At 65.1% G+C, this 55338-nt stretch carries 55 protein-coding genes; 24 read left to right on the top strand and 31 right to left on the bottom strand.

Annotated features, from left to right (window positions below; all coding sequences use genetic code 11):
- The first annotated feature begins 153 nt into the window (after positions 1 to 153).
- From JHD67_RS03655 to JHD67_RS03640, 4 genes are all read left to right on the top strand, one after another.
- Positions 154 to 1086: an ABC transporter ATP-binding protein gene (locus tag JHD67_RS03655; protein WP_199097405.1), complete on the top strand. Its 933-nt coding sequence runs from the start codon at positions 154 to 156 to the stop codon at positions 1084 to 1086.
- Positions 1083 to 1817 carry an ABC transporter permease subunit gene (locus tag JHD67_RS03650; protein WP_199097403.1) on the top strand — a complete coding sequence of 245 codons (735 nt, stop codon included), beginning with the start codon at positions 1083 to 1085 and terminating at the stop codon, positions 1815 to 1817. Before JHD67_RS03655 ends, JHD67_RS03650 begins: the two co-directional genes overlap by 4 nt.
- Positions 1818 to 1820: 3 nt before the next feature.
- A complete protein-coding gene (locus JHD67_RS03645) occupies positions 1821 to 3716 on the top strand; it encodes a GldG family protein (protein WP_199097400.1) in 1896 nt (631 codons plus the stop codon).
- Positions 3717 to 3811: 95 nt separating this feature from the next.
- Complete coding sequence (locus JHD67_RS03640) at positions 3812 to 4702, top strand: cytochrome c oxidase assembly protein (RefSeq protein WP_199097399.1); 891 nt, start codon at positions 3812 to 3814, stop codon at positions 4700 to 4702.
- Between the two features lie 31 nt (positions 4703 to 4733).
- On the opposite strand, the gene JHD67_RS03635 is transcribed toward JHD67_RS03640, so the two are convergent.
- Both JHD67_RS03635 and JHD67_RS03630 read right to left on the bottom strand, forming a co-directional pair.
- A complete protein-coding gene (locus JHD67_RS03635) occupies positions 4734 to 5192 on the bottom strand; it encodes a copper chaperone PCu(A)C (RefSeq protein WP_199097397.1) in 459 nt (152 codons plus the stop codon).
- Positions 5189 to 5830 (bottom strand): SCO family protein, encoded by a 642-nt coding sequence (locus JHD67_RS03630; protein ID WP_199097395.1) that lies wholly within the window; start codon positions 5828 to 5830, stop codon positions 5189 to 5191. Before JHD67_RS03630 ends, JHD67_RS03635 begins: the two co-directional genes overlap by 4 nt.
- A gap of 59 nt (positions 5831 to 5889) precedes the next feature.
- Here JHD67_RS03630 and JHD67_RS03625 point away from each other — a divergent pair, with 59 nt between their 5' ends.
- Complete coding sequence (locus tag JHD67_RS03625) at positions 5890 to 6267, top strand: DUF423 domain-containing protein (protein WP_199097393.1); 378 nt, start codon at positions 5890 to 5892, stop codon at positions 6265 to 6267.
- On the opposite strand, the gene JHD67_RS03620 is transcribed toward JHD67_RS03625, so the two are convergent.
- The 5 genes from JHD67_RS03620 to JHD67_RS03600 all read right to left on the bottom strand — a co-directional run bounded on the left by JHD67_RS03620 (position 6264) and on the right by JHD67_RS03600 (position 9725).
- On the bottom strand, positions 6264 to 6728 hold the full coding sequence (locus JHD67_RS03620) for a DUF1203 domain-containing protein (RefSeq protein WP_199097391.1): 465 nt from the start codon (positions 6726 to 6728) through the stop codon (positions 6264 to 6266). The genes JHD67_RS03625 and JHD67_RS03620 overlap by 4 nt on opposite strands.
- 90 nt (positions 6729 to 6818) lie before the next feature.
- Positions 6819 to 7010 carry a hypothetical protein gene (locus JHD67_RS03615; RefSeq protein ID WP_199097389.1) on the bottom strand — a complete coding sequence of 64 codons (192 nt, stop codon included), beginning with the start codon at positions 7008 to 7010 and terminating at the stop codon, positions 6819 to 6821.
- 93 nt (positions 7011 to 7103) lie between these two features.
- The gene (locus JHD67_RS03610) at positions 7104 to 7289 is read right to left on the bottom strand and encodes an Arc family DNA-binding protein (RefSeq protein WP_199097387.1); all 186 of its coding nucleotides are present in this window, start codon (positions 7287 to 7289) and stop codon (positions 7104 to 7106) included.
- On the bottom strand, positions 7279 to 8148 hold the full coding sequence (locus JHD67_RS03605) for an SPFH domain-containing protein (protein WP_199097385.1): 870 nt from the start codon (positions 8146 to 8148) through the stop codon (positions 7279 to 7281). The genes JHD67_RS03610 and JHD67_RS03605 overlap by 11 nt, the downstream gene beginning before the upstream one ends.
- A gap of 62 nt (positions 8149 to 8210) precedes the next feature.
- The gene (locus tag JHD67_RS03600; RefSeq protein WP_199097383.1) at positions 8211 to 9725 is read right to left on the bottom strand and encodes a transglutaminase-like domain-containing protein; all 1515 of its coding nucleotides are present in this window, start codon (positions 9723 to 9725) and stop codon (positions 8211 to 8213) included.
- 134 nt (positions 9726 to 9859) lie between these two features.
- On the opposite strand from JHD67_RS03600, the gene purT reads away from it, so the two are divergent.
- The 3 genes from purT to adhP all read left to right on the top strand — a co-directional run bounded on the left by purT (position 9860) and on the right by adhP (position 13795).
- Positions 9860 to 11041, top strand: a complete 1182-nt coding sequence (gene purT / locus JHD67_RS03595) for a formate-dependent phosphoribosylglycinamide formyltransferase (protein WP_199097381.1) — start codon at positions 9860 to 9862, stop codon at positions 11039 to 11041.
- Positions 11042 to 11101: 60 nt separating this feature from the next.
- On the top strand, positions 11102 to 12631 hold the full coding sequence (locus JHD67_RS03590; protein ID WP_199097379.1) for an FMN-binding glutamate synthase family protein: 1530 nt from the start codon (positions 11102 to 11104) through the stop codon (positions 12629 to 12631).
- A gap of 126 nt (positions 12632 to 12757) precedes the next feature.
- The gene (gene adhP, locus JHD67_RS03585; RefSeq protein WP_199097377.1) at positions 12758 to 13795 is read left to right on the top strand and encodes an alcohol dehydrogenase AdhP; all 1038 of its coding nucleotides are present in this window, start codon (positions 12758 to 12760) and stop codon (positions 13793 to 13795) included.
- Positions 13796 to 13871: 76 nt separating this feature from the next.
- On the opposite strand, the gene JHD67_RS03580 is transcribed toward adhP, so the two are convergent.
- The 4 genes from JHD67_RS03580 to JHD67_RS03565 all read right to left on the bottom strand — a co-directional run bounded on the left by JHD67_RS03580 (position 13872) and on the right by JHD67_RS03565 (position 16702).
- Entirely contained in the window at positions 13872 to 14582 is a 711-nt protein-coding gene (locus JHD67_RS03580) for an arginyltransferase (protein WP_199097375.1), read from the bottom strand.
- Between the two features lie 88 nt (positions 14583 to 14670).
- Positions 14671 to 15063 carry a DUF2007 domain-containing protein gene (locus tag JHD67_RS03575; RefSeq protein ID WP_199097373.1) on the bottom strand — a complete coding sequence of 131 codons (393 nt, stop codon included), beginning with the start codon at positions 15061 to 15063 and terminating at the stop codon, positions 14671 to 14673.
- Between the two features lie 105 nt (positions 15064 to 15168).
- Positions 15169 to 16032, bottom strand: a complete 864-nt coding sequence (gene tesB, locus JHD67_RS03570; protein ID WP_199097371.1) for an acyl-CoA thioesterase II — start codon at positions 16030 to 16032, stop codon at positions 15169 to 15171.
- Between the two features lie 103 nt (positions 16033 to 16135).
- A complete protein-coding gene (locus JHD67_RS03565) occupies positions 16136 to 16702 on the bottom strand; it encodes an N-acetylmuramoyl-L-alanine amidase (protein ID WP_199097369.1) in 567 nt (188 codons plus the stop codon).
- A gap of 86 nt (positions 16703 to 16788) precedes the next feature.
- On the opposite strand from JHD67_RS03565, the gene JHD67_RS03560 reads away from it, so the two are divergent.
- From JHD67_RS03560 to JHD67_RS03550, 3 genes are all read left to right on the top strand, one after another.
- Entirely contained in the window at positions 16789 to 17313 is a 525-nt protein-coding gene (locus tag JHD67_RS03560) for an alpha/beta hydrolase (RefSeq protein ID WP_199097367.1), read from the top strand.
- Positions 17310 to 19517 (top strand): bifunctional 23S rRNA (guanine(2069)-N(7))-methyltransferase RlmK/23S rRNA (guanine(2445)-N(2))-methyltransferase RlmL, encoded by a 2208-nt coding sequence (gene rlmKL, locus JHD67_RS03555; RefSeq protein ID WP_199097365.1) that lies wholly within the window; start codon positions 17310 to 17312, stop codon positions 19515 to 19517. Before JHD67_RS03560 ends, rlmKL begins: the two co-directional genes overlap by 4 nt.
- A gap of 126 nt (positions 19518 to 19643) precedes the next feature.
- On the top strand, positions 19644 to 19985 hold the full coding sequence (locus JHD67_RS03550) for a hypothetical protein (protein WP_199097363.1): 342 nt from the start codon (positions 19644 to 19646) through the stop codon (positions 19983 to 19985).
- 79 nt (positions 19986 to 20064) lie between these two features.
- Here the strand turns inward: JHD67_RS03550 and JHD67_RS03545 are convergent, their stop codons facing one another.
- Positions 20065 to 20478, bottom strand: a complete 414-nt coding sequence (locus JHD67_RS03545) for a DUF6491 family protein (protein ID WP_233171609.1) — start codon at positions 20476 to 20478, stop codon at positions 20065 to 20067.
- 231 nt (positions 20479 to 20709) lie between these two features.
- On the opposite strand from JHD67_RS03545, the gene egtB reads away from it, so the two are divergent.
- Both egtB and egtD read left to right on the top strand, forming a co-directional pair.
- Positions 20710 to 21957, top strand: a complete 1248-nt coding sequence (gene egtB / locus JHD67_RS03540) for an ergothioneine biosynthesis protein EgtB (protein WP_233171614.1) — start codon at positions 20710 to 20712, stop codon at positions 21955 to 21957.
- A complete protein-coding gene (gene egtD, locus JHD67_RS03535) occupies positions 21954 to 22958 on the top strand; it encodes an L-histidine N(alpha)-methyltransferase (RefSeq protein WP_199097359.1) in 1005 nt (334 codons plus the stop codon). The genes egtB and egtD overlap by 4 nt, the downstream gene beginning before the upstream one ends.
- 120 nt (positions 22959 to 23078) lie before the next feature.
- On the opposite strand, the gene JHD67_RS03530 is transcribed toward egtD, so the two are convergent.
- The 3 genes from JHD67_RS03530 to JHD67_RS03520 form a co-directional block, all read right to left on the bottom strand.
- Positions 23079 to 24236: a calcium:proton antiporter gene (locus JHD67_RS03530; RefSeq protein ID WP_199097357.1), complete on the bottom strand. Its 1158-nt coding sequence runs from the start codon at positions 24234 to 24236 to the stop codon at positions 23079 to 23081.
- A gap of 336 nt (positions 24237 to 24572) precedes the next feature.
- Positions 24573 to 28028, bottom strand: coding sequence for a transcription-repair coupling factor (gene mfd, locus JHD67_RS03525; RefSeq protein ID WP_199097355.1), 3456 nt, complete (start codon positions 28026 to 28028; stop codon positions 24573 to 24575).
- Between the two features lie 116 nt (positions 28029 to 28144).
- Positions 28145 to 28747 (bottom strand): GNAT family N-acetyltransferase, encoded by a 603-nt coding sequence (locus JHD67_RS03520; RefSeq protein WP_199097353.1) that lies wholly within the window; start codon positions 28745 to 28747, stop codon positions 28145 to 28147.
- 74 nt (positions 28748 to 28821) lie between these two features.
- Between JHD67_RS03520 and JHD67_RS03515 the strand changes: the two genes are divergently transcribed.
- Together JHD67_RS03515 and JHD67_RS03510 are read left to right on the top strand one after the other, a co-directional pair.
- Positions 28822 to 29301: an MmcQ/YjbR family DNA-binding protein gene (locus JHD67_RS03515; RefSeq protein WP_233171608.1), complete on the top strand. Its 480-nt coding sequence runs from the start codon at positions 28822 to 28824 to the stop codon at positions 29299 to 29301.
- 1 nt (position 29302) lies between these two features.
- A complete protein-coding gene (locus tag JHD67_RS03510) occupies positions 29303 to 29698 on the top strand; it encodes a VOC family protein (protein WP_199097351.1) in 396 nt (131 codons plus the stop codon).
- A 6-nt stretch (positions 29699 to 29704) separates the two neighbouring features.
- Here the strand turns inward: JHD67_RS03510 and JHD67_RS03505 are convergent, their stop codons facing one another.
- The 3 genes from JHD67_RS03505 to rlmJ all read right to left on the bottom strand — a co-directional run bounded on the left by JHD67_RS03505 (position 29705) and on the right by rlmJ (position 32162).
- Positions 29705 to 30613, bottom strand: coding sequence for a cation diffusion facilitator family transporter (locus JHD67_RS03505; protein WP_199097350.1), 909 nt, complete (start codon positions 30611 to 30613; stop codon positions 29705 to 29707).
- A gap of 58 nt (positions 30614 to 30671) precedes the next feature.
- Complete coding sequence (locus tag JHD67_RS03500) at positions 30672 to 31190, bottom strand: Slp family lipoprotein (protein WP_199097348.1); 519 nt, start codon at positions 31188 to 31190, stop codon at positions 30672 to 30674.
- A gap of 90 nt (positions 31191 to 31280) precedes the next feature.
- Positions 31281 to 32162, bottom strand: coding sequence for a 23S rRNA (adenine(2030)-N(6))-methyltransferase RlmJ (gene rlmJ, locus JHD67_RS03495; protein ID WP_199097346.1), 882 nt, complete (start codon positions 32160 to 32162; stop codon positions 31281 to 31283).
- Positions 32163 to 32454: 292 nt separating this feature from the next.
- Between rlmJ and JHD67_RS03490 the strand changes: the two genes are divergently transcribed.
- The 3 genes from JHD67_RS03490 to JHD67_RS03480 all read left to right on the top strand — a co-directional run bounded on the left by JHD67_RS03490 (position 32455) and on the right by JHD67_RS03480 (position 35554).
- Positions 32455 to 32814, top strand: coding sequence for a hypothetical protein (locus JHD67_RS03490; protein ID WP_199097344.1), 360 nt, complete (start codon positions 32455 to 32457; stop codon positions 32812 to 32814).
- A gap of 80 nt (positions 32815 to 32894) precedes the next feature.
- Positions 32895 to 34643 (top strand): copper resistance system multicopper oxidase, encoded by a 1749-nt coding sequence (locus JHD67_RS03485; protein ID WP_199097342.1) that lies wholly within the window; start codon positions 32895 to 32897, stop codon positions 34641 to 34643.
- Complete coding sequence (locus JHD67_RS03480) at positions 34640 to 35554, top strand: copper resistance protein B (RefSeq protein ID WP_199097340.1); 915 nt, start codon at positions 34640 to 34642, stop codon at positions 35552 to 35554. Before JHD67_RS03485 ends, JHD67_RS03480 begins: the two co-directional genes overlap by 4 nt.
- A gap of 34 nt (positions 35555 to 35588) precedes the next feature.
- On the opposite strand, the gene JHD67_RS03475 is transcribed toward JHD67_RS03480, so the two are convergent.
- A complete protein-coding gene (locus JHD67_RS03475; protein WP_199097338.1) occupies positions 35589 to 36230 on the bottom strand; it encodes an NAD(P)-dependent oxidoreductase in 642 nt (213 codons plus the stop codon).
- 168 nt (positions 36231 to 36398) lie between these two features.
- Between JHD67_RS03475 and JHD67_RS03470 the strand changes: the two genes are divergently transcribed.
- On the top strand, positions 36399 to 37301 hold the full coding sequence (locus JHD67_RS03470; RefSeq protein WP_199097336.1) for a LysR family transcriptional regulator: 903 nt from the start codon (positions 36399 to 36401) through the stop codon (positions 37299 to 37301).
- 5 nt (positions 37302 to 37306) lie between these two features.
- Here the strand turns inward: JHD67_RS03470 and JHD67_RS03465 are convergent, their stop codons facing one another.
- From JHD67_RS03465 to JHD67_RS03440, 6 genes are all read right to left on the bottom strand, one after another.
- Complete coding sequence (locus JHD67_RS03465; protein ID WP_199097334.1) at positions 37307 to 38422, bottom strand: calcium:proton antiporter; 1116 nt, start codon at positions 38420 to 38422, stop codon at positions 37307 to 37309.
- Positions 38423 to 38521: 99 nt separating this feature from the next.
- Positions 38522 to 39451, bottom strand: a complete 930-nt coding sequence (locus JHD67_RS03460) for a DMT family transporter (RefSeq protein ID WP_199097333.1) — start codon at positions 39449 to 39451, stop codon at positions 38522 to 38524.
- Between the two features lie 79 nt (positions 39452 to 39530).
- Entirely contained in the window at positions 39531 to 41687 is a 2157-nt protein-coding gene (locus JHD67_RS03455) for an AsmA family protein (RefSeq protein WP_199097331.1), read from the bottom strand.
- A 110-nt stretch (positions 41688 to 41797) separates the two neighbouring features.
- Positions 41798 to 42592 (bottom strand): siderophore-interacting protein, encoded by a 795-nt coding sequence (locus tag JHD67_RS03450; RefSeq protein ID WP_199097329.1) that lies wholly within the window; start codon positions 42590 to 42592, stop codon positions 41798 to 41800.
- 24 nt (positions 42593 to 42616) lie between these two features.
- Positions 42617 to 43102: a PadR family transcriptional regulator gene (locus JHD67_RS03445; RefSeq protein ID WP_199097327.1), complete on the bottom strand. Its 486-nt coding sequence runs from the start codon at positions 43100 to 43102 to the stop codon at positions 42617 to 42619.
- Between the two features lie 149 nt (positions 43103 to 43251).
- A complete protein-coding gene (locus tag JHD67_RS03440) occupies positions 43252 to 44190 on the bottom strand; it encodes a peptidylprolyl isomerase (protein WP_199097325.1) in 939 nt (312 codons plus the stop codon).
- A 140-nt stretch (positions 44191 to 44330) separates the two neighbouring features.
- Here JHD67_RS03440 and JHD67_RS03435 point away from each other — a divergent pair, with 140 nt between their 5' ends.
- Together JHD67_RS03435 and JHD67_RS03430 are read left to right on the top strand one after the other, a co-directional pair.
- A complete protein-coding gene (locus JHD67_RS03435) occupies positions 44331 to 45173 on the top strand; it encodes a plasmid replication/partition related protein (protein WP_199097323.1) in 843 nt (280 codons plus the stop codon).
- Between the two features lie 106 nt (positions 45174 to 45279).
- Positions 45280 to 47754: an isoamylase gene (locus JHD67_RS03430; RefSeq protein ID WP_199097321.1), complete on the top strand. Its 2475-nt coding sequence runs from the start codon at positions 45280 to 45282 to the stop codon at positions 47752 to 47754.
- 46 nt (positions 47755 to 47800) lie between these two features.
- Here JHD67_RS03430 and pcp read toward each other — a convergent pair whose 3' ends face one another.
- Genes pcp through pxpB form a run of 6 tightly spaced genes read right to left on the bottom strand, consistent with a single transcriptional unit; the run spans position 47801 to position 52718 of the window.
- Positions 47801 to 48454, bottom strand: a complete 654-nt coding sequence (pcp, locus tag JHD67_RS03425; RefSeq protein ID WP_199097319.1) for a pyroglutamyl-peptidase I — start codon at positions 48452 to 48454, stop codon at positions 47801 to 47803.
- A 23-nt stretch (positions 48455 to 48477) separates the two neighbouring features.
- The gene (locus tag JHD67_RS03420; RefSeq protein WP_199097317.1) at positions 48478 to 49446 is read right to left on the bottom strand and encodes a DUF979 family protein; all 969 of its coding nucleotides are present in this window, start codon (positions 49444 to 49446) and stop codon (positions 48478 to 48480) included.
- Positions 49447 to 49448: 2 nt separating this feature from the next.
- Positions 49449 to 50141, bottom strand: a complete 693-nt coding sequence (locus JHD67_RS03415) for a DUF969 domain-containing protein (protein WP_199097315.1) — start codon at positions 50139 to 50141, stop codon at positions 49449 to 49451.
- Entirely contained in the window at positions 50138 to 50920 is a 783-nt protein-coding gene (locus JHD67_RS03410) for a 5-oxoprolinase subunit PxpA (RefSeq protein WP_199097314.1), read from the bottom strand. Before JHD67_RS03410 ends, JHD67_RS03415 begins: the two co-directional genes overlap by 4 nt.
- Positions 50917 to 51894, bottom strand: coding sequence for a biotin-dependent carboxyltransferase family protein (locus tag JHD67_RS03405; protein WP_199097312.1), 978 nt, complete (start codon positions 51892 to 51894; stop codon positions 50917 to 50919). The genes JHD67_RS03410 and JHD67_RS03405 overlap by 4 nt, the downstream gene beginning before the upstream one ends.
- Positions 51891 to 52718 carry a 5-oxoprolinase subunit PxpB gene (gene pxpB, locus JHD67_RS03400; protein WP_233171607.1) on the bottom strand — a complete coding sequence of 276 codons (828 nt, stop codon included), beginning with the start codon at positions 52716 to 52718 and terminating at the stop codon, positions 51891 to 51893. The genes JHD67_RS03405 and pxpB overlap by 4 nt, the downstream gene beginning before the upstream one ends.
- A 123-nt stretch (positions 52719 to 52841) precedes the next feature.
- Here pxpB and JHD67_RS03395 point away from each other — a divergent pair, with 123 nt between their 5' ends.
- From JHD67_RS03395 to JHD67_RS03385, 3 genes are all read left to right on the top strand, one after another.
- Positions 52842 to 53267 (top strand): DUF6326 family protein, encoded by a 426-nt coding sequence (locus JHD67_RS03395; RefSeq protein WP_199097310.1) that lies wholly within the window; start codon positions 52842 to 52844, stop codon positions 53265 to 53267.
- A gap of 51 nt (positions 53268 to 53318) precedes the next feature.
- Complete coding sequence (locus tag JHD67_RS03390; protein ID WP_199097308.1) at positions 53319 to 54080, top strand: hypothetical protein; 762 nt, start codon at positions 53319 to 53321, stop codon at positions 54078 to 54080.
- Between the two features lie 120 nt (positions 54081 to 54200).
- Positions 54201 to 55338, top strand: a 1138-nt coding sequence (locus tag JHD67_RS03385) for a M20/M25/M40 family metallo-hydrolase (RefSeq protein WP_199097306.1), incomplete at its 3' end; no start/stop codon positions are given.

Below are 55338 nucleotides of genomic sequence, written 5' to 3'. Positions count from 1 at the left end.
CCTCGAAAAGGCCCTCCCTGGTGGAGGGCCTTTTTGTTGGGCGTTCGCACAGCTTCCCGGCCCGGACGAACTTTTCGGTTACATTGCGGGTCGACCATCGCTAAACCCCGGGCCGCGCGTTGATGGCGACACGGCCCCTTGCCTTGACCGGACATGATCGAAACCGAACAGCTCACCCGACGCTATGGCGCGTTGACCGCGGTGGATTCCCTCAGCATCCGGGCCGAGCCCGGGCAGGTGCTTGGACTGCTGGGCCCCAACGGCGCCGGCAAAACCACGGCCATGCGCATGATCGCGGGCTTTCTGGAGCCCAGCGCGGGCACCGCGCGTGTGTGCGGCTATGACGTGCGCAAAGAGCCGCTCAAGGCCAAGCGTGCGCTGGGTTACCTGCCGGAGGGCGCGCCCAGCTATGGCGAGCTGACCGTGCGCGAGTTCCTCACCTTCATCATGCGCATGCGCGGCCTCCAGCGCGACGCGGCTTACAACCGCTTTGATCGCGTGGTGAGCGGCCTGCAACTGGAGGGCGTGCTGGATCAGTGCATCGATACCTTATCCAAGGGCCTGCGTCGCCGCGTCGGCCTGGCGCAGGCGATCGTGCACAACCCGCAGGTACTGATGCTGGACGAGCCTACCGATGGCCTGGACCCCAACCAGAAGCACACCGTGCGCCAGCTGATCGACGCGATGGCGCGCGAGCGCACCATCCTTATTTCCACGCACCTGCTGGAAGAGGTGCATGCCTTGTGCAACCGCGTGGTGATCATCGCCAATGGCAAGCTGCTGGCCGATGCCACGCCGGCGGAGTTGGAAGCGCGCTCGCGCTACCACGGCGCGGTGTCGTTCAGTGCGCCCGGCAGTGGCGTCTCGCAGGAAATGCTGGGCCGTCTGCCGCAGGTGGCATCCATCGAAGTGGATCCGCTGGATGGGCGCATCACGGTGTTTCCCCGCGCGGGCGAGCGCATCCTGGAGCCAGTGGAAACCCTGTTGCGTCAGCAAGGGCTGGAGGTGTCGGAGATCCAACTGGAGCGCGGTCGTCTGGACGAGGTGTTCCGCCATATCACCACGGGCGCGGGGAGCAGTGCATGAGCCCGGTGGCAGCGGTGGCGCGGCGTGAGCTGCGCAGCTATTTCGTGACGCCAGTGGCTTACGTTTTCCTGGTGATCTTTCTGGTGCTGGCCGGCATCCTGACCTTCTATGCCGGCGATTTCTACGAGCGTGGCCAGGCCGACCTGCAGCCGTTCTTCGCCATGCATCCCTGGCTCTACCTCGTATTGGTGCCGGCGGTATCCATGCGCATGTGGTCGGAAGAAGCCAAGGGCGGCACCCTGGAGCTGCTGCTGAGCCTGCCGTTGAGTCTGGCGCAGGCCATGCTCGGCAAGTTTCTGGCAGCGTGGCTCTTCATTGGGCTGGCTTTGCTGCTGACGTTTCCGATCTGGATTACGGTGAACTACCTCGGTTCACCCGACAACGGCGTGATCCTGGCGGGCTATCTCGGCAGCTGGCTGATGGCCGGTGCCTTTCTCGCCATTGGCGCCTGTCTGTCGGCGGTGACGCAGAGCCAGGTGGTGGCCTTTGTGCTGACCCTGGTGGTGTGCTTCCTGCTGATCCTGGCAGGGCAGCCGCAGGTGATGGAGTTTTTCCAGGGCACCTTGCCGCGCCGCATGGTCAACGGCATCGCGCATCTAAGCATGTTGCGACACTTTGAGGCCATTTCGCGCGGCGTGCTGGATCTGCGCGACGTGCTGTATTTCCTGCTCAGCATGGCGGCGTGGCTCACGGCCGGTGTGCTGGTGCTCGACCTGAAGCGGACGCCCTGAATCATGATGCGCATCCGTTTCAGCCGACGCACGATCCTGTTGGCCGCGCTCGCCCTGCTGGCGGTGGCCTTTGTCACGTTGACACTGGGCACCAGCCGTTGGCTGCGTGTGTCCCGTATCGATCTCACCTCCGACCGGCTCTATACGCTCACCCCGGGCACCACGCATATCGTGGACAGCCTGCATGCGCCGCTGCGGCTTACGCTGTATTTCTCCGATCATGCCGCGCGCGATCTGCCGCAGTTGCGCAGCTATCACCAGCGCGTCAGCGAGATGTTGCAGGAGATGGTGGCGCGGGCCCACGGTCGCCTGCGCCTGCAAATCGTCGATCCGGTGCCGTATTCCGATGACGAAGCCAGCGCCGAGGGCTACGGCCTCACCCCGATCAACGGTGGCACCAACGGTGAACGCGTGTTCTTTGGTCTGGTCGGCAGCACGGCGTCGCTGGCGGCCGATGGCGACGGCGAGGCCGATGAGCATGTGACGGGCAAGACGCTGGCCATTCCGCTGTTCGACCCCAGCCGCGAAACCTTTCTCGAATACGACATCGCCAAGCTGCTGTATGAGCTGGATCAGCCGGTGAAACCGAAGATCGGCCTGATCAGCAGCCTCCCGGTGGAGGGCAACCCGGTCATCGGCGAGGAGCCGTGGACGGTCATGCGCCAGCTTGGGCGGCAGTTCGAAGTGAAAACGCTGGAGCCGTCCAAGCTCACGCACGTCGATGACGACATCAAGGCCTTGTTGCTGATTCATCCCAAGCACCTGCCCGCCGATGCGTTGTACGCCATCGATCAGTACGTGCTGCGGGGCGGCCACCTGGTGGTGTTCGTCGATCCCGTGGCGGAAATGGACAATACGCCGTTCGTGGACAGCGGCGGCGCCACCGACGATCACAACTCCGACTTGCCCCGACTGTTCGCGGCCTGGGGGGTGCAGTACGACCCACAAAAAGTGGTGCTGGATCGCTCGCGTGCCTTGCGTATCGAGCTGGCGGACAACAGCTCCATGAGCCATCCCGCCATGCTCGGATTGGGCCAGCAGGAGCTCAATCACAACGATGTGATCACGGCCAGCCTGCAACGTATCAATGTTTCCAGCACGGGCTTCTTCGACCTGGCGCCGGGTACGGCATCGCGCCTGCAACCGCTGATGCAGACCTCCAACGATGCCGAGGTGGTGTCGGCGCAACGCGTGCGCGAATCCATCAATAACCCGGCCAGCCTGCTGGACGGTTATCGTCCGGACAACATCCGTTATGTGATCGCGGCACGCGTGCGTGGGGCGTTCGACAGTGCATTTCCCGAGCGCGCCAAGGCGCCTGGCCACCTCGCGCATGCCGCCGAAGGGGTGGAGGTCATCATGGTGGCCGATACCGATGTGCTCAGTGATCGCCTTTGGGTGTCCTATACGCAAAGCCTGCTGGGGCAGCCCCAGCTCAGCGCCATCGCCAACAATGGCGACATGATGACCAACATCGCCGACAACCTCAGCGGCTCCTCGTCGCTGTTGTCCATTCACGGCCGGGTGAGTTCGCAGCGGCCATTCACGCGCGTGCTCGCGCTGCGCAGCGCGGCGGATCAGAAATTCCTGGCCAAGATGCAGGAGCTGCAACGCGAACTGGCGGTGACTCGCACGCGCTTGAGTGAGTTGCAACCGGCCAAGAGCGGGCGAAGCGATGCGGTCAGCACCGAGCAACGGGCGGAGATCGAACAGTTCCTGCAGCGTCAGTTGTCGATCAACAAGGAACTGCGCGATGTGCAGCATCAGTTCAACGCGGAAATCGATGCGCTTGGTCTGCGCCTCAAGTTCATCAATATCGTGCTGGTGCCGGCCTTGGTCACCCTGGCGGGCTTGCTGTATGGCTGGCGGCGCTCGCGCCGCAGCCGGCGGCGTGTCTGAGCGCGGGAATGTTCGCGCGATGGCCTCCCGGATTACCCGCGCGAGAGGATTATGATGCGGGATCGCCGCCGCGCTGAACGCTCCGGATTCGATCGATGATGGCAAGCCTGACCAAGTGGATCGTGCCCTGGGAGTTTTCCTGGGTGTTCCTGCTGACCTTCGTGGCCTGCAGCGTGCTGTACGTGCGGGGCAGTCGCCGCCTGTCGGTGAGCGTGGCCCGGCAACTGGCATTCTGGACCGGCATGGCGATGCTGTATGTATCGCTGCATACCTACCTGGATTACTTCTTCGAGCATGAGTTCTTCATGCATCGCATCCAGCAGGTGTTGCTGCACCACCTGGCGCCGCTGCTGATCATGGCGTCGTATCCGGGCGCGGTGCTGCGCAAAGGGTTGCCGTTTGCGCTGCGCCTTCGCCTGTTGCGGCCCGCGCGTCGATCGTGGCCATGGCGCGCGGTGAGTGCGGTACTGCTCAACCCCGCGGTGGCGACCGTGCTGTTCGTCGGCTTGATCGTGATCTGGCTGATACCTACCATGCAAACGCTGGCGATGCTGGATTGGCGTATCTATCGCTTCATGAACTGGTCGATGCTGGTGAGCGGTTTCAGTTACTGGTGGCTGGTGCTGGATCACCGTCCGCGTCCACCCGGTCGCATGACGCCGGGCGTTCGCGTGCTTTCTCCTGCCATCACCATGACGCCGCAGATCCTGGCGGGTGCCATCGTCACGTTCTCCAAGACCGATCTCTACCCGATCTTCGAAATCTGCGGGCGCGCGTTTACCTTCAATGTGCTTACCGCCCAGCTGGTGGGCGGCGTGATCATGTGGGTTCCGGCTGCGATCATCGAATCCATCGGCGGCTTGTTGGCCCTGCGGCAATGGTTGCGTTTGTCGCGGCGCGGTCGCATCCGCCGCAAGCCTTGGCCACCGCGACGATCGGCACCGGTGAGGCCGGTCACCGACGAAGTGGAACGCGCTTCGCTCTAGGTGCGCCCCGTTACCATCGCGCAAGCGCGGATCAGTGCGTCGCGTCGGTGGCGTTGGCGGGGCGCGCGATGAAGTCTGCTTCCTGCGTGCTGCCGTCACTGAAGCGCAAGGTGAGCTTCACCGTGTCGCCCACCTTCACCGGTGCCTGGGCTTTCATCAGCATCAGGTGATAGCCGCCCGGAGCCAGTTCGGCCTTGCCGTGCGCGGGAATATCGAGGTGTTCGACCATCTCCATGCGCCCCATGCCGCCCTCGGTGCTGCTCTTGTGCAGCATGGTGCTCGTATAGCGCAGGCTGCTGGCGCCTTGCAGTGAGGCAACCTGGTCGCCGGTGTTCTCCAGCGTCACATAGGCGCCGGCCGGTAGGTCGCCCGGTAGCACGCGGATCCAGGCCTGGCTGGTGCGGATGTGGTCGGCCTGGTTGGCGAGCGACGCGGTGCTCCAGAGCAGACAAGTGAGCAGGGGCAGGGCCAAGGTTGAGCGGGCCATCATGGTGCGGTGCCTCCCAGGCTGAGCAATAGGTGCAGGTCGTGTACCAGGTCGTCCTGCGCATTGCCCGGGGTAGACAGCAGGCGTGCACGGCCGTCGCGGTCGAAGATGTAAATGGCGGAGCTGTGGCTGACCTCGTACTGACCGTCGCCCTTGTCCGGTTCGCGGGTATACGCCGAGCGATAGCGTTTGCTCAGGCTTTCGATGTCGCGTGGCGCGCCGGACAGCCCGACGGCGCGAGGATCAAAGGCGTTCACATACGCGTGCATCACCGGCGGCGTATCGCGCGCGGGGTCCACGCTGACAAACAGGATGCGCGCACCATCGGCAAGCGGGCCAAGCCGCTGCATCACCACGTGCAATTGCGCCAGGGTCAGCGGGCATACGTCCGGGCAGTGGGTGTAGCCGAAGTAGAGAAGTACCACCTTGCCGCGGTAATCCTTGCCGCTCACCGCTTTGCCCTGGTCGTCCACCAGGCGGAAGTCCAGGTCGGGCATATGGCCGGTGACGTTGGTCAAGCGCCATGGGATGTCCTCACCGCGCTGGCAGCCGGCCAGCCATAGGCAGCCCAGGACAAGCGCGAGCAGCAGCGCGATACGGCTGACGCGACGGAAGGTCGTGCGAGAATCGGTGCGGATCATCCCCGCAGCATACGACACCGCTGATGCGGCGGGCACGCGCCGACCGGAGGAATTGCACGATGCGACAAACCGTACCCATGCTCGGTCTATGGCTCGGCCTGGCAGGCGCCAGCGCCGTGGCCCTGGGCGCCTTCGGCGCGCACGCGCTGCGCGATGTTCTCGATGCGCGTGGCAGCGAGCTGTGGCACACCGCGGTGAGCTATCACTTCTGGCACGCATTGGCCCTTGGCCTGGCGGCATTCGCCGTGCCCGGTCGCGCACGACGCACGGCGATGGCCTTGTTCGGCGTCGGCATCGTGTTGTTCAGCGGTAGCCTCTACGCGCTCGCATTGGGTGCGCCTCGTTGGGTGGGCGCGATCACGCCGCTGGGCGGCGTGGCTTTTATCGTGGGCTGGATCGCACTGGGCGTGGCCCTGGTGCCGCGCACGCCGCGCTAGATTCGGTCCACCCGTGCGGCGTAACAACCGGGGCGTGCCATGTGGATGTGCAGGTAGGCGACGTGCTCATCGGCAAATAGCCGTTCGATCACGTTCTCCAGCGCCGTGCCTTGGACCACGTCGGCATCGCGCAGCAGATGCTGCTGGTCGAAGCCGCGCACGGAGAGCAGACGGCGACGCAACTGATCGGGCACGGCATCCTGCTCGTCGTACTGCTGCTCGCCCTCGCGGATATAGATCGCATAGTGGGAATGGTAAGGCGAGTGCGCCGGCTGATGCTCATAGTTGAGCAGGATGACCGTTTGCCCGGGCTCGGCGTCGGTAAGGCTGATGCGGCATGGATAGCCATGGGCCAGATCGGCGACAACGCGCATGGCACGGCGCGCAGCGAGCGCGTCGTCATCGAGGGTGAACCATTCGGCGAACGGTTCGGCGGGAAGACCACGGATACGAAAGTGCATGCGGGGGAGCTCCAGTGACGAGAGACCCCAGCGTGCCGCCGCTACCTTGCGCCTGCTATCCGTTTTTTGTGCGTTCGGCCATTGCGCGCCTCAATCGACGCGGAAGACTTCCACCGCTTCGCACTCGGGGCATCGATAGCTTTGCAGGTCGACATCTTCATGCGCCTGGCGCACCTCGGGGGGCAGGTCATCGTGCGGATGCATGTGGACATTTTTGCCGGCCTGCGAGCAGGCTTTGCACAATACCGGTCCGGAGGGCAGGGGGCGGTAGTCTTGCGCCATGACGGTTCTCCCGAGGGCGATGCGGTGCATCGCGCGCCAGTGGAAAAACCTAGTCCTCGCGGCGTGCACAGGGTGTCGATGGTACGCGTGCGTTCAGTCGTCGTCGGCCACCGGCTCGACGTTTTCGCGTTTCAATCGCCCGTTCTTGCGCAAGGCCTCGCGCAGCACGAACTCGATCTGCGCGTTGACGCTGCGCAGATCGTCGTCGGCCCAGCGCTGCATGGCTTCGAGCACGGCAGCGCTGATTCGCAGGGGGTAGGCTTTTTTCTCAGCCGCCATAGAGCGTGCCGGCATTGACCACCGGTTGCGTGGAGCGATCGCCGCACAGCACCACCAGCAGGTTGCTCACCATGGCGGCCTTGCGCTCTTCGTCCAGTTCCACCACGCCTTGTTCGCGCAACTTGTCCAGTGCCATGGCGACCATGCCCACGGCGCCCTCCACGATGCGCTCGCGGGCCGCGACGATGGCATTGGCTTGCTGGCGCTGCAGCATGGCTTGTGCAATTTCCTGTGCGTAGGCCAGATGGCTGATGCGCGCCTCGATCACTTTCACGCCCGCCTTGTCCAGGCGCGCCTGGATTTCATCGCGCAGGTGGTTGTTGATGACCTCGCCGTGGCTGCGCAGTGCGGGCTTGTCGGCGTCGTGCGCGTCGTAAGGGTAGTTCTGGGCCATCTGGCGCAGCGCCGATTCGCTCTGGATCTGGGCGAAGTTTTCATAGTCGTCCACGCAGAACACCGCCTCGGCGGTATCGACGACCTGCCATACCACGATGGCGGCGATCTCGATGGGGTTGCCGTCGCTGTCGTTGACCTTGAGTTTGCTGCTTTCGAAGTTGCGCACGCGCAGCGAGACCCGGCGGCGACTGTAGAACGGGTTGGTCCAGCGTAGCCCTTCCAGGCGCACGGTACCGGCGTATTTGCCGAACAACTGCTGCACCTGTCCCTCGTTGGGGGCAACCTGAAAAAAGCCCTTGATGAGGAACAAGGTGAAGGCATGGATCAGGATGCCAACCAGGCCCAGCCAGGGAGCATCGTTATGCGCCATGCCTACGTAGCAGGCGCCACCCAGCAGGGCCAGCACCAGGCAGAACACGATGGTGGGAATACCGGCTACCGAAAAACCCTCACGCTCGTTCATGTCGACTCCTCCCTAGTTGGGATGAGTAGATATCAAATTGATATCACATTCAAGTGCCGGGCTCAGCGACTTTCCCCGGTCGAAGGCGCGGCGCTCTGCGCGCCGGACGGCGGGATATTGCCCGCCAGTTCGGCGCTCGGGGTGATTTCCTCGATACGCATTTGACCGAACAGGTCGGCCCCGCTGAAAAAGTGCCAGGGGTCGCCATCGGCGGCATCGAACGCGATGTGTGTGCTGTCGAAGCGTCGCAGGGCGGCGTCGAAGCTTTGCCAGCGCCCGTTGATCCAGGACTGGACCCACGCATGGGGCACGAACACGCGCGATTGCCCGGCGAAGCGATCCGCATAGACCATGCCGGTGACTACGCGGGTGGGAATCTGCTGGGCACGCGCCAGCGCCGCGAGCAGTACGGCGTATTCGGTGCAATCGCCCTCGCGGGTGTGCAGTACTTCCAGCGCCGAGGCGTAACCCACGTCCAGGCCGTGCTGGTTGATGTAGTCGCTGACGAAGCTGCGCAGGCGACGCATCTTCTGCAGATCGTCCGTGGCATCGCCGGCGACCTTGGTGGCGAGGTCGCGAATGGCGGGTGCGTCCGATTGCACCCAGGCGTTGGGCAAGGTGTCGTCCGCGTCAGGCGGGGCTTCGCCACCAGGCCAGGGGTTACCCACATCGATCAACCAATAGCCGTGGCCGAGGTTAGTGACGCGCTGCTCGTCGGTACCGATGACCGGTTGCGGGCTACCCTCCGGCACGTGCACGCGATAGCGCAGGAAATCGCTGCGCAGTTGCGGCGGCAGCAGGCGAGGGGAGTCGACCATGGCGGCGCGGAACATGTCCACGTCCTGCACCGGTGCCATGGCGCAGCGCTGGCTGCAGGCGATCATTTCCATCTCGCGCCCGAGCATGCGCAAGGTGCCTTTGCGGGCGATGCCGTGGTCGTCCAGCCACAGATCCATGGTCTGCTCGCCGCGAGCGGTCTGTAGCACCTGTCGTTGATGATTCAGTGTCATCCAGCCATCAGGCAGGTCCACCCGCTCGTTGCCGAACACCTGCATATCCACTTTGGCCACCGACTGGCTGGCCGGGTCGAACATGGTCATCGTGTACTTCTGCCCCGCATGGTCGGCCGTCTGGAGCAGGGCCAGACGCTGGCCCTCGCTCAGCACCGCCCCCGGCGGCCAGCTCAGCGTGGTTTCCCGCGTGCTGCCGCCCACGGTGGTACTGACCGCGAAATTGCCATCCGGCTGGCGTTTGCCTTGCACCGTGCTGTCGCTGCTGGAGAGGGTGCTGCGTGCGTAGAAGGCCAATGGCTCGCCAGTGCGGCTCTCCACGCTGCGGGTGGTTACCCCCACGGGTACGCCGTTACCGTTGCGAGTGAGTTCGATGACCAGGACTTGCGTGGTGGTAACCACGTCGCCGGTCTGCTGATGCTCCACTTCCAGGTGGCCGATCTTGCGGCCGCCCAGCAGTACCGTCATCCAGGTGGTACCAACGGGCACCTCATCGGCCCGGGCGGGGGACCCGGCCAGGGGACACAACGACAGCACCAGCAACAGCACGGCAGTCCGGTTGCGCATGATCGCTCCGCGGGGACGGTGGCCAGCACAGTCAATGCCGCTTGGGTCCCGACGTCAATGGTACTTACGACAGGTGGACTTGGGTTGTCCGCTCAGCCGCTTACAATGTCGCTTTGATATCCGCGGAGACCCCGATGAAGCCGTTTGGCACGCCTTATTCCGACCATGCCCTGCGCGTGCTGCTGCTGGGTTCCGGCGAGCTCGGCAAGGAGGTGGCGATCGAGTTGCAACGCTACGCCGTGGAGGTGATCGCCGTGGATCGCTATGCCCACGCGCCGGCCATGCAGGTGGCGCACCGCAGCCATGTGATTGACATGCTCGACGGACAAGCCCTGCGCGCGCTGATCGAGCAGGAGAAGCCCGATCTGGTGGTGCCGGAGATCGAAGCCATCCACACGCCCACGCTCATCGAGCTGGAGAAGGAAGGCCTGCGCGTGATTCCCACCGCGCGTGCCGCATGGCTCACCATGGATCGCGAAGGCATTCGCCGTCTCGCCGCCGAAGAGCTGCAACTGCCGACATCGCGCTATCGCTTCTGCGAGACCGAAGCCGAGTACCGCGACGCGGTGGCCGCCATTGGCCTGCCGTTCGTGATCAAGCCGGTGATGAGCTCTTCCGGCAAGGGCCAGAGCGTGGTGCGCCAAGAGACCGAACTACAGGCCGCATGGGATTACGCCCAGTCCGGCGGCCGTGCCGGCAAGGGACGCGTGATTGTCGAAGGCTTCGTGGATTTCGATTATGAAATCACCCTGCTGACGGTGCGTCACAAGGATGGCGTGAGCTTCTGCGCGCCCATCGGTCATCGCCAGGAAGATGGCGACTATCGCGAATCCTGGCAGCCGCAGCCGATGAGCGATGCAGCCCTGGTCGAGGCACAGCGTCAAGCTGCTGCCATCACCGGTGCATTGGGTGGCTGGGGCGTGTTTGGCGTGGAGTTCTTCGTCAAGGGCGACGCGGTGATTTTCTCCGAGGTCAGCCCGCGCCCGCACGATACCGGCCTGGTCACGCTGATGTCGCAGGACCTTTCCGAGTTTGCGCTGCATGCGCGCGCCATTCTTGGCTTGCCCATTCCCGCCATTCGCCAGTGGGGTCCGTCTGCTTCGTGCGCGGTGCTGGTGGAAGGCGAGGGCGCCGCGCCGCGTTACTTCAACGTGGCCGAAGCACTGGCGCAGCCCGATACGCAGTTGCGCATCTTCGGCAAGCCGACCGTCAAGGGGCGCCGTCGGATGGCCGTGACGCTGGCGCGCGATGAGAGCATCGAGGCCGCCAAGGCCAAGGCCATTCACGCCGCAAAGGCTTTGCGCGTGGAACTGTGAGTTTCGCCTCCCGCGCTCGACCAGTGCGCGGGAGAACCATGAAGGCAAACGGAGTACGCGATGGAATCGTCGGGCTTTGCGCATTGGCTGGTCGTGTTGGTGGAAACCTTCGCCGCCCTGTTTCTGGTGTTGTTGGCGTTGTTGGTCGTGGTGATCCTGGTGGTGTGGTTGGTGGATCGCAACCAGACCAGCAATTCGGTGTTGCGTAACTTTCCGGTTATCGGTCATTTCCGCTACTGGTTTCTGCACCTTGGCGAGTTCTTTCGGCAGTACCTGTACTCCAGTGATCGCGAAGAACTGCCATTCAATCGCGCGCAGCGCATGTGGGTGTATCGCGCCGCCAAGAACGTGGATAACACCAACGCGTTCGGGTCCACCCGCGATTTGCGCGCCGAAGGCGTGCCGTTCTTCGTCAACGCGCCCTTTCCCGCGCTGGGCGAAAAGCATGTGGAGCCGCGGCCGGTCACGCTGGGGCCGTATTCGCGTGAGCCGTATAGCCACAGCGCGTTCTTCAATATTTCCGCGATGAGTTTTGGTGCGTTGTCGGCGCCTGCGGTGCGTGCGCTCTCGTTCGGCGCGGCCAAGGCCGGCATCTGGATGGACACCGGTGAAGGTGGCCTTGCGCCGTATCACCTGGAAGGCGGTTGCGACATCATCTTCGAGATCGGTACCGCCAAGTACGGCGTGCGCACCGCCGACGGCAAGCTCGACGACGACAAGTTGCTGGCCATCTGCGCGCATAAGCAGGTGAAGATGGTGAGTATCAAGCTTGGTCAGGGTGCCAAGCCCGGCATGGGCGGCCTGCTGCCGGCGGCCAAGGTGACGCCGGAGATCGCGGCGATTCGCGGCATTCCGGTGGGAGAGGATTCGCAGAGCCCCAATCGACATCTCGATATCGGCAATGTGACGCAGCTGATGGATGCGATTCAGCACATCCGCGAACTCACCGGCAAGCCCACGGGCTTCAAGGCGGTGTTCGGCGGTGTGGATTGGATCGGCGAGCTGTGCGACGAGGTGCTCAAGCGCGGCATCGAAAGCGCGCCGGATTTCATCATCGTGGACGGCTCCGAAGGCGGCACCGGCGCCGCACCGCAAACCCTGATGGAAGGCGTAGGCCTGCCGTTGCACGAGGCGCTCCCCGCACTGGTGGACATGCTCATCGTCAAGGGCCTGCGCGAACGCATCAAGGTGATTTGCTCGGGCAAGTGCATCACGGCCTACGACGTGGCATGGGCGCTTTCGATGGGCGCGGACTTCGTCAATTCGGCACGTGGTTTCATGCTGGCGCTGGGATGCATCCAGTCGTTGCAATGCAATCGCAATACCTGCCCCACCGGCATCACCACGCAAAACGCCAAGCTTCAGCGTGGTCTGGTGGTAGCCGACAAGAGCGAGCGCGTGGCTCACTACGCCACCAATGTGATGCATGAAGTTGGCATCATCGCGCACAGCTGCGGCGTGGAAGAGCCGCGCCAGCTCAATCGTTCGCACTGTCGCGTCATGGGTGACGACGGCATTTCGATCCCGCTGGTGAAATTGCATCCCTATCCGGTGGTTCCGCGCGCGACAGCGACGCCAACGACGCACTAAGTTGATCTTGGTCACCCGCCCATCACGCGATGGGCGGCATCTTCGTCGGGTCATGTTTTGTCTTGCCTTCGGCGCGGCATGTACGCGCTTGAAAGCGCTTTCCTTGACCTGATGGGAGATCGTTTCATGCTACCCAAGACGATGAAGGCCGCCGTCGCGCATCGCTTCGGCGAACCTTTGCGCATCGAGCAAGTCCCCGTGCCGACGCCGGCACGTGGCGAGGTGCTGGTAAAGATCGTTTGTACCGGTGTCTGTCACACCGACGTGCACGCGGTGGATGGCGATTGGCCGGTAAAGCCTCAACCGCCTTTCATTCCTGGCCATGAAGGCGTGGGTGTGGTGGCGGCCCTGGGCGAGGGCGTGGACAACCTCAAACTGGGTGATCCGGTGGGCATTGCCTGGTTGCACGATGCCTGCGGCCATTGCGAGTACTGCATCACCGGTTGGGAAACCTTGTGCGAGACCCAGCACGACAGCGGTTACAGCGTGAACGGTAGTTTCGCCGAGTACGCCATCGGCAATGCGGCCTACGTGGCGCGTCTCCCCCACGATGTCGATTTCGCCGCGATGGCGCCGATCCTATGTGCGGGTGTGACCACGTACAAAGGCATCCGGGAAACGGAGGCGCGGCCTGGTGAATGGCTGGTGGTCTCGGGCATTGGCGGTCTGGGTCATTTGGCCGTCCAATACGGAACCGCGATGGGTTTGCGGGTGGTGGCGGTGGATGTGGCCGAAGAGAAGCTGGCATTGGCTCGTCAGCTTGGCGCGGCGGCCACGGTGGATGCGCGCCAACCCAATGCGGTGGAGCAGGTACTGGACGCTACCGGCGGCGGTGCTCACGGTGTGTTGGTGACGGCCGTGTCGCCCCCGGCGTTTTCGCAGGCGCTGCGTTTTACGCGTCGACGCGGCACGATGAGCCTGGTGGGACTGCCCCCCGGCGATTTCGCCACGCCGATCTTCGATGTGGTACTCAAGCGCCTCACCATTCGGGGTTCTATCGTGGGTACCCGCAAGGACCTGGCGGAAGCGGTGGACTTTGCGGCTGCCGGCAAGGTGGTCGCCACCATCGAGCGCCGCCAACTGGAGGATGTGAACAGCGTGCTCGATGGGCTGCGCCAAGGACATATCCAGGGGCGCGTGGTGTTGGATATCGCTAGCGCTTAAGCGCGCTGCTGAACTCGTGCGCTCCAGGGCATAAGGGAGCGTCGTAGTGCTTGTGCTGCGATGGCAGCACAGGCGCTCACTCCTCGGGCATGGTGACCCAGCCCTCGCTGGTGCGTATCTGCAGCGGCCGGAAGCGTCGCTTGTAGTCCATCTTCGGATGACCGGCGATCCAGAACCCCAGGTAGACCCATGGCAGGCCGCGGCGTTGCGCCAGCGCCACCTGCTGCAGGATGGCGTAGGTGCCCAGACTGCGCGCGGCTTCGTCCGGGTCGTAAAAGGTGTACACCGCCGACAAGCCCTGCAGGCACACATCCGTCACGGCCACGGCCAGCAGGCGCGTGTCCTTGCGGATTTCCAGGAACAGCGTGGGGCTCCAGGGAGCGGTGAGAAAGCGTCGGAAGTCGCTGGCGTCCGCTTCGTCCATGCCGCCGCCGGGGTGTCGCTGGCGCAGGTAGCGCTCGTACAGTGCGTGGCGTTCGGCGTTGTAGCCGGCCATGGATTCCACCACCTGCAGGTCGGCGTTGGACTTCAGGCAGCGGCGTTGCGTGCGATCCGGCGTGAAGTTCGCCACGTCAACGCGGCAGGGCGTGCAGGCCCGACACTGGGTGCAGTAGGGGTAGTACAGATGACCGCCGGCACGACGAAAGCCACGCTCCAGCGCCGGCCCATACAACTGGTCCAGCTGAGGGGCTGCCGGGTCGATCACCAGGTTCTGTGCGGTGCGCTCAGCAAAATAGCCGCAGGTGTGCGGCAGGGTCTGGAAGAGGCGGACGCGGTCAGAGCGCATGGGATGATTCTATGTCCGCTTTGGCCTGGCGTGTGAATAGGTTCGAACCTACATGCTGTGTAAGGTTGGTCGCCGCAATGGCCTGGGCCTAGATGACGCCCATATAGCGCAGCATCAGCACCACAAAGGCACCCGCCACCGCCAGCATCACGATGCGGCGTACCCGGCTGGCCGTGCTCTGGCGCCGCGTGTCGGGCGTGGGGTTGCGGGCCAGGGCCAGTTCCTCGGCGTGCCGGATCACCGGTTCGATGCCCAGCTCTTTCAACAGGGTGCGAGCGCGGGTGTAGTCGTCGGCCTTGCTCACCCATACCTGGGGCCAGTTGTCCCGGGCCTCGCTCCGCTGCGAGTAGCTAAATCGTTGATAGCTAGGCCGATTCCAGTTGGATCGGTTTTCCACCGAGCACTCGATGCCGTGCTCGTTGAGCAGGGCGACGACACGGTCGATGTTTTCCGGACGGGGCGAGGTGTAGAGCTGGCGCATGGGAAAGCCTGTGTTCGGCGTCGGAGCGAATCGATCCGGCGGGACGGCCCGGCGGCCCAGGGGCCGCAGCAGGCTAGAAGCGAAATTTTACTATGCCGTGCCGTCTCAACCGCGCAGACGAATCAGGCCTTCCTGGGCGGTGGAGGCCACCAGGCGTCCGTCACGGGTGAAGATCTGGCCGCGCGCCAGGCCGCGCGCTCCCTGGGCCGTGGGGCTATCGAAGGAATACAGCAGCCATTCGTCGACCCGGAACGGGCGATGGAACCACAGCGCGTGATCCAGGCTCGCCATCTGCACATTGTGTGTGTAGTACGAGATGCCGTGGGGCAGGGTGGCCGTGCCGATCAGGTTGAAGTCCGAGGCATAGGCCAGCAGCGAGCGGTGCAGCGCCGGGGAGTCCTCCACCGGGGCGGTGAGGCGGAACCAGATGTGCTGGATCGGCGGGCGCTTTACCGGATGCAGCTTGTCCTGCGGCCACACATGGCGGAACTCGAACGGCGCGTCCACACCCAGCCACCGCTGGAGCTTCTCCGGCAGCTTGGCCAGCCGCTCGGGCGGCAGCGGGTTCATCGGCTCGATGTCCTCTGGCTTGGGTACCTCGGGCATGGAGGATTGGTGTTCGAACCCGGGTTCCGGCACCTGGAAGGAAATGGAGCCATTGAGGATCGGCTGGCCGTGCTGGATCGCCACCACCCGGCGCGAGGAGAACGTGCCGCCGTCGCGGGTGCGCTCCACGCTGTAGACGATGGGCGCGTTGATGTCGCCGGCCCGCAGGAAATACGCGTGCAGCGAATGCGCCTCGCGCGCGTCGTCCACGGTGCGCTGGGCCGCGGACAAGGCCTGCCCCAGCACCTGGCCGCCAAACACGAAATGCGTGCCGATGTCGCGGCTCTGGCCACGGAACAGGTTGTCCTCCAGGCGCTCGAGTTCGAGCAGGTCGACCAGTTCGCGGACGTTGGTTTCCGTCATGGGGCGGGGCTCAGCGGGTGGGTTGGCCGGCGATTATAGCGGGACCGCCCCCGGGTGCCGCCCGCAGCCCTGGTCGGATCGGGCCGGAGCGGCGATGCAGTACTCAAGGGCGGCTGGTGGCCGTTCGGTCCAGCCCGCTACCCTCGAGCACCTGCGCCCAGGGAAATAGCGGGCCCGGATCGAGCTTGCGCGGTACGTCCAGCGACGGGTCGTCGGTGGCGGGCAGCCGGGCGGTATCCAGATCCTCGTGGCCGGCGATCAGCTGCAACTGCGGAAATTCCTGGCGCAGTTGCGCCAGCAGGGCCCGCAGCGCGGCGATCTGGGCGGCGGTATAGGGCTCGGTCATGGTCTGGCGCTTGGAATTCCACCAGTCCGGGTAACGCCCCAAGTTCACCAACTCGATGCCGATGGAGTTGGCGTTGTGGCCGCGCACATGGTTGGCCACCCGGGTGCCGGGCACGTAGCGGTAGATGCTGCCATCCCGGTCGATGTAATAGTGGCCGCTGGCGCCGGCGCCGCTCTCGTACAGCACCCGCTCCCCGTATTCGCGGGCGGTGGCCAGGTCGGGCAGCTCGGTGCAATGGATAACGACCAGCTCCACGGCGCTGGCCGGGCGCTCGGGCAGCAGGTCGACGTAGGGCAGCGGCTGGTCGTGGATGGTGATCGGCATCGGGCCAGTCTCGCATGCGTTCGGGGTCGGGCGGAACGCCGCCTGTTACGATGCGCGGCCTAACAGACGTCGTTTTGGAGACCGCGATGCGCGGCCAGATCATTCTTTCGCACGGCTCGGACTCCGGTCCGGACGCCACCAAGGTCAGCGTGCTGGCCGCCTTCGCCGAATCGCTGGGTTGGCAGACGCAGCGCCCCGATTATCGCGAGGACGACCACCGGGGCCACGTTGGCTCGGTGGATCCGCGCCTCGAGCGCCTGCTCGGCACCATCGATGCGGCAGGTGCGCCGCCGGTGCTGGTCGGCTCCAGCATGGGGTCGTTCGTGTCGGGCCTCGCTTCGCTGCAGCGCCCGGTGGCGGGCCTGTTCCTGCTGGCGACGCCCAGCGCGATCCCTGGCTATCGTCAGGCGTTCGATCTGAGCGAGGGGGTGCCGTCGCTGCTGTACCACGGCTGGCGTGACGACATCTGCCCGGTGGATGGGGTGATTGCCTTCGCCGGTCGCCGCCGCCTGCCGTTGATCGTGGTGGACGACGATCATCGCCTGAGCGATAGCCTGGATCGCATCGTCGATCAGTTCGGCCTGTTCCTGGCCCAGTGGGCACACGCATGAGCGCCTTTTTCGCGACATGCCCCAAGGGCCTGGAATATCTGCTGCGCGACGAACTGGTCGCGCTGGGTGCGCAAGAGGTGCGCGAGTCGCTGGCCGGCGTGCATTTCGCCGGCTCGCTGGAAACCGCCTATCGCGCCTGCCTGTGGTCGCGCCTGGCCAGTCGCATACTGATGCCGCTGGCCGAGTTCGATGCATCCACCGATGACGCGCTCTATAACGGGGTGCAGGCCATCGACTGGTCCCGCCACCTGGGGGCGCGCGCCACCCTGGCCGTGGACGCCAATGCCGCGCTGAGCAAGCTCACGCACACCCAGTTCATCGCCCAGCGCGTCAAGGACGCCGTGGTGGATCAGTTCCGCCAACGCGACGGTTCGCGCCCGGATGTGGACCCCGACGAACCCGATGTGCGCATCAACCTGCGCCTGCGTCGTGACCGCGCCACGCTCTCGCTCGATCTGGCCGGCGCGCCCCTGCACCGTCGTGGCTGGCGTGAGCTGCAAGGCGAGGCACCCCTGAAGGAAAACCTCGCCGCCGCCATGCTGCTGCGCGCGCGCTGGCCGGAAATCTACGCCGAAGGCGGCGCACTGCTCGATCCCATGTGCGGCTCGGGCACCTTGCTGATCGAAGGCGCCTGGATGGCCGCGGACGTCGCGCCGGGACTGCACCGCGAGTACTACGGTTTCCTGGGCTGGGCGCAGCATGACATTGCCATGTGGCGCAGCCTGCTGGAAGAAGCGCGCCAGCGCGCCGAAACCGGTCTGCGCGCCTTGCGCAGCTGCTTCTTCGGCAGCGACGCCGACCCGCGCATGGTGCAGACCGCCAAGCGCAACGCGCAGGAAGCCGGCGTGGCCGGCTTCTTCACGCTGGACAAGCACGACGCCACGCATGTGTCGCCGCCGCCCGGCTATACACGCGGCCTGGTCATCACCAATCCGCCGTATGGCGAGCGCCTGGGTGACCGTGGCGACATGCCGCGCCTCTATCGCAGTATTGGCGAAACCCTGCGTGAGCGCTTCGCCGGCTGGCGCGCCGCCGTGCTGGCGGGCGATGCGGAACTGGGGCAGGCCATTCCGCTGCGCGCCGAAAAGAAATACGCGCTGTACAACGGCGCCCTGGAAACCCAGCTGCTGATTTTTGAACTGCACGCGCGCAGCGAGACGCCGCGTGAGGTCAAGCCGCTCTCCGAAGGCGCGCAGATGCTGCGCAATCGCCTGGAAAAGAATCTGCGCCACCTGCGCAAACGACTGGACCGCGAAGGCATCCATTGCTGGCGCGCCTACGATCAGGACCTGCCTGAATACGCCGCCGCCATCGACGTCTACACCACCGTTGCCGGCGTGCCGTGGCTGCACATCCAGGAGTACCGCGCACCGGCGGATATTCCGGCCGAAACGGCGCGACACCGTCTGCGCGAGATCGTGCGCGTGGCCGGGGAAGTGCTGGGCGTGCCGCGTGAACGCATTGCGCTGAAAACCCGCGAGCGTGGCAAGGGCGGCTCCAAGTACGGCCAGTTCGACCAGCGCGGCGAGTTCATCGAAGTGGACGAGGGCGGCCTGACCTTTCAGGTCAATCTCACCGACTACCTGGACACCGGCCTGTTCCTTGACCACCGCCTGGTGCGTGCCAAACTGCGCGAGCTGGCCAAGGGGCGACGCTTCCTGAACCTGTTTGCCTATACCGCCACCGCCAGCGTCTATGCCGCCGCCGGCGGTGCGCGCGACACCACCAGCGTGGATCTGTCTGCCACCTATCTGGAGTGGGCCTCGCGAAACCTGGCGCTGAACGGTTTCACCGGCGCCAAGCACCGGCTGGTACAGGCCGATGCGGTGAGCTTCCTCAAGCAGGAGCGCGACCGCTACAGCCTGATCTACGTCGACCCTCCGACCTTTTCCAACTCCAAGCGCGCGGAGGATTTCGACGTGCAGCGCGACCACGTGGCGCTGTTGCTGTCCTGTGCCGACCGCCTGGCGCCTGGTGGCGTGCTGGTGTTTTCGAACAATTTCAGGCGCTTCAAACTGGATCGCGAAGCGCTGAATGAGCGGTTCAGGATCGAGGAGTGGACCGTGCCCAGCATCCCGTTCGATTTCACCCGTCGTTCGGACATCCATGGGTGCTGGTTGCTGCATTCGCTCGAGCCCGATCCCTCGCAGGAGGCGCCATGGAGCGGCAGTGTGAACCATGTCCGCCATCAGCGTCGTCGCTAAGCGGTTTCATGCGTTCTACTCAGTGCGGATTCAGCGCGAAAGTCACAGCATTGAACCCGGCAAAGAGCGATGGGGGACACCTACCCACCCGCCATCGGAATCAAGCCTCCTTTGGGAGACAATCGTATGAATAAGTCGAAGCTTTCCACCGTCAAGCGCGTTGCACTGGCCGCTGTCATGCTCGTCGGCTGCGCCGCCGTTGCTCCCGCTTTCGCCGGTAGCCACGTGAGCCTGAACGTTGGCATCGGTCTGCCGGCGGTTGGCGTTGGCTACTACGCTCCGGCACCGGTCGTTTACGCCCCGCCTCCGCCGCCGGTGTACTACGCCCCGGCCCCCGTGGTGTATGGTCCGCCGGCTCCGGTGTATTACGGCCCCGCCGTGGGCGCCACCGTCGTGGTGGGTCGTCCGGGCTATTACCGTCATGGCGGCTACTACTACCGCGACGGCTATCGTCACTACGGCCACTAAGCCGCGACGCCGGCTAATCGGTATGTGGTTGTTGAGAAGCCCGGCCTTGGCCGGGCTTCTTGTTTTACGCCATACGGCATTACGGCTGCATGCCGTGCCGGGTGGCCCTGGCGCTCAGTTGCTCGAACTGCGCCTTGTCGATCTTGGTGATTGATTGCACGCCGCACGGCGGTTGATCGCGCGAGGAAACGGTTTCGCCCGCCTCGCCGCACAAGGCACCCATGCCTACGGCCATGTTCGAGCGATTCGCGCGAAAGCGCAGACTTTGCCCAATGCCCAGTTGCGGACACTGCGCCTGCAGCTTCACTTGATAATGATCGGGTCCGGTACGCGCGATCACGGTCTGCGCATCTACCACGTACCACTCATTGATGCGGTCGGGACGTAGGCACTCGCTGACCGGGCGCAGCGGGGTATAGGCGGGCGTCTGGTCGGCGGCCATCGCTGGCGCTGTGCTGAGGCTCAGCGCGCCGATCAGCAAGACGGAAGTCATGGATTTCATACGGTCACCTCACGGTAAGTAGGGACACCCTTTGAGAAACGCGCAGGCGGCCGTGCCGCGTACAGCCTTGTAAAGCTGCCGCCATCGCCGCATCACGCAATGTGAACGGGCGCTCCGGCAAGGTGCGCGCATGTTTGGACCCGATACGCTCGTTGTGAAGCATATACACGATAGTGAACTTGCCCGTTGCGCCTCCGCCAAACGCCGGGGGCGGCCGTGACCCTGGCGCCATCGGCCCTGCAAGCCGAGGCCCTGTTGCTGCGCTTCCGCCATGTTCGCGCTCGCAGCGTGGCGTTGTGCGAGCCATTGAGCCCCGAAGACATGATGGTGCAGTCGATGCCGGACGCCAGTCCAGCCAAGTGGCATCTCGCGCACACCACATGGTTCTTCGAGCAGTTCTTGCTGGCGCGCGACAGTGATTACCGTCCGCCGCATCCGGAATGGCATTACCTTTTCAACTCCTACTACCAATCGGTCGGGCCGATGCATGCACGGCCACGTCGCGGTGTGTTGTCGCGACCCAGCGTGCAACAGATCCTGGCGTACCGCGAGCACGTCGACGATGCGGTGATGGAGTGCCTGCAAGGCGACATCAGCGGTGCCGCGCTGGCGGTGATCGAACTGGGCCTGCAGCACGAGCAACAGCATCAGGAATTGCTGCTGACCGATATCAAACACGCATTCTCGGTCAACCCGCTGCATCCAGCGTATGTCTCGCGCCTGGCGCCGCCAGCAGCGGCGACGGCACCGGCATTGACGTTTATCGAGGGTGTGGCAGGTGTGGTGGCCATCGGCCACGAAAGTGAGGGGTTTTCGTTCGATAACGAAACGCCTCGCCATCCGGTATTGCTGCCGCCGCATGCGCTGGCGAATCGGCTGGTCACCAACGCTGAGTTCGCCGCTTTTGTGCATGACGGCGGCTACCGCGAGCCGTCGCTGTGGCTTTCCGACGGCTGGGACACGGTGTGCCGCGAGCAATGGACACGGCCGCTGTATTGGCAGGCGGATCTGGCCAGTGAGTTCACGCTGGCCGGCGTGCAGTCGATCGACCCGCACGCACCCGTAAGCCATGTCAGTTATTACGAAGCCGATGCGTTCGCTCGCTGGGCTGGCGCCCGCCTGCCCACCGAAGCGGAGTGGGAGAGCGCCGCAGCTTCATTGCCGGTGCGTGGCAACCTGCTCGATGACCAGCTTTTCCATCCTCGCGCCGCGACGGCCGACGAGGGGTTGCTGCAGATGTTCGGCGATGTGTGGGAATGGACCGCCTCGCCCTATGTCAGCTATCCGGGGTTCCGCCCGCTGGCCGGCGCCCTGGGCGAATACAACGGCAAATTCATGTGCGGTCAGTGGGTACTGCGTGGCGGTTCGTGTGCCACGCCGCGCGAACACCTGCGTGTGAGCTACCGGAATTTCTTTCCTCCCCATGCGCGCTGGCAGTTCATGGGGATTCGACTGGGGCAAGATCGATGAATGTACAAGCCTTCGACCTCCGGGACGACGATCGTCGTCCGCCTGTCGACGACCTCATCGGCGTCGTGCAGCGTGGCCTGCGGGCACGCCCCAAAAAATTGCCGTCGTGGCTGTTTTACGACGAGCGTGGATCGCAGCTGTTCGAAGCCATTTGCGAGCAGCCGGAGTATTACCTCACCCGCAGCGAAATCGCCCTGATGGAGTTGCATGCCGGTGAGATGGCCGCTGTGCTGGGCGAGGATGTGCGCCTGGTGGAATACGGCAGCGGGCACGCCATCAAGACGCGCATGCTGCTCGAACACCTGAGCGCTCCCGTGGCGTATGTGCCGGTGGAAATTTCGACCGAGCCGCTGCGCGCCTGCGTACAGGCCATGGGCGAGCGCTTTCCCGGCCTTCCGGTGCAACCGTTGTCCGGCGACTTTACGCGCGCGCTGCGATTGCCGATTCCACCCCGTGCGCCGCGGCGTACCGTGTTGTATTTCCCCGGTTCCACCATTGGTAATTTCGAGGCGCGCGATGCGGCCGCTTTGCTGCGAAAGATGCGCAATGAGATGGGCGACAACGGGGGCATCCTGATCGGTGCGGACCTCAAGAAGGATACGGCGACTATCGAGGCTGCCTACAACGATCGGGCAGGTGTCACGGCCGAGTTCACCTTGAACATGCTGGTTCGGCTTAATCGCGAAATCGGCAGCAACTTCGATCTATCCGCTTTCCGCCACCGTGCGCACTACAACACCATGGCCGGCCGTATCGAAACTTTCCTTGTCAGCACGCGCGCACAGAAGGTTCGCGTGGGCCGCCAGCAGGTGACTTTCGGCGCGGATGAAGCCATGCAGGTGGAATACAGCTGCAAGTACTCTCCCGCCGACTTCGCCGCATTGGCCGCGCGCGCGGGTCTGGAAGTGACGCACACCTGGACCGATCCTGCGTCGATGTTCGCCGTGTACTACCTGGTGCGCGCGGGCGTCGGTGCGCCGGAGGCGAGCGCATCGTCGTGATGAGATGAGTCTGCTGTTCTGGGCATACCCTGGTCAGCACGTCCTGCAAGGCACGCGTGGCGTGCGTTGCAGGACGGCAGTGCGAAGGCGGCGCCATCGACCATTCGCCCCTCTCGTGGGCTATGGGCTGAAGACCAACACCAGGAACACGGCGAACATCGACAGGTGTACCGCGCCTTCGAGCATGGTGGTACGCCATCCGGAGAAGGTGTTGCTGCTCAGGATCAGGGTGGAGGCAAGCAGCACGATGCTGGCGGAGGGAAGCCCCAGCACCACGGGCTTGCCGGTGAACAAGCCGATCGCCAGCACGGCGGGCACGGTAAGGCCCACGGTGGAGGCCGCGCCGCCCAGGCACAGGTTGATGGCGCGGGTCAGTTGGTCGCGCCGTATCGCGATCAGCGCGGAAACGCCTTCCGGCGTAAACACCAGCATGGCGATGATGATGCCGCCCAGTGACGGCGGGGCGCCGGTGGCGGCAATGCCGTAGTCGAGCACCTTGGCCAGACTCTTGGACAGGATGACGATGGGCAGGATGTTCACCAGCAGCAACACCAGGTGCATCGCCATCTCACCCTTGCGCGGTTTGCGCGGCGGCGGCGGAAGTTCCTCCGGTACGTTGGCGTCGGTGTCCGAGCGGGGCGCCACGAAGTAGCCCTTGTGGCGACCGGTCTGTAGCCACAGGAACATGCCGTACATGGCCATGGTGAGGATGGAGAAGCTCACTGCCTGCACCGGTGTGAGCGTGCCATCCGGCGTGGACGCGGTGAAGCTGGGCAGCACCAGCGCAATGGTCGCCAAGGGAATGATCACGGCGAGATACGCCGTGGCGCCGTGCAGGTTGAAGGCTTGTTCGTGATGGCGCATGCCACCGATCAACAGGCCAATGCCCACCACGCCATTGAGCACGATCATCAGTACCGCGAACATGGTGTCGCGCGCCAGCGTCGCCGTATCGCCCGCGCCGAGCATCACGGCCGAAATCAGCACCACTTCGATGACGACAATGGAAAGCGTGAGTACCAGCGTGCCCACGGGTTCACCGAGCAGGCCAGCCAGTTCCTCAGCCTCGTGCACCACGCCAAACGATACCCAAACGATCACAAAGAACAGCCACGCGAACAGCGACAGGCCGATTTCGTGGCGGCTGAGGTGGGCCATCCAATCGGAGCCGAACACCAGGAACAAGGCAACGGTGGTCCAGGCTATCGCCGGGCGTATCAGCATCTTCGGGGTAAACATCGGCAGATCGAGGGCTGCACTGGATGGATCGTGGGCCATGGCTATTCCGGCTCGGTAGTGGCGTTCAAAGGAGTGGGCAAGCAAGAAGCGTCCAGCATGTGGCGAGCAAAGCTCGCCCATCGTTCGCCTTGTCAGGCTGTTTTACCTTGCCGTTCGTGGCGTCGTCAGTCAGTGATCTCCACGCTTTTCACCCGGCGTGCGGCCAGTCGAGCAGCCGCGCGCGAAAGCTCCTCCGCTTTCGCGGATAGCCTCCCCAGGGCCAGTTCGTCGTCGGGCAACCTGTTCGCCCCCTCGATCGTGTGTCGACGATGGTACGTCAACGGAGGGATGTTGGCGTCCGCGGGCGCGTCATGCGCCCGCGGAATGGGCGGGAGATCAGGCGGGGCGACGGGCACCCAGTTGGATCAGTACTTCCTGGGCGGTGCGAATGCGTTCGCTGGCGCCGGGAAGCTCCAGGACCACCTTGAGCTTGTCCTGGCCGTCGAGCTTGTATACGCGGGGCTGGCTCTGGATCAGACGGATGATCGCCATCGGGTCTACTTCGGGCTTGTCGCGGAAGGTGATGCGCCCGCCGTTGGCACCGAAGTCCAACTTGCGGATGCCCAGCGGCGTGGCCATCAGCTTGAGCGTGGCTACCGCAAAAAGTTGTTTGGCCGGATCGGGCAGCAGGCCGAAGCGGTCGATCATCTCCACTTGCAGGTCGCGCAGGTGTTCATCATTGCGGGCGCTGGCAATGCGCTTGTAGAGCGTCAGGCGCGTGTGCACATCGGGCAGGTAATCGTCGGGAATCAGCGCGGGCAGATGCAGCTCCACTTCCGTCTCGTGCTCGCTGCTAAGATCGAAGTCGGGCACCTTGCCGGACTTGAGCGCGCGCACCGCGCGTTCCAGCAGTTCGGTGTAGAGGCCAAAACCGATCTCCTGGATCTGGCCGGATTGCTCATCACCCAGCAGTTCGCCCGCGCCACGTATTTCCAGGTCGTGGGTGGCAAGGGTGAAGCCCGCGCCCAGTTCCTCCAGCGAGGCGAGCGCTTCCAGGCGCTTCTCGGCATCGGCCGTCATGGCCTTGCGATCGGGCACCACCAGGTAGGCATAGGCGCGATGGTGCGAACGCCCCACACGACCGCGCAGCTGGTGCAACTGGGCCAGGCCAAAGCGATCGGCGCGGTTGATGATGATGGTGTTGGCGGTGGGAATATCGATGCCGGTTTCGATAATGGTGGTGCACACCAGTACGTTGAAGCGCTGGCGATGGAAATCGGCCATCACGCGTTCCAGCTCGCGCTCGGGCATCTGGCCGTGGGCGATGCCGATGCGTGCCTCGGGGATCAGCTCTTCCAGCTCGCGTGCGGCGCGCTCGATGGTGTCCACTTCGTTGTGCAGGAAATACACCTGGCCGCCGCGCGCCAGCTCGCGTTGGAACGCTTCGCGGATCAGCGCGGGCTCCCAGGCCGAGATAAAGGTGCGTACCGCCATGCGATGCGCCGGCGGCGTGGCGATCAGCGACAGGTCGCGCAGGCCGTTCATCGCCATGTTGAGCGTGCGCGGAATCGGCGTGGCCGTCATGGTGAGCAGATCCACCTCGGCGCGCAGTTTCTTCAGCTGTTCCTTCTGGCGCACGCCAAAGCGCTGCTCTTCGTCCACCACCACCAGGCCCAGGTTCTTGAACTTGATCTCGGGCGCGAGCAGCTTGTGCGTGCCCACGATCACGTCGATCTGACCGTCGGCCAGGCGCTTGAGCGCCTCGTTCACTTCCTTGGTGGACTTGAAGCGCGAGAGCACATCGACGCGCACCGGCCAGTCGGCGAAGCGGTCGGAGAAATTTCGATAGTGCTGTTGGGCCAGCAGGGTGGTGGGCACCAGCACGGCGACCTGCTTGCCGGCGGTGGCGGCGGCGAAGGCCGCGCGCAGCGCGACCTCGGTCTTGCCGAAACCCACGTCGCCGCAGATCACGCGATCCATCGCGCGCGGGGCGGCGAGGTCGCCGAGCACGGCGTCGATGGCTTGGAGCTGATCGGGCGTTTCCTCGAACGGGAAGCTCGCGCCGAACTCTTCCACCAACTGGCGATCGATCGACATGGACTCGCCGCCACGTGCCTCGCGTTGCGCATAGATGCCGAGCAGTTCGGCGGCGACGTCGCGTACTTTCTCGGCGGCCTTGCGGCGCGCGCGTTCCCACGCGTCGCCGCCCAGCGAATGCAGCGGCGCCAGTTCCGGCGCGGTGCCGGTGTAGCGGCTCACCAGGCCCAGCTGTGCCACCGGCACGTAGAGCTTGTCGCCCTTGGCGTATTCGATGGTGAGGAACTCGCCCTCCATGCCGCCCAGTTCCATCGAAACCAGGCCCTGGTAGCGACCCACGCCGTGATCGACGTGCACGATGGGCGCACCGATGGTGAGTTCGGTGAGGTCGCGGATGATGCTGTCGGGATCGCGCGCGGCGCCGCGACGGCGCTTGCGTTCGCTGCGCACGCGCTCGCCGAAAAGTTCGCGCTCGGTAAGTACCGTCAACGCCGGCTCGGTGAGCGCAAAGCCTTGTTCGAGGCTGGCCATGGTGATGGCCAGGCGCAGCGTGCTGTTGCCGGCGGCAAAGGCCTGCCAGCCTTCCACGGCGTCGGGCTTGAGGCCGGCGCTGGCGAGCTGCTCGATCAATGCCTCGCGGCGTCCGGCCGAATCAGCTGCGATCAGCACACGGCCAGGATAGTTGGTGAGGAAGTGGCGCAGCGAGGTGCCGGGCTCCTCGCCCTTACGGTTGAGCGGCAGCTCCGGCGCCGGCTGGGTGCCACTGGGCAGCGCGTGCTCGTGGCCGTTTTCCACCAGTTCCACGCGCAGGCGCTTGTTGAGCTGCTCGCGCAGCAGTTCGGGCGCCAGGTACAGCTCGGCGGGCGGCAGCACCGGTCGCTCGATGTCGTGCGCGCGTTGGTTGTAGCGCTCGCTGGTCTGCGTCCAGAATTGTTCGGCGGCATCGAGTGCGTTCTCGCCAAGCAGGAATACCGCGCTGTCGGCCAGGTAGTCGAACAGCGTAGCGGTCTGCTCGAAGAACATGGGCAGGTAGTACTCGATGCCGCCCGGTGTCACGCCCTCTTTCATGTCCTGATAGAGCGGGCAACGGCGCACGTCGATGGGGAAGCGCTCGCGCAGATGCGTGCGGAAATCCTTGGCCGCGCCTTCGGTGAGCGGAAACTCGCGCGCGGGCAGCAGCCGAATGTCTTCCACCTGTTGCTGGGAGCGCTGGGATTCCGGGTCGAAGCTGCGAATGGACTCCACTTCGTCGTCGAACAGCTCGATGCGGAACGGTTCCGCCGCGCCCATTGGGAAGATATCGATCAGCGCGCCACGCACGGCGAAGTCGCCCGGCTCGGCCACCTGCGGCACATTGCGATAACCGGCCGCTTCCAGGCGGCGCTGCTCGCTGGCCAGGTCCATCTTCTGGCCCTTCTTCACCACCAGGCCCGCGCCCGTGATGTGGCTGCGCGGGGCAATGCGTTGCATCAAGGTGGCAATGGGTACCACCAGCACGCCGCGCTGGGTGTCGGGCAACTGGTACAGGGTGGCGATGCGCTGGGAGACGATGTCCGGGTGGGGACTGAACACGTCGTAGGGCAGCGTTTCCCAATCCGGGAAGTGCAGTACCGGCAGATTGCCTGCGAATACCCGCAGTTCGTCCTCCAGCGCGTGCGCGCGCTGGGTGTCACGGGTGACGGCGACCAGCAGGCCCGGATGCGAGCGCGCGGCTTCGGCGACCAGCAGGGCGCGCGAGGAGCCCTGCGGCGACGTCCAGAAGCGGCGCTGCTTGGGCGTGGTGGGCAGGGGAGGGTGCGGAATCGTATTGGCCATGCATACGCCAGGTTCAAGGGCGCCGCCAGCAAGCCGCGCCAGGAAAGCGGGCAAGTGTAACGCGACCGCCCCGGCGTGCCGGGGCGGTGCTTCACATCAAGGAGATCGGACCGCGTTCAGAGCTGCAGGGAGATCAGCGTGGTGCCCGGTTCGTCCGGGGTAAGGCGACGGACGAAGCCCAGGTCCTTGCACAGGTGCAGCATGGGGCGGTTCTCCAGCAGCACGTAGCCCCAGATCTCGCTCAGGCCGCGGCGACGGCAGTCGTCCACCAGGCGCTGCATCAGCAGGGCGCCCAGGCCCTGGCGGGCCCAGTCACGCTCCACCAGTACCGAGAATTCGGCGCTGTTGGCCGCCACATCCACGTAGATGCGGCCCACGCCACGGAGCTCGGCCGGCTTGACCGTTTCATCCATCAGTACAAAGGCGGTTTCCACCGCCGGATCGATGCGCGCGAGGCGCTGCGCCATCGGGTCGGGCAATTCGGACATGGCGTGCAGGAAGCGCCGACGAATGTCCTCCGGCGACAGCCGGCCGAACTGGCGCTTCAGTGCCGCCACGTCGCCGGGCTCGATATGGCGCAGGCACAGTTCCCGCCCATCATTCGTATGCACGCGCTCGCCCTTCGGCGCCGGAAGCAGCGGCGGGCGGGCGTAACGTTCACGGCTGCGCGGCGGCGGCGTCGCGTGCCGGGGATGGGTGAGGTCGATGGCGGGAGTCATGCCCATACTTTACCGTACTGTGTGCACTGCAACATGAATAAAAAGCCTCATAGGGCAAGCTCTTGGGTGGCGCTATGTCGCACCGCATTGCCCCGCGACAGGCGCTGGGCCCGGCCGGCGCCCTTGCGCCACAATGGCTATCGGGTACGCCAGTACGTGGATGGAGGGTGAAGGTCATGGCAGCGACCAAAAGAGGCATCACGCCGGACCAATTGGAAGCCCTGTGCGGCCATTGGCCGGGTGTCACGCGGGACATCAAATGGGGCGAAGACCTGGTCTTCAGCGTCGGCGGCAAGATGTTCGTGGTGATGCCGGTGCACGGCGGTCGGCTCTCCTTCAAGGTACACGACGAGCGCTTTCTGGAACTGAGCGACCAGCCAGGTATGATCGCCGCCCCCTATCTCGCGCGGGCCCGCTGGGTCTCCGTAGTAGAACCGCAGCGCTTCGCCACCGCCGAATTGGCCGAGCTGATTCGCACCGCCTACGGCCTGGTCCGCGCGAAACTCACCAAGAAGATGCAGGCCGAGCTGGGCGCTTGGTCGCAGGAGCCGTAACGTGAAGCAGTACATTGGAAGCATCGCCCTGGTGGTGGCCGATTACGACGAAGCCATCGCCTGGTACACGTCGGTACTGGGCTTCCAATTGCTGGAAGACACCGATATGGGTGGCGGCAAGCGCTGGGTCGTCGTACAGCCCCCTGGCGCGACCGAAACGCGCCTGCTGCTTGCCAAGGCCACCACCGAGGCGCAGCGCGCGCATATCGGCGACCAGACTGGCGGGCGCGTGTTCCTGCTGCTGCACACCGACGATTTCAGGCGTGACTACCAGCGCATGCTTGCCGCTGGCGCGGTGTTCTGCGAGGAACCGCGTGACGAGGCCTACGGCACGGTGGTGGTGTTTCAGGATCTGTACGGCAACAAGTGGGATCTGCTGCAGCTCAAGAATCCTTGAGGCGGATCAGTCCGTTACGTCCGGCTCGAAGAAACTCCAGCGGATATCGGTGAACTGGGCCTTCATGGCACGCTCCACGTCATTGATGCCCCGGATCAGCGTGCCCTGGTCGGGTGCGGGCGCCATGCGCGCCTTTACCGCCACCATTACGTCGGGGCCCATCTGCAAGGTGATGAGGTTGAGCACTACGTCCACTTCCGGGCGTGCGTTGATGAAGGCGATGATCTGTTCGCGCCGCTTGGGCTCCACGCCCTGGCCGATCAGCAGGTCCTTCACTTCCTTGGCTACCGCGATGGCCACCACCACCAGCAGCACGCCGATGACGATGGTGCCCACGGCATCATAGAGATGATTGCCGGTGAGCATGGTGGCGATCACCGCCACCAGCGCAATCGCCAGGCCAAGCAAGGCGGCCAGATCCTCGCCGAAGATCACCAGCAGTTCGCTCGAACGCGTTTCGTGGAACCAGCGCCACAGGCTGCGTCCCTCGCGGGCCTTGTTCACTTCTTGCAGGCAGCCGTGCATCGAGAACGATTCGGCGACCACGCCAAAGCCCAGCACGCCAATCGCCAGCCACGGCCACTTGAGTGGCTCGGGATGGCTGAGCTTGTGTACGCCTTCATAGATGGAAAACATGCCGCCCACGCTGAACAGCAGCATGGCCACCAGAAACGACCAGAAATACATCGCGCGGCCCCAGCCGAGGGGGTATTCGTCCGACGCGGGGCGATCGGCCTGGCGCATGCCGAACAGCAAGAGCCCCTGATTGCCGCAATCGGCCAGCGAGTGCACCGCCTCGGCGAGCATGGCGCCCGATCCGGTCAACAGCGCGGCGACCAGCTTGCTGGCAAAAATAGCGAAGTTCGCACCCAGCGCGAGCAGGATCGCCCTGAGCGAATTGGCGTTTGCGGCCATCGTGCCTTCCCATGCAACGAAGGCCGCAGTGTAACGGGCCAGCCGCCCGCGTCGAGGCTTAGCGGATGCCCACGCCGAGACCCAAGCCAAAGCTCACGTTGGACTTGCCGTTCTGCAACTCGGCGGCCGTCCACACATGCGATTGCGCCACGCTCACCAGCGGAAACACGTAGTTGGCCTGCCCCACGTTGCCCGCGCGGTTGCCGGTGAGGCGACCGGCCAGGGTCACCAGCGAACCGGGCGGGTAGTTATAGGGTTCCACATAGCCCGGCATCACCGCGATGAAGCGGCCCCAGCCGCCGTTGTCGTCCACCTTGGGGCGCTGGGAGTTGTCCAACGGGTAGCCGACGATCTCCACTTCGCTGCGGTCGGGCAGGTTGCGTACTTCCACCACGCGACCGCCCCAGATCACATCGGCATTGGCGAACCGCTCCGGGGTTTGCGCCACCATATTGGGCGCCACCGCCACGGTGGTGGGCGAGGGCTTGTAGATCGGTGCCGGTGCACACGCCGCCAGCGCGAGCAGGCTGGCGGGCAGGAGGCCGCGACGCAGAACGGGGGCGAGGCGAATGGACATGGCGGACTCCGGCTTCCGGGTTACGAGATACCCAGCTTAACGGGCCACCCGGGTCGTCGGTAGACACCGGTCGCTGAACGCGTTGTGGGTTCAGCTGGCGGTGTCTTCCACCAGCCAATCCAATCGCCATTGCGCCGGACGATCCTGAGACAGCAGCGTCGTCATGGCGCGCAACGGCTCGCGCAGCACCTCGTCGAGCTTCCACGGCGCATTGAGCACCACCATGCCCGTGCCGTTAAGGCGCAACGGCGAGTCGTCGCTGCGCACCAGCAGCTCGGCACGCAGCACGCGGCGGGCGCCACAGCGCTGGAGCCAGCGATGGAAGGGCTGCACCTGGCTACGCAGCTTGATCGGATACCAGATCGCATACACACCCGTCGGCCAGCGCTCCAGGGCGAGCTTGAGCGTCTGCTCGATCACGCGATACTCCGCCTCCTGCGCTTCGTACGGCGGGTCGATCAACACCAGTCCGCGCTTTTCCTTGGGCGGCAACAGCGCTTTCAGCGCCTCGTAGCCGTTGCGCTGATGCACATGCACGCGGTTGTCGTGATGAAACAGCTCGCGCAGGCGCACGGCTTCTTCCGGATGCAGCTCGCACAACTGTGCGCTGTCGCCTTCGCGCATGGCGCGCGCAGCCTGCAAGGGAGAACCCGGATACAGCTTCAGGCCATGCTCGTTGCCCGGCAGCTTGATAATGCTGTCCAGCCAGCGCCGAAGCAGCGGTGGAAGCGGCGCGGCCTTGCCGTTGGAAGCATGCAGGTCGGGAAACAGCAGCCGCGAGATACCATCCTTGTACTCGCCGGTCTTGCCTGCCTCGGCACTATCGAGCGCATAGCAGCCGCTACCCGCGTGCGTATCGATGAAGGCAAACGGCGTGGGTTTGGCCTGCATTGCCTCGATCAGGGCGAGCTGCACGGTGTGCTTGAGGACGTCGGCGAAGTTGCCGGCGTGATAGGCGTGGCGATAGTTCATGGGGTGCGGGGCCGCGAGATTGGAGGGTGATTATAGGGGGCTGCGGATCAGGTGCTTGTTTTGGGGGGGAGGAAGGACGCGCCCAGGCTTGCGGCGCCCCCGGAGAAGGCAGAGCCTGGGTAGAGAGCGGAACACACCCCGACCCTCACCCGTAACGTGATCCCCGCAGAAGCAGGCAGCCAGTCCAAAAACCACTACTGCTCCATCCGCCAAGCACCAACTCAGCCCACCAGCCCGCGCAAACCCACCTCCAGAGTTGAGCCCCTGACCGCCCACTCGCTATCCTGCCCTCATGACTCGCCCTCTCTTGCGCCACTTTCGCCGTTGCCGCGCCGTGTTCGCGCTGGCGCTGTGTGCGTGGCTGACGTTGGCGAGTGCGGTCTGGGCGCGGTCGTCTGATTGTTGTGCCGCCATGGTGATGGCTGACAGCGTGATGGGCATGCAGCACGGCGTGGATGCGCATCATCACGATGCGGGTCAAACCGCCGCCGATGCGACCGATGGCTGTTGCGCGCACGCATCGCTGTATACGCCCACCGTGTTGGCCCTTGCGCTGCGGCAGGCCGCTCCCACGAGCGCGGTTTGGCGGGTCTATCGCCAAGTGGCGCCTCAGCCCGTCTACGAGCCACCGTTGCGACCACCGGTCGCCTGATTCTCCGTTCGATGGTCATGGCCGATGAGTCGGTCGATGTGACGTGTCCGCGCAACGGATACGGCTGACGGAGCAGTGAAATGAGCATGCAGGATACGCGCGGCTTTCAGCCGTCGCGACGACGTTTCGTACAAGGGTTGGCGCTGGGTGGCGTGGCGGCCGGGCTAGGCCTGTGGCGCGGCGATGCGCTGGCCCAGGCAATCACGCCGCGCGCCGAGCTGAGCGGTACGCATTTTGAGTTGGACATCGGCGAGCTGCCAGTGGATTTCACCGGTCGTCGCCGTATCGCCACGGTAGTCAACGGACAATTGCCGGCGCCGCTTCTGCGTTGGCGCCAGGGCGACACGGTGACCCTGCGCGTGCGCAATCGCCTGCCGGTAACCAGTTCCATTCATTGGCACGGCATGGTGCTGCCCGCCGATATGGATGGTGTGCCTGGCCTGAGTTTCGATGGCATTCCGCCAGGCGGTGAGTATGTCTATCGCTTCACCGTGAACCAGGCGGGCACGTACTGGTATCACAGCCATTCGCGTTTCCAGGAACAGACCGGACTGTATGGCCCCATCGTGGTGGAACCGCGCGGCGGCGAGCGTCATCTGGCCGAACGCGATTACGTGGTCATGCTCAACGACTGGACCGACCTTGACCCGGAAACCATCTACGCCAACCTGAAGAAGCAAGGCGATTACTACAATTATGGCAAGCGCACCGTCGGCGAGTTTCTGCGTGAGACCGGGCGCGATGGCGTATCCCGTACCCTGGCCGAGCGCCGCATGTGGAATCAAATGCGCATGGACCCCACCGACCTGGCGGATGTTTCCGCTACGGCCTATACGTATCTGGTGAACGGGCGCACGCCGGCCGGCAACTGGACCGGTCGGTTCGATGCCGGCGACAGGCTACGCCTGCGCTTTATCAACGGCTCGTCCATGACGTTCTTCGACGTGCGCATTCCCGGCTTGAAGATGACGGTGGTGGCCGCCGATGGCCAGCCGGTGGAACCGGTAAGCGTGGATGAGTTTCGCATTGGCGCGGCCGAGACCTACGACGTGATCGTGCAACCCAGCGCAGACCGCGCCTGGACCATCTTCGCGCAAAGCATGGACCGCACGGGCTATGCGCGCGGCACGCTGGCGCCGCGCGCCGGCATGAATGCGGACGTGCCGCCATTGGACCCCCGGCCGTTGCTGAGCATGGCCGACATGATGGGTGCGATGGATCACGATGGCATGAACCACGGCGGGCATGGCGACATGGCAGGCATGGCGATGGACGCGATGCCCGGCATGCCGGGTATGCCGGTGTCCATGGCGCACGTTACGTCCGCACCGCTCCCGACGGGGCCGGAAGTGGATATGCGTGTGCCCGCGCCGCGCAGCAACCTCGATGATCCGGGCGTGGGCTTGCGCGACAACGGGCGGCGCGTGCTCAGCTATGCCGATCTGCACGCCGTGGATGCGCCGATCTCGCCGCGGGTGGATCGCGAAATCCAGTTGCGTCTCACCGGCAACATGGAGCGCTACCTGTGGTCGTTCGACGCCAAGCGCTATTCCCAGGCCGAGCCGTTGCGATTGCGCCATGGTGAGCACGTGCGCATCGTGTTGAACAACGACAGCATGATGACCCACCCCATTCATCTGCACGGGATGTGGAGCGAACTGGAGGCGCCGGATGGCAGTTTCCAGGTGCGCAAGCACACGGTGATGGTGCAGCCTGCGCAGCGCGTGAGCTATCGGGTCAGTGCCGATGCGCTCGGGCGCTGGGCCTATCACTGCCATCTGCTCTACCACATGGAGGCGGGCATGTTCCGCGAGGTAGTGGTGGCATGAGCACGCGAGCTTATCTGCTGGCCGCCGTTGCCTTGCTGCCGCTGTTGGCATCGGCGCAGAGCGCGCCCATGGACCCCATGCCGGCAATGCACGACATGCAGGAGAGCACCCCAGCGCAATCGCACGAGGCGCCTGTCATGGATCATTCCATGCACGCCACGCAGGCATCGAACACCGATGCGTTGCCACCCAACGAGCATGTACCGCCGCCACCGCCTGCGCAGCCGATGCACACAATGTCGCCGGCGCAGATGGCCGAAGTCATGCAGATGGACGATGCCGCGTCACTGGGCATGCTGCTGTTCGATCGGCTGGAGCGCACGCGTAGCACCCGCGGCGACTACGCCAGCGCGTGGGAGGCACAAGGTGCGTGGGGTGGTCCCATCGATCGGGTGTGGTTGAAGACCGAAGGGGAGCGCGATGCCGGCGGTACCCGGGATGGCCGCATCGAGGCGCTATGGGGCCACGCCTGGACGAGTTTCTGGGATACGCAGTTGGGCATACGCCACGATTTCGGTCAGGGGCCCACGCGTCAGTGGCTGGCGGCCGGCGTGCAGGGGCTGGCGCCCTATGGGTTCGAAACCCAGGCCACGTTTTACCTGGGCGAGCAGGGGCGTACGGCGCTGCGCGTGGAATCGAGCTACGAACTGCTGTTCACGCAGCGGCTGATTCTCGAGCCTCGAGTGGAGTTGAATGTCTACGGCAAGGACGATCCACCGCGTGGCGTGTCCTCCGGGCTATCGGATGCCGAGGCCGGACTGCGCCTGCGCTATGAATTCAGCCGCAAGTTCGCACCGTACGTGGGGGTGAACTGGACGCGCCGCTTCGGAACATCGGCGAGCGCGTCGGGCGAAGCCGAATGGCACGCGCGTGAAACCACCTGGTTGGCCGGCGTGCGTGTGTGGTTCTGAGTCAGGGGCGGCCTGCGCCGCCCCCGTGCGGGCCTCAGTAGGCGACCGTAATGCGCTGGCGACGCGCGTCGTTCTTCTCGATGCGGTCCAGCAGGGCGACGGCATAGTCGGCCACGCTGATGTGGCTCTTGCCGTGGGCATCGACCAGCAACTGGTCGCCGCCCACGCGATAGTGACCGGTGCGCGCACCGTCCTCGATCATCGCGGCGGGGCTGATATAGGTCCACTCCACCGCCGCCTTACTGGCGCGGAACGCATCCAGCGCCTCGCCTTGTACGGTGGCTTCGGTTTTCCATGCGGCGGGGAAGTTCGGATCATCCATCACGCGCACGCCCGGCGCGGTTTCCAGCGAGCCGGCGCCGCCAACCCACAGCAGGCGCGTCACGCCGACTTGGGGCAGGTTGTCCAGCAGCCGCTTGGCATTAGCAGGGATGCTTTCGGGGTTGCTGTCGCGGCGGGGCGACAGGCTGGCCACCACGGCATCGGCGCCGCGCACGGCCTCCAGCCAAGTGTCGGGTTTGGCGACGTCGCCGGTGACCACCGTGAGCTTGGGGTTCTGCGTGGTGAGCCGCGAGGCGTCGCGCACGATGGCGGTCACCTGGTAGCCGCGCGACAGGGCTTCGTCGAGGATGCCGTGGCCGATATGGCCGGTGGCGCCGAAAAGGGCAATCTTCATGGATGGTGCGCTCCAGAGGGATGGGAAGAGGCCGCTTGACCATGACGCGATCGGTGTGAACGCGCCGCGTGGGCGGCCGGCGAAGGGCATGATGCGCCACTGGCGTGTCGCGATAAACGCACCCAAGGGGAATTCACTGTAAAGTTTGAGTTGACAGTGAGGTGCGGCATGGCGGGCGATATCAATCTCAACCGGCTTTCGGTGTTCGTGGCGCTGGTGCGCGCGGGCTCGTTTACGGCGGCGGCTGAAACACTGGGCATGACCAAGGCGATGGTCAGCCAGCACATCGCGCGGCTGGAGCAGGAGCTGGGCGTGACGCTGTTGCTGCGCAGTACGCGACGCATGACGCTGACCGAAGCGGGCGCGGCATTCCACGCCGATTGCGCGCGCATCCTGGAAGAAACCGAAGCGGCCATCGCGCAGGTGGGGCGCAGCCAGGACAAGCCCAGCGGCACGCTGCGCCTTACCGCCACCGGCGATTACGGTACGGCCGTGGTGGCGCCCGCGCTGGCCGATTTCATCCGCCTCAACCCGCAATTGCAGGTCGATCTGGCGCTGGCCGATCACGTCAGCGATCTGATCGCCGAACGCTTCGACCTGGCCATCCGCATGGGGCGGCTGCGCGACTCCAATTTGCGTTCGGCGCGGCTGGACGGCTTTCGGCAACTCGTGGTGGCGGCGCCCTCCTATCTGGCCCGCTACGGCGAGCCGCGCAACCTGCAGGAACTGGCCGCGCTGGATTGGGTAGCGCTGGCGCTGCTGTCCTCGCCGCTGCGCTGGACGTTCACCGCGCCAGATGGCACACGCCGCACGGTACGCATGCGCCAGACCGCGCAAGCCAACAACGTGGCGGCCGCGCATGCGCTGGTCGTCAACGGCGCCGGCGTGAGCATCCTGCCCGACTATCTGGTCACCGAGGACGTGCGCGAAGGGCGGCTGGTGGTGCTGCTGGCGCAATACAGCCTGCCCGAATGCGGTATCTACGCCGTTTATTCAGGGCGCCAGCCGCCGGCCAAGGTGCGCGCTTTTATCGATCACCTGCGCGCGCGCCTCGCCATGGCCGCGCCGTAAACGCTTCAGCCCTGGAAGATAAAGAACAGGTAGGCCACGAACAGGACCAGGTGCACGGCGCCTTGCAATACGTTGGTCTGCCCGCTGGAAAAGGTCACCAGACACAGCGCGAGCGTGAGCACGAACAACACCAGATCCGTGTGCTGAAGACCCAGCACGATCGGATGCGCGGTGAGATGGCTGACGAGCAGGATCGCGGGAATGGTCAGGCCGATGGTGGACAGCACCGAGCCCAGGAAAATGTTCACCGAACGCTGCATGTGATTGCGACGGGCCGCGCGCACCGCACCGATGGCCTCGGGCGTGGCGACCAGAATGGCCATGCTCAGACCCGCCAATGCGGCAGGCTTGCGCAACGTTTCCACCACATAGTCCACCGGGTGGGCGAGCTTCTCGGCGAGATACACCACCGGCACCATATAGGCGAGCAGCAGCATTGCGTGCAGCAGCGTGCGCGTGGCGCTGCGCTGCGCGACGGCGCTGTCGTCGTGCTCATGCGCGACGGCGGAAAAATACGCACGATGCCGCCGCGTCTGCAGGCCGAGAAAGGCCACGTACAAGCCCACCGAGATCACCGCCAGAAAGCTCTCCTGTGCGAGCGAGAGCGTTGGCCCCGGCGTGGTGGTGGTGAAGTCCGGCATCACCAGCGCCAGGATGCCTAGCGGAATCACCACGCCGAGATAAGCATTGGCGCCCTGCAGGTTGTAGTGCTGCTCGCGATGTCGCCAGCCGCCGGAGAGCAGCGACAGCCCCACCATGCCGTTCAAGATGATCATGGTGACCGCGAACAAGGTGTCGCGCGCCAGCGTGGGGTTGTTGTCACCGTGCAGCATGATGGCGGTGATGCTGATCACCTCGATGGCGGTGATCGACAGCGTGAGCACCAGCGTGCCGTACGGTTCGCCGAGCAGGTCGCCCAGGCATTCGGCATGACGCACCACCGACATCGCCGAACCCAGGATCACCGTGAACAGCCATGCGAAGATCAGCGCCAACCACACCGGACGCTCCAGTCCGGCCAGCAGGCGCGAGCCAAACAGCACAAACGCCACCGTGGTGGCCAGGCTGATCGCAAGAAACCACTCGACCTTGAACACGGCCGGCAAACGGCTGGCAGTCATCACTGGCCCCCTCGGCCGGATGGAACACACCGGAACAACCCGCGGAGGACTTTAGCCCTGCGCAGTTCAAGGGTAGGTGTTTTTTCGACCCGGCGAGGCCTATTCGACCAGGCTATGGCTTTCGGCCGTGCCCAGCAGCTCCGGCTGAGAGGGGCGGTTTTGGCGGCGGGTGAGCAGGGGATGCACGAACACGGCAGCCAGGATCACCGCCACGCCGGCGTAGAACCAGCCATCCAGCTCGCGCTGCTCGCCCAGCAGGACAATAGCCAGCACGATCGCGTAGACCGGCTCCAGGTTGGTCACCATCTGGGTGCCGAACGCGCTCATATGGCGCAGCGCCACCAGGGCCAGGGCGAAGGGCAGCAGGGTGCAACCGAAGGCCAGCAGGGTGAGCAGCGCCGCATCATGCAGGCTGGGTAGTACGAAGGCCGGCCCGACATGGGGCAACAGCGGCGCCAGCGCGGTGAGAAAGAGCGTGCCCGTGCCCAGCTCCAGGCAGGTCACCGTGAGCGGGTCGCCGTGTTCCACCAGGCGCTTGTTGAGTGAGCCAAACAAGGCCACCAGCAAGGCGGACAAGGTGCCAACGGCGATGCCTGCGCGCATGTCCACCGGTACGCCGCCCGCCACCATCGCCACGCCGGGCACTACCGCCACGCCGATCAGCAGCTCGCGCGGGTCGAACTTGCGCTTGGCGATCCACGGTTCCACCAGCGACAGAAACACCGGGCCCAGCGCGATGCAGGTGGCGCCCACCGACGCGTTGGCCAGCTTGATCGCCGCGTAAAAAGTGAGCCAGTGCAGTGACACCAGCACGCCGATGCCGGCATAAGCCCAGCGCAGTCGCGCGGGCATCGCCTTGAGGCCGCGCCACACGTTGGGAATGAGCAGCAATGCAGCCGTCACCATCAACATGCGCCACCACACCAGTGGCAGGGCGGGCAGCGTAATGAGTTTGCCGAGAATGGCAGTAAAGCCCCACAGCAGGACGCAGAAGTGAATCTGCCAGCGGGCCTTGATGACGGGTTGCATGGGCGGACATCGGTGGAAAGCGGGGAGCGCTGCATTCTAGCGGCGCAACCCCGCGGGCGCGGAGATTTTGAGCGGGCTCTCAGCGCTTGGCGGCGGGCGTGCCGGCAGGGCTGGCCTTGGCCGGGCTACGCATCTGCTCCAGTACGCCGGCGCAGGCGTTGTCCGGCGCATTCTTGCTGGTGGCGACCAGCGGCAGCAGGGCGGCGACCGGGGCGGCGAATACGCCCAGGGCCAGCGCACCGCCGCCGCGCAGGATCAGCGGCCCCGGTTGCACGCCTACATCCGGGTTCTTGAGCGTGCCCTTGACGTAGAGCGGCGAGCGCAGCGACAGGATGCGCAGGCCCTTGGCGTCCGGGCGCACGTCCAGGTCCAGCCGCTCGTTGGCGAAGTTGACCGAGCCGTTGATGTGGATCACCGCATCCTCGGTGTCGAATACGAACAGGCGCGTCTGAAACACCCCGTTGCTGGCGGCAAGGTCCGAGGCGGCGCAGTTGATCTTTACCGTCTTGTCGCCAAACAGCTTGCCGATGACGATATTGCCCACGTTGAGTCCGGCCGTTTCCAGCAGTGTCTTGCTGATCGCGCCGTCGTTCATCAGCAGCTTCACCTCGCCCGATGCACTGCCCATCAGGTCGCTTACCGAGTTGCCGCGCGCATCCAGCGCTACCTCACCATTGATCTCGCCAAAGCTCGTGCGCATGGGATCGAAGGTGGGAAACAGCTGCTTGAGCTTGAGATGGCGCGCGCCCAGGCGGATCGCACCCGCCATCGGCGCACGGCTGCCATCCAGTGAGAGATGCCCGTTGATCTGGCCACCGGCCAGGTCGAAGGCCAGCGGATCAAGGTGCAGTACGCCGCCATCCATCCCGATACGGGTGGAGAGGGCATCGATGGGCAAGGCCGCGTCGCGCTCGATGTGCGCTGCGCTGAAGTTCACATCGGCATCCATCGCGCGCCAGCGGTCGGTGCGGAACGGTTCCACCGGCAACACCTTGTCGCTGGGCTGCGGTGTGGCATCGCCGCGTTGCTGGCGCGTGGGCGCACTGTCGGCACCGATCAGGGGCGCCAGATCGCTGAAGCGCAGCAGTTGCGAACTCACTTTGCCGCTGAGCTTAGGGCGCGGCGCGCTGGCATCGTAGGCGAGATCGCCGGCCAGGTCGCTGCCGCCGACGCGCCCGCGAAAATCCCGATAGCTGAAATAGCTGTGCCCGCGCTGCAGGTTAGCCTGCAGATGGCCCTCAGTGGCATAAGGCGGGGTATCGGGCAGGGTGACCCCGGTCAGCGGATAGAGCTTGGCCATGCTGCTGCCGGAGAACCACAGGCGGATATCCAGCGCGGCCAGGTGCAAGGGATCGGTGAACGTGCCGACGAAAGCGACGCGCGTATCGCCAAACGCCACCTTGGCCTGCACCGGAAATGGCGTATCGGTCTGCTGCAAGGCCAGCACCGCGCCGATCTTGCCCTGGCCCGTGGCCGGCACGCCCTGGTATTGCCCCTGGGCCTGCCAGGCGAACTGGTAATTGGCGCGGGTGTCGCGCAGTTGTGCCTGCGTGGTGGCCGATGCCTTGGCCAACGCCTTGCCGCCGGCGGCACCTACGGTGTGTCCTGCCTGCTCGCGTGCCTCGGAGGACTGCTCCGCCACGATCTGGTCGTATGGCACCGCCTTCTCCAGCGGCTCCACGGCAATCTGCAACTGCGTCTTGCTGACGGCGTCGTCGAAGGCGATATGTCCGCGATCAAATCCGAGCGCGCCGAGCTGCACCGACCAGGTGGATGGGCCGCCGTTGCTCGCCAGAGAAAGATCCCAGCTGGCGCGACCTTGCGCATCGCGCTCCAGGTCCAGGCGCGGATGGATGAGATACAGCGTGGGAATATCCACGCGATGCACCAGTAGCGGCAGCGGCGCCAGTCGAAAGCGCACCGCGTCCAACTGGGCCAGCTGTGGCTGCTTGGCCCAATCGGGATTGCCGATGGAGACGTCTCGCGCCTCGAACAGCGGCCACGGTATCCACGCGGCCAGGCCGTCGGCGCTGGGTTCGCGCGCCCAGGCCACGCGCAGGTCGCCGTTGATGGCAAACGGACGGCCGATGCTGGCGCTCACGCGCTGGTTGATGGTGGGCTTGAGGCGATTCCAGTCGAACGTCGCCAGTATCACCAGCAATACCACGATCAACAGCAGCACACTGGCCAGCGGTACGTAGACAAACCACGTCAATTTGCTGCGGCGCCCGGCCATCAAGTTCTCCTGCAACGGCCGAGGAACGGGCCAATGGAACAGTCATAGCGGCCGGGGTGGAAAAATTTTGTGGTTATCGCCCTTGCACGCTCAGCGGAAGTTCACGGCTTTCACTCTTCCTCGACACTTCCCGGCGCCTTCCAATAGCCGGTAGCGCGCACCCATTCCTTCGGCACGCCCAGCTCATCGGTGAGGTATTGGCGCATGCGGCGCGCCCGCGATGACTCCGCGGCGATCCACCAGAATGCATCGCCGCGCGGCGCTGGCAGGCGTTCCAAGGCCTGTTCCAGCAGGCGGCTGGCGGCCGGGTCCAGACTGTCGCGCTCCAGCCAGGTCAACTCCACCTGGGCGCGCGAACTCAAGGATTGGCGATCGGCGCTACCGGGAATTTCCACCAGCGCGGTGGCCTGTGCGCCGTAGGGCAGCTCGTCCAGCCAGCGGCCAACAGCGGGCAGGGCGGTTTCATCGCCGATCATCACGTAGTGATCGAAATCGTCGGCCACGATAAACGAGCCGCGTGGACCGCCCGCGCCGATGCGCTGGCCCGGCTGCGCTTGTGCCGCCCAGTTGGCCGCGGGGCCGTCGCCGTGCAAAACGAAGTCGACGGTCAGTTCGTTGAACTCGTCGTCGTAGTGACGGGGCGTGTAATCGCGCATGGGCGACGGTTCCAGCCCTTCGGGAAATTCCAGGCGGCCGTTGCCTGCGGTGGGCAGCACCAGTTGGCCGGCGCTGTTGGGAAAGAACAGCTTGACGTGATCGTCCGGTGAGGCGCTGAGAAAGCCGCGCAAGGCGTTGCCGCCCAATACCACGCGTTGCATGTGCGGCGTCAGGCGCTCCACGCGCAGTACGTCCAGCTCGCGTAGTACCACGGTGTGACGCTGCATCTGATGGGCATGTCGGGTCATGGGGATACTCGATGGGGTCGGGTGTCAGGATTCGGAGGCGTGGGCGATCTCGGCGGCGGCACGCTCCAGCAGGGCCGCCACGCGGCGCGCTTCGGCGCTATTCCATGCCTTGGGGTGCGTGAGCAACGCGTGTTTCACCGCCTCCATGGCGTGGCGCACGGGCGGCGGCACGGTCATCTTGGCGGCCGTGCGGGCGGCATGGCGAGTGCGCAGCCACATGGCCTCCACCGACTCGGCGTGATCGGCCAGGAAGCGTTTGCCGGCAGGCGCCAGTGCATAGCTTTTACGGCCGCCGGGTTCTTCGGTGGCGCGCAACAGGGCCTGTTCTTCCAGCAGGGTAAGCGTGGGATAGATGGCACCCGGGCTTGGCGTGTAATGGCCATGGAACATCTCGGCGATCAGCCGGATCAGCTCATAGCCGTGCCGAGGCTGCTGTTCGATCAGCACCAGCAGTAACAGCCGGAGATCGCCGTGGCCGAGCAGGCGGCCGGTGGAGGACGTGGCGCGCATTGCATAGTCCGATATATCGAAATAAAACGATATATCGAAATTCGGCGCGAGGCAAGTGGCCCCGAACTAACCCGTGGGATCGGGCAGAAAGACAAACGCCGGCGCAGGGCCGGCGTTCGTTGGAGACCCGATGTGGGAACGGATGCTCGTCAGGGCGACGCCTTGGCCTCGCGCACCGGGATATTGATGCTGCACAGGTCGATCTTGCCGGCCGGGTTGCGATAGAAATCGTCGCGGCGGTTGCGCTTGGCATCGATCAGGGCGGCGAAGGTGGCGCTGTCGGTGCGCAGCACTTCGATCTTCGGGCGCTGGGCCGGTGCAAGTTCGGACACCAATTGCGCCGAGCGGATGCTCAGGCGCTGCTCGGGCTTTTCATAGAACCCCAGGGGGCCGGTGCCACGCGGCAGGCCGGAGAGGAACTCCATGCCTTGCAGCACGCGGCCGACCACGGCGAGGTTGCGGTCGAGGCCGCGCGGCGCCTGGCCGATCACGGCGTACAAGGAGCTGCCGTTGCCGGTTTGCGGGTCGATGTCGCGCCCCACGCCCACCATGCCGTAGCAGTGGGTCAACCACGCCTGGCCACTGGCCTTGTCGCGCGCCACCGGGAAACCCTCGGAAAAGCCTACTTCTGGCGCGTACACGTCGCCATCGGGCAGCGCGGTGAAGGGCAGCTTGGCATCCATGGGGCGGGTGTATTCGGGCGGCAAGGTGGCCTTGGCGCTGCCCAGCGGCTTGAGTTTGGCCTTGTCGCCCTTGTCGTCATCCTCCGGGTCGCCCCATTGGGTAACGAAGTTGTCCTGCACGCGCACCACCGCCATGTTGTCGAAATAGTGCTCGCGCACCAGCGTGCGGATGTTGGCGACGTGCAGCGGGGTGAAATCCGGGGCCAGCTCGATCACCACCTTGCCCTGGGGCAGCTGCATCAGCAGCAGGTTCTGCGGGTCGGGCGTGCGCCATTCCTGCGCGCTGGACTTGTCCAGCAGTTCCTTTGGCGTGGGCGTACGGGCCGGGCTGTCGGCATGCAGCGCCGGGGCGCCGAGCAGGGTGAGTCCGAGCAGTGCGGCGGCAAGACGGGTGGGTCGTTCCATGGGCATCCGTTCGAGGCAGTGGAAGCGGCAACTTAGCAGACCCACGACGCGCCTGGCGCGGGCGTATTGGTGGGGCGGGCATCCGGGGCCGGGGTTCTCTACAATGCCGCCCCCGTTTCGCCAAAGCTGTAGCCGCACCCATGGACATCGTCGTCAACGAAGAACTCAAGGCCTATATCGACCCTCTCACCCCGGACGAGCATGAAGCGCTGGAGCGCAGCCTGCTCGCCGAGGGCTGTCGCGACGCGCTGGTGCTGTGGGGCAATATCCTGGTGGATGGGCACAATCGCTACGGCATCTGCAAGAAGCACGACTTGCCCTTCCGCACCGTGCAGAACACCCGCTTCCAGTCGATGGAAGACGTGCACCTGTGGATGATCGAGCAGCATCTGGGCCGTCGCAGCGTGTCCGATTTCCAGCGCGGCGTGCTGGCGCTGCGCAAGCGCGAGATCCTTTCATCGCGCCGCGTGCGGACCAAACAGGAACCCGCTGTGGAAGCAACGCCCGAAGCGGCCGCTTCCGATGTGGCCGAGCCGGTCACGCAGACCGCCGCGCCGGTCGGATCCGGTCGCAAGGAAGCGTTGCCCAGCCGCCAGGAACTCGCGCGCGAGGCACGCCTGAGCAGTAGCCAGGTGATGGCGATCGAAAAGATTCAGAAGCAGGCCGCGCCCGAAGTGGTGGCGGCGGTGAAATCCGGCAGCCTGTCGATCAATGCCGCGGCGGCCGTCGCCACCTTGCCGGAAGAAGAACAGCGCGCCGCCGCCCAGGCAGGCAGCGATGAGCTGAAGCAGGCGGCCAAGCGCGCACGCGAAGCGCGCCGTCGGCCACCCAAGGAATCGCCCGCCGCCGGTGAGGAGACCACGGACGATCTGCCCACCTTGCGCCATCGCGTAACCGAGCTCACCCGCGAGGTGGCGGAACTCAAGGCCGAGAACGAGGCGCTCCAGCAACAGCTGGCGCGCTGGCAGCGTTCGGTCGAGTAAGTCGCACGGCGGCATGCCCGTGCAATGAATACGTATGCAGCCGCTGGTTGCTGCACTGCGATGCTTCCTACCATCGCTCGCACTGTTGCTCGAAAAGGAGCCGCGCGTGGGGAGATCACGCGCGCACCTGCGCGTCACCTCGCGCAGTAGTGGCTCGTTGTTCCACCCGCCAGCCGCGGCAAGGAAGCGCTTCATGGCGTCGATGCTGTTCTACCTGATCGTTCACGAAACAGGATGGAGGCTCAACCCGATGAAGTGCCCGAAGATCCTTGCCGCGTTGCTGGCATGCGCCAGTCTTGCCTGGACAGCGGCAACGCCCGTCCAGGCGGCCATCAACAGCATGAGCCTGGGCGCGAGTTACGACGCGCAGCAGGCCAACATCACCTTTCGTGTCTATTCCTCGCAGGCCACGCGCATGGTGGTGTACCTGTATGCGAGCGGTTACGGCGCGCAGGAGTCGGCCACGTATGTGTTGAGCCCCGCAGGCAATGGCGTATGGGCCGTTACGGTACCGGTGTCGGCGATTCAGGCGGCAGGCATTACCGGCACCGTGTACTACGGGTATCGCGCGTGGGGTCCCAACTGGCCCTATAGCGCGAGCTGGGGCAAGGGTTCGCAAGCCGGTTTCGTGTCCGACGTGGACGCCAACGGCAATCGCTTCAATCCGAACAAGCTCCTGCTCGATCCCTATGCGCAGGAAGTGAGCCAGGACCCGCTCAACCCGTCCAACCAGAACGGCAATGTATTCGCCTCGGGCGCCAGCTATCGCAACATCGACAGCGGTACCTATGCGCCCAAGGGCATCGTGCTGGCGCCGAGCACGCAAAGCACCGGCACCAAGCCTACCCGCGCGCAGAAGGACGATGTCATCTACGAAGTGCATGTGCGCGGCTTCACCCAGCAGGACACCAGCATCCCCGCGCAGTATCGCGGCACGTATTACGGTGCCGGCCTCAAGGCCACCTACCTGGCGAGCCTGGGCGTCACGGCGGTGGAGTTCCTGCCGGTGCAGGAAACCCAGAACGACGCCAACGATGTAGTACCCAACTCGGATGCCAACCAGAACTACTGGGGCTACATGACCGAGAACTACTTCGCCCCCGATCGGCGCTATGCCTACAACAAGTCGCCTGGCGGCCCCACGGCGGAGTTCCAGGCGATGGTGCAGGCATTCCACAACGCCGGTATCAAGGTGTACGTCGACGTGGTCTACAACCACACCGCCGAAGGTGGCACCTGGAGCGGCAGCGACCCGACCACCGCCACCATCTACTCCTGGCGTGGCCTGGACAACGCCACGTATTACGAGCTGGCTTCCGGCAACCAGTATTTCTACGACAACACCGGCATTGGCGCGAACTTCAACACGTACAACGCCGTTGCCCAGAATCTGATCGTCGATTCGCTGGCCTACTGGACCAATACGCTGGGCGTGGATGGTTTTCGTTTCGATCTGGCCTCCGTGCTCGGCAACAGCTGCCTCAATGGTGCCTATACCTCGGCGGCGCCCAATTGCCCCAACGGCGGCTATAACTTCGATGCGGCCGACAGCAATGTCGCCATCAACCGCATCCTGCGCGAGTTCACCGTGCGTCCTGCCGGCGGCGGCAGTGGTGTCGATCTGTTCGCCGAGCCGTGGGCGATTGGCGGCAACTCCTATCAGTTGGGCGGCTTTCCCCAGGGCTGGTCGGAGTGGAATGGCCTGTTCCGCGACAGCCTGCGCCAGGCGCAGAACGCGCTGGGCACCATGACCATTTACATCACCCAGGACGCCAACGACTTCTCCGGCTCGTCCAATCTGTTCCAGGCCAATGGGCGAGCGCCGTGGAACTCGGTCAACTTCATCGATGTGCATGATGGTCTGACCCTCAAGGACGTCTATTCCTGCAACGGCTCAAGCAACAGCCAGGCGTGGCCGTATGGGCCGTCCGATGGCGGTACCAGTACCAACTACAGTTGGGACCAGGGCATGTCGGCGGGCACCGGCACGGCGTTCGATCAGCGCCGCGCGGCGCGCACTGGCATGGCCTTCGAAATGCTCTCGGCGGGCACACCGCTCATGCAAGGTGGCGACGAATACCTGCGCACGCTTCAGTGCAACAACAACGCCTACAACCTCGACTCCACCGCAAATTGGCTCACCAATAGCTGGAGCAGCGATCAGTCCAATTTCTACAACTTTGCGCAGCGTCTGATCGCCTTCCGCAAGGCGCATCCGGCCTTGCGTCCCGCCAGCTGGTATACGACCAGCCAGCTGGCGTGGTACCAGCCCAGCGGGGCGGCCGCCAACAGCAGCTACTGGAACAACACCAGCAACTACGCCATCGCCTACACCATCAACGGTCCCTCGTTAGGCGACGCCAATTCGATCTACGTCGCGTACAACGGCTGGTCGGGGAGTGTCACCTTCACCTTGCCGCCGCCGCCCTCGGGCACCAACTGGTACCGGGTGACGGATACCTGCAACTGGAACGATGGCGCGAACACCTTCGTGACGCCCGGCAACGAAACCTTGATCGGTGGCGGTGGCACGACATATGGCCAATGCGGCCAGTCGTTGCTGTTGTTGATATCGAAGTAATCGCCCATGGCCGCATCCTGTCGTCGCAGCGGCAGGGTGCGGCCGCTCAGTCCAGCGTGCCGGCGCCGAGCTTGTCGTCCTCCATCTGGTTGACCGCGGCGTGCAGCGCCGCCGTCAAGCCGCGAATCACCTCTTCTTTCGCCATGCTGGGCGCATCCCGCAGGCCCGCTGCCTGCTCGGGCAGATACGGAATATGGATAAAGCCCGCGCGCGTGCCTTTGTGCTGGGCGGCCAGGTGCAGCATCAGATACGCCACGTGGTTGCACACGAAGGTGCCGGCAGTATTGGAGATTTCCACCGGCACGCCGGCGGCCTGCACGGCGGCCAGCATGGCCTTGATCGGCAGGTTGCTGAAGTACGCGGCGGGAGCGCCCGGCAGCACCGGTTCATCGATGGGTTGGGCGCCCGCGTTGTCAGGGATGCGGGCGTCCTGCACGTTGATGGCGACACGTTCGATCGACAACCGGCTGCGGCCACCCGCCTGTCCCACACCGAGCAGGATGTCCGGTTCGATATCGCGTACTGCCAGCTCCAGTTCGCGCCGGGCGTCCACGAACGCGGTAGGCAGCAGCCGGGCCGCCACGACATGGTCGCCAATGCGTTGGCCATCGAGCAGGCGCACCGCCTCCCACGACGGATTGATGGTCTCGTTGCCGAACGGGGTAAAGCCAGTCAGTAGAATGCGGGAATGCTTGCGCATAAGTGGGGACCGTGGGGTGATGATCAGCGAAACACCAGTAGCCACATCATGGCGAACGTCGCGATGAAGATGCCTGCCGCGCTCCAGCATTGCGCGCGGATCACGCCGTACGGGTTGCGCAGCTCCAACAGCGCGGCGGGCACCAGGTTGTAATCGGCAGCCATCGGTGTGAGCAGGGTGCCGCAATAGCCGCACAGCATACCCATCGACCCGAGAATGGTCGGGTGTGCGCCGTAGCGCTGCACCAGCAGCGGCAGGCCGATACCGGCCATCATGACCGGAAACGCGGCGAATGCGTTGCCCATGATTACGGTGAAAAGCACCATGCCCAGCGCGAATACCAGCAGGCAGGCAAACGCGCTGCCGCTGGGCAAGATCATGTTGGCGAGCGCCGCCACGGCATGGCCGACGCCGCTTTGCGTGAACACTTCGCCCAGCGCGGCGAGCAGCAAGGGCAACAGCGCGGCCCAGCCGATGGCATCGAGCAGCCGACGGCCCTGGGCCAAGCCCTGCGACAGGGGCTCGCGGGTAACCCATGCGGCGGCCAGGAGGGCGAGGATGCATGCCAGCACCAGGCCGATCAGCGTGGTTTGCGTGGGGGCAAACCACGGTTGTCCACCCCACGCCAGATGCGTGCCGAGCAAGGCGACCAGCAAGGTCACCAAAGGAATGAGCAGGGCAGGCGCAAACAATCGGTGACCCAGCCGTATCGCCGATGCGGTGCGTTGCTCCACGGAGCTGGTTTCGGCATGCGGAAGGCGCCGCAGCTTCGGCGCGAGCAAGGCCAGTGCGATCACGCCTGCGCCGGCCCATTGCGCCGGAACGGAATCGCCAGCCTTTTGTTGGGCGAGTACATAATCGCCACCAGCAAACAGCGTACCGAGCAGCAGCCAGAACGTCGCGCGCCAGTAATGGCCTTCGCGGACATTGCGCACGGCGGCATAGAGCAGGAACGCGGCGATAAGCCAATAGCCGTACTCGATACGCAGCATGGTCAGCGCGCTCCCGCGTGGAGCGCTGCGGCACGCCGTTGCAGGCGGCGCTGATACAGCCAGATGCGCGTCGCGTGGATCAGGAAGGCGGCAATCGCCGTGGGCAAGGCCCATAGCGCGATAGACAGTGGCGTAAGGTCGATGCCGTGCTGCGCGTAGAAGTTCTGGATCAACAGCACAGCACCCATGGCGATGAATACATCCTCGCCAAAGAAACGGCCGATGTTGTCGGTGGCCGCCGCCATGGCACGCAGCTCGTCGCGATCCTCCGCGCTGAGCGTGGGAAGTATTTTCTCTGCCGCCGCCTCACTCATCGGCGCCAGTAGCGGCCGTACCGTTTGCGCATGACCGGCCACGCCGTACAGGCCGACCGTGGCCAGGGTTTCGCGCACCAACAGGTAGCCGATCAACAGGCGTGCGAGTGTGAAGCCGCGCAATCGCGTCATCCAGCGTTGGGCATGTTCGCGCAGGCCGGCGTGTTCCAGCAGGCCGATGGCGGGGAGCGTCAGGACGAACAACAGTAAGATGCGGCTGGAAACAAAGCTTTTGCCGAGCAGGGCAAGCAGGTCAGTGACCGGAAGGCCGGCAAGGAGACCGCTGGCCAAGGCGGCGCACACGACGACCGGTACGGCGTTAAAACGCAGGGCAAAGCCGATCACGATCACCGCCACGCCGAGCAACGGCCAGTAATTCATGCGGCATCCCCCGGGGCGGAAACGCCAATGCCCACGGCCTCCAGTGCCGCGCGCAGGTTGCGCGCAAAGGCCACGGCGTGCGCGCCATCGCCGTGTACGCACAAGGTGTCGGCCACCAATTCGATGACTTCGCCATCCACGGCGCGCACCTTGCCTTCGCGCGCCATGGCCATGGCCTGGGCGATGGCCTGGTCGCTCTCCGTGATGACGGCGCCGGGCTCGCGCCGCGGTTGCAGCGAGCCATCGGCGCGATAGCCGCGATCGGCGAAGGCTTCCGACGCCACTGGCAAGCCAGCTGCGCGTCCCGCGTCGAGCAGGGCCGAGCCGGCCAACCCAAACAGGCGCAGGGTGGGGTCGACATCGCGTACAGCGGCAGCGATGGCGTCGGCCAGCACGCGATCGCGTGAGGCCATGTTGTATAACGCGCCGTGGGGCTTGACGTGCCGCAGGCGTGCACCGGCCGCCTGCGCAAAGCCGTGCAGGGCGCCGATCTGATAGAGCGTCATCGCGTACACCTCGTTGGGTGTCACTGCCATTTCGCGACGACCGAAGCCTTGCAGGTCGGGGAGCGAGACGTGCGCGCCGATGGCAACCTTATGCGCCAGTGCCAGCGCTACCGTGCGCCGCATCATGTCCGGATCGCCGGCATGAAAACCGCAGGCGATGTTGGCCGAGCTGACGACTGCGAGCAGTGCCTCGTCATCGCCCATGCGCCAGGCGCCAAACGATTCGCCCAGGTCGCTATTGATATCGATGGTTTTGGTGGCGGGTGCGGTCATGCGTGTTCCAGTCGTTGCGCGATGGCATGGAGCAAGCGTTGCAGACGTCGCTGGCGGCGCGCCAGTCGGGCAACCGCCTCTTCCAGCGTGGTCTCGACGAAGCATACGGCATGGCCTGGGCGGCGCTGCGCCAGTCGCGCCAAGTCCACCGCGGCGATCTGGCCGATACGCGGATAGCCACCTGTCACCGGCGCCTCCACTTGCAGCGCAATGGGCTGTCCGGACGGCGGCAATTGCAGCGTGCCCGGCAAGGTCGCTTCGGAAATCAGTTCCAGCGGTGCACGCAAGGCAAGGCGCGGACCATCCAGGCGACTGGCCGTGCGGTTACTGTCGGTGCTCACCACGAAGCGATCCTGGAAGAGCCTTTGTTGCGAATCTTCATTCAGCGCGGCGAAGTGATGACCGCGCAGCAGTGCGATGGGCGAGGCGTGGAAATCGAACCAGGGCTGCGGGTCCAAGCTCCAGGCCAGTGGCGACGGCGTGTGCACGCGCGTCAGCACCGGCCCGGATTCACCCACGGCAAGGCGATCGCCCGCGCTGAGCGGGCGCCCTTGATGAGGGCCGATGCGCGCGTGCAGATCCGTGCTGCGGCTACCGAGCACCGGCTCCGCCATAAAGCCGCCGCGGATCGCCAGGTAAGCGCGGCAGCCCTGCGCCATGGCGCCGAGCTGCAGCACGCTGCCTGCGGGAAGCACGCAGCGCGTCCAGCCGGGCAGGCGCATGCCATCCACACGCGCATCCACGGGCGCACCAGTGAGTGCGATGACCGCCGCGCGCTCAAAGCGCAGGGTGGGACCGATCAGGGTAAGTTCGAGCGCGGCCTCATCGCCCCGATTACCTGCCAGCGCATTGGCCAGTCGCCAGGCGGGCACATCGATGGCGCCCGCGCGGCCGACGCCCAGCGCGGCATAACCGGGCCGGCCGCCATCCTGCAAACTGGTCAACAAGCCGGGCTTGAGCACCGATACGCTCATCGATCGGCCTCCGGCATCGCGCTCAGGCGTGCGAACTCGGCTTGATCGATGGCGCGAAAGCGCACGCCATCGCCAGGACACAGGCGTGCGGGTGACTCGGCACGCATATCGAATAGCGACAGCGGCGTGCGCCCGATCACCTGCCAGCCACCGGGCAGTGCTTGCGGATAGACGCCGGTCTGTTGACCGCCGATGGCTACGCTGCCGGCCGGTACGCTCAGGCGCGGCTTGGCCCGGCGGGGTGAGGCCAGCGCAGGGTCCAGCCCCAGCAGATAAGGAAAGCCCGGTGCAAAGCCGAGCATCGCCACGCGATACCTGCCGGCGCAGTGGCGCGCAACGACCTCGGCCTCGCTGAGCCCGGCGTAGCTTGCCACGGTGGCCAGATCCGGCCCGCAGTCGCCGCCATACAGCACGGGAAGCTCCACCTCGCGCGGGTTTTCCTGCACCGGTACCGGCATCTGCAAGACGGCCCGCACCGCTTCGGCGACCCGCTGCCAGGAGCTGGCGTGCGCAGTGGGCTCCCACTGGGCAGGCTCAAAACGCAACAGCAGGCTGGCGTACGCGGGCACGCATTCGACCCCGTGCAGCTGATGTCGCAGCAGCGCCGCCGCCGCGTGCACCCGGGCATTGAGCGCGGCATCGATGACCTCGCCAAAGCGCAACAGCAGCGCGTCTTCCGCCAGCGGCTCCCATGGGGGCATCGGCGAGGGCGAGATCAAGCCGCGCACTCCGGTGAGGCGCGGCGGTGAGTCAGGGCGGCAACAGCGACATGCATGTGGAGCGATCGTTTCGGCGGTGGCCGCATCATCATGCACCCAGGCCATCGCGCGCTTCCAGCCGGCCGTGCGAAGATCGCCCGACTGTCGCCGGGCACCCGTGAGTGGCGCGCCTCCGGCCAAGACAGGGCAGTGCCGACGAGGTCATGGACCGATAACGAGGGGGAACGTATGCGCGCGAGCAAAGGGGCGCTGGAGAACACGCCAGTACCGATCAAGATCAAGCTCTCGGCCCTGTGGGCCAGCCTGATGTTTTGCTACATCTATGGCGATTATTTCGGGCTGTACCGGCCCGGTACCCTGAAAAGCATGCTCGATGGGCAAATGGGGCCGCTGGGCCCGACGACGCAAGGCGTGCTGCTGGCCACGGCGTTGTTGATGGCGGTGCCCAGCCTGATGGTGATCTTGTGCCTGGTGCTGCCGCCCGCGATCAATCGTATCGCCAATATCGTGCTGGGCCTGGCCTATGCGGCCATCATGCTGATGTCCATGCCCGGCGCCTGGCATTTCTATCTGGTTCTGGGGTGCATCGAAGTGGCGCTCTCGCTGTTGACCGTTTGGTACGCGCTGCGCTGGCCGCGACAGCCGGCCTTGTAAAGCACGTCCAGTTCGAGTCGATATTCATTTCGCGGGGGAAGCGTGGCGCCTATGAACGAGCTGTTTCTCGAATGGCCGATCGGGTGGATGAGCCTGATCGTACTAGTAGCCATGGTGATCGCCAGCGAAGCGGGTTGGCTGCTGAGCAAGCGCCTGAGTCGCCGGGCGTCGAGCGGCGAGGAGGGCGATGAATTTTCCCTCACCGCCGTGCTCGGCCTGTTGGCCCTGCTGATTGGCTTCACTTTCTCCCTGTCGCTGCAGCGTTACGACGAACGGCGCACGCTGGTGGTGAAGGAAGCCAACGCCATCGGGACCACGTGGCTACGCATGGATCTGCTGGATCCGGAGCCACGCGACAACCTGCGTGCGCTGCTCAAGCAGTACGTGGGGCTGCGCGTCCAGTACGGCCTGGCCGACACCGCCAAGGCGGAGCAAGAGGCCGCCGCGACGAGCGAGAAGGTGCAGCTGGAAATCTGGAAGCAGACCAGCGAGGCGGTTTACCCCCATCGAACCACCGCCCTGGCGCAACTGCTGGTCAGCACGACCAACGACATGATCGATGTTGCCGGGGAGCGAGCCGCCTCGCGCAGCTCGCACGTTCCTGCGCGGTTGATGTGGGCGCTGCTGCTGTATTGCATCGTGGCCGCGGGTCTCACCGGATACCAACGTGGGCGTTATCGCGTGGCATCGCTGCTGGTATTTGTATTGGTGGTGCTGTCGCTCTCCATCATCGTGGACCTCGATCGCCCCTCCAATGGCGGCATACGCGTATCGCAACAGCCGCTGGTCGAGCTGTTGCACAGCATGGATTGACGCCCTCGCTGTCGCCGTCGCACTCACCACGCCGACGCATTGGCGGGTGCTGCGGCTACTGTCGAGATGCTGCTGGACGACGCAACCTTGGCTCCGAGTATTTCGGTCGGACGTTCGGGCATGGGCAAGCGAGTATGGAGGCTGACGAGCGCGCTTGTGCTCGGTCTGGTGGCATTGGGAGCGCTGTTGTTGGAGCGTACCTGGACACCATCACCCTTGCCCGCGCCGGTCGATACGATGCCCATTGCGCCACTGGCACTGGAAGCGCCCGCCGTGCTGCGACGCCTGGCCGGCGCGGTGCGGCTGCCCACGGTTTCCACCAGCGATGCGCCGCCGCCGATCGAGCAATTGCGGGCGTTCCATGCCTATCTGGCCCAGCAATTCCCACGCGTCCATAACGATCTGGTACTGGAAGAGGTGGGACACGGCGCGTTGCTGTTTACCTGGAAGGGAAGCGACGCGACGCAGACGCCGATCATCTTCTCCGCCCATCAGGATACGGTGCCGGTGGACCCGGAGACGCGTGCGCGCTGGCTACATGACCCTTGGTCGGGCGAGATATCGGACGGCGTGTTGTGGGGGCGCGGCGCGCTGGACGACAAAGCCAGTCTCGTTTCCATTCTGGAGGCCGCCGAGCAATTGCTGCAGCAGGGCTTTGTGCCGCGCCGCACCATCTACTTTGCGTTCGGCAGTGACGAAGAGCGTGGGGGCCAGCAAGGGGCGAAAGCGATCGCTCAATTGCTGCAGCAACGCGGCGTGCATGCCGGGCTGGTGCTGGATGAAGGCGGCGCGATCACCCGCGAACTGTTGCCGGGAGTCCCCGGTGAGTTCGCCGTGGTTGGTGTCGCGGAAAAGGGCTTCGCTACGGTCAGGCTTACCGTGCTGGCCGCAGGCGGTCACTCCTCGCAGCCAAGTGAAGAATCGGCGATCGGCATTCTCAGTCGCGCCATGGTGAAGCTGGAGGTGAACCAGTTCCCGGCGCGGGTCACTCCCGCCGCCAAGGCCATGCTCGATGCCGTGGCGCCCTTGCTTCCATTTCGTCGGCGGATGCTGGTGCGCAACCGCTGGCTGTTCGAGCCGATGCTGATCAACGAGCTGGCGCGGACCCCCGCGGGCAATGCCCTGGTGCGCACCACCACCGCCGAAACGACCTTCCAGGCCGGCGTGAATGACAACATGTTGCCCTCCATGGCCACTGGCACGGTGAACTACCGAATCTTGCCGGGAGAAAGCGTGGGCGATGTGCTCGCCCATGTAC

Source organism: Dyella sp. ASV21 (assembly GCF_016428975.1).
In the GTDB taxonomy this organism is placed as follows: domain Bacteria; phylum Pseudomonadota; class Gammaproteobacteria; order Xanthomonadales; family Rhodanobacteraceae; genus Dyella.
The sequence above is the reverse complement of the archived record's forward strand: the minus strand, read 5'-3'. Positions and strand labels throughout refer to the sequence as shown.

Bases quoted from the DNA above. Each gene is read 5' to 3' on its own strand.
- JHD67_RS03390 (WP_199097308.1), top strand. From the start codon at position 53,319: ATGAACGAGCTGTTTCTCGAATGGCCGATCGGGTGGATGAGCCTGATC.
- pxpB (WP_233171607.1), bottom strand. From the start codon at position 52,718: ATGGCCTGGGTGCATGATGATGCGGCCACCGCCGAAACGATCGCTCCA.
- JHD67_RS03590 (WP_199097379.1), top strand. From the start codon at position 11,102: ATGGAATCGTCGGGCTTTGCGCATTGGCTGGTCGTGTTGGTGGAAACC.
- JHD67_RS03630 (WP_199097395.1), bottom strand. From the start codon at position 5,830: ATGATCCGCACCGATTCTCGCACGACCTTCCGTCGCGTCAGCCGTATC.
- JHD67_RS03655 (WP_199097405.1), top strand. From the start codon at position 154: ATGATCGAAACCGAACAGCTCACCCGACGCTATGGCGCGTTGACCGCG.
- JHD67_RS03580 (WP_199097375.1), bottom strand. From the start codon at position 14,582: ATGCGCTCTGACCGCGTCCGCCTCTTCCAGACCCTGCCGCACACCTGC.
- JHD67_RS03530 (WP_199097357.1), bottom strand. From the start codon at position 24,236: ATGGCCCACGATCCATCCAGTGCAGCCCTCGATCTGCCGATGTTTACC.
- JHD67_RS03435 (WP_199097323.1), top strand. From the start codon at position 44,331: ATGGACATCGTCGTCAACGAAGAACTCAAGGCCTATATCGACCCTCTC.
- adhP (WP_199097377.1), top strand. From the start codon at position 12,758: ATGCTACCCAAGACGATGAAGGCCGCCGTCGCGCATCGCTTCGGCGAA.
- JHD67_RS03575 (WP_199097373.1), bottom strand. From the start codon at position 15,063: ATGCGCCAGCTCTACACCTCGCCCCGTCCGGAAAACATCGACCGTGTC.
- JHD67_RS03640 (WP_199097399.1), top strand. From the start codon at position 3,812: ATGATGGCAAGCCTGACCAAGTGGATCGTGCCCTGGGAGTTTTCCTGG.
- mfd (WP_199097355.1), bottom strand. From the start codon at position 28,028: ATGGCCAATACGATTCCGCACCCTCCCCTGCCCACCACGCCCAAGCAG.
- JHD67_RS03550 (WP_199097363.1), top strand. From the start codon at position 19,644: ATGAATAAGTCGAAGCTTTCCACCGTCAAGCGCGTTGCACTGGCCGCT.
- JHD67_RS03520 (WP_199097353.1), bottom strand. From the start codon at position 28,747: ATGACTCCCGCCATCGACCTCACCCATCCCCGGCACGCGACGCCGCCG.
- egtD (WP_199097359.1), top strand. From the start codon at position 21,954: ATGAATGTACAAGCCTTCGACCTCCGGGACGACGATCGTCGTCCGCCT.
- JHD67_RS03480 (WP_199097340.1), top strand. From the start codon at position 34,640: ATGAGCACGCGAGCTTATCTGCTGGCCGCCGTTGCCTTGCTGCCGCTG.
- JHD67_RS03650 (WP_199097403.1), top strand. From the start codon at position 1,083: ATGAGCCCGGTGGCAGCGGTGGCGCGGCGTGAGCTGCGCAGCTATTTC.
- JHD67_RS03515 (WP_233171608.1), top strand. From the start codon at position 28,822: ATGTCGCACCGCATTGCCCCGCGACAGGCGCTGGGCCCGGCCGGCGCC.
- JHD67_RS03625 (WP_199097393.1), top strand. From the start codon at position 5,890: ATGCGACAAACCGTACCCATGCTCGGTCTATGGCTCGGCCTGGCAGGC.
- JHD67_RS03410 (WP_199097314.1), bottom strand. From the start codon at position 50,920: ATGACCGCACCCGCCACCAAAACCATCGATATCAATAGCGACCTGGGC.
- JHD67_RS03565 (WP_199097369.1), bottom strand. From the start codon at position 16,702: ATGCCGATCACCATCCACGACCAGCCGCTGCCCTACGTCGACCTGCTG.
- JHD67_RS03415 (WP_199097315.1), bottom strand. From the start codon at position 50,141: ATGAATTACTGGCCGTTGCTCGGCGTGGCGGTGATCGTGATCGGCTTT.
- JHD67_RS03500 (WP_199097348.1), bottom strand. From the start codon at position 31,190: ATGTCCATTCGCCTCGCCCCCGTTCTGCGTCGCGGCCTCCTGCCCGCC.
- JHD67_RS03610 (WP_199097387.1), bottom strand. From the start codon at position 7,289: ATGGCGGCTGAGAAAAAAGCCTACCCCCTGCGAATCAGCGCTGCCGTG.
- JHD67_RS03460 (WP_199097333.1), bottom strand. From the start codon at position 39,451: ATGCAACCCGTCATCAAGGCCCGCTGGCAGATTCACTTCTGCGTCCTG.
- JHD67_RS03405 (WP_199097312.1), bottom strand. From the start codon at position 51,894: ATGAGCGTATCGGTGCTCAAGCCCGGCTTGTTGACCAGTTTGCAGGAT.
- JHD67_RS03490 (WP_199097344.1), top strand. From the start codon at position 32,455: ATGACTCGCCCTCTCTTGCGCCACTTTCGCCGTTGCCGCGCCGTGTTC.
- JHD67_RS03560 (WP_199097367.1), top strand. From the start codon at position 16,789: ATGCGCGGCCAGATCATTCTTTCGCACGGCTCGGACTCCGGTCCGGAC.
- JHD67_RS03475 (WP_199097338.1), bottom strand. From the start codon at position 36,230: ATGAAGATTGCCCTTTTCGGCGCCACCGGCCATATCGGCCACGGCATC.
- rlmJ (WP_199097346.1), bottom strand. From the start codon at position 32,162: ATGAACTATCGCCACGCCTATCACGCCGGCAACTTCGCCGACGTCCTC.
- JHD67_RS03505 (WP_199097350.1), bottom strand. From the start codon at position 30,613: ATGGCCGCAAACGCCAATTCGCTCAGGGCGATCCTGCTCGCGCTGGGT.
- pcp (WP_199097319.1), bottom strand. From the start codon at position 48,454: ATGCGCAAGCATTCCCGCATTCTACTGACTGGCTTTACCCCGTTCGGC.
- JHD67_RS03445 (WP_199097327.1), bottom strand. From the start codon at position 43,102: ATGCGCGCCACGTCCTCCACCGGCCGCCTGCTCGGCCACGGCGATCTC.
- JHD67_RS03605 (WP_199097385.1), bottom strand. From the start codon at position 8,148: ATGAACGAGCGTGAGGGTTTTTCGGTAGCCGGTATTCCCACCATCGTG.
- JHD67_RS03395 (WP_199097310.1), top strand. From the start codon at position 52,842: ATGCGCGCGAGCAAAGGGGCGCTGGAGAACACGCCAGTACCGATCAAG.
- JHD67_RS03615 (WP_199097389.1), bottom strand. From the start codon at position 7,010: ATGGCGCAAGACTACCGCCCCCTGCCCTCCGGACCGGTATTGTGCAAA.
- JHD67_RS03450 (WP_199097329.1), bottom strand. From the start codon at position 42,592: ATGACCCGACATGCCCATCAGATGCAGCGTCACACCGTGGTACTACGC.
- rlmKL (WP_199097365.1), top strand. From the start codon at position 17,310: ATGAGCGCCTTTTTCGCGACATGCCCCAAGGGCCTGGAATATCTGCTG.
- purT (WP_199097381.1), top strand. From the start codon at position 9,860: ATGAAGCCGTTTGGCACGCCTTATTCCGACCATGCCCTGCGCGTGCTG.
- JHD67_RS03635 (WP_199097397.1), bottom strand. From the start codon at position 5,192: ATGATGGCCCGCTCAACCTTGGCCCTGCCCCTGCTCACTTGTCTGCTC.
- tesB (WP_199097371.1), bottom strand. From the start codon at position 16,032: ATGACGGAAACCAACGTCCGCGAACTGGTCGACCTGCTCGAACTCGAG.
- JHD67_RS03645 (WP_199097400.1), top strand. From the start codon at position 1,821: ATGATGCGCATCCGTTTCAGCCGACGCACGATCCTGTTGGCCGCGCTC.
- JHD67_RS03420 (WP_199097317.1), bottom strand. From the start codon at position 49,446: ATGCTGCGTATCGAGTACGGCTATTGGCTTATCGCCGCGTTCCTGCTC.
- JHD67_RS03440 (WP_199097325.1), bottom strand. From the start codon at position 44,190: ATGGAACGACCCACCCGTCTTGCCGCCGCACTGCTCGGACTCACCCTG.
- JHD67_RS03470 (WP_199097336.1), top strand. From the start codon at position 36,399: ATGGCGGGCGATATCAATCTCAACCGGCTTTCGGTGTTCGTGGCGCTG.
- JHD67_RS03545 (WP_233171609.1), bottom strand. From the start codon at position 20,478: ATGACTTCCGTCTTGCTGATCGGCGCGCTGAGCCTCAGCACAGCGCCA.
- JHD67_RS03455 (WP_199097331.1), bottom strand. From the start codon at position 41,687: ATGGCCGGGCGCCGCAGCAAATTGACGTGGTTTGTCTACGTACCGCTG.
- JHD67_RS03620 (WP_199097391.1), bottom strand. From the start codon at position 6,728: ATGCACTTTCGTATCCGTGGTCTTCCCGCCGAACCGTTCGCCGAATGG.
- JHD67_RS03485 (WP_199097342.1), top strand. From the start codon at position 32,895: ATGAGCATGCAGGATACGCGCGGCTTTCAGCCGTCGCGACGACGTTTC.
- JHD67_RS03465 (WP_199097334.1), bottom strand. From the start codon at position 38,422: ATGACTGCCAGCCGTTTGCCGGCCGTGTTCAAGGTCGAGTGGTTTCTT.
- JHD67_RS03600 (WP_199097383.1), bottom strand. From the start codon at position 9,725: ATGCGCAACCGGACTGCCGTGCTGTTGCTGGTGCTGTCGTTGTGTCCC.